Below are 55,853 nucleotides of genomic sequence, written 5' to 3' on the forward strand. Positions count from 1 at the left end.
CTGGCGTACGGGGGGCGGGTCGAGCACCGGCCGGTGCTCAACGCGGGCGGCCGGGCGGTGGAGCCGGGCGACATCGAGCACGCGGTGCGGCTGTCGCGCCGGGTGGGCGCGCTCTCCCTGGCGGTGTGCGCGGGCGCGCGGCTGGCCGCGGGGGCCTTCGGCGGAGGCCGGCGCCGGGCGTCGGGGCGCGGCGGGCCGGACAGCGGCGGGAGGACGGCATGAGCGGTGGGGGGCTGCTGGTCGCGGGGACGACCTCGGACGCCGGGAAGAGCGTGGTCACCGCCGGGATCTGCCGGTGGCTGGTCCGGCAGGGCGTCAAGGTCGCGCCGTTCAAGGGCCAGAACATGTCGCTGAACTCCTTCGTGACACGGGAGGGTGCGGAGATCGGGCGGGCGCAGGCGATGCAGGCGCAGGCGGCCCGGGTCGAGCCGACCGCGCAGATGAACCCGGTGCTGCTCAAGCCCGGCGGCGACCGGTCCAGCCAGGTCGTGCTGCTGGGCCGCCCGATCGGCGAGATGAGCGCCCGCGGCTACCACGGCAACCGCCAACGCGAGCTGTTCGAACCGGTGATGGCCTGCCTGGAGGAGCTGCGGAACACGTACGACGCGGTGATCTGCGAGGGCGCCGGCAGTCCGGCGGAGATCAATCTGCGGCGGACGGACATCGTCAACATGGGGGTCGCCCGGGCCGCCCGGCTGCCGGTGCTGGTGGTCGGGGACATCGACCGGGGCGGGGTGTTCGCCCAGTTCTTCGGGACGACGGCGCTGCTGGCGCCGGAGGACCAGGAGCTGGTGGCCGGGTACCTCGTCAACAAGTTCCGGGGCGACGTCTCCCTGCTGGAGCCGGGTCTCGACATGCTGCTCGGGCTCACCGGGCGGCGCACCTACGGGGTACTGCCGTTCGCGCACGGGCTCGGCATCGACGAGGAGGACGGTCTGCGGGTGTCCCTGCGCGGGGCCGTGCGGGAGTCGGTGGTCGCGCCGCCGGTCGGCGAGGAGCTGCTGCGGGTCGCGGTGTGCGCCGTGCCGCTGATGTCCAACTTCACGGACGTGGACGCGCTGGCCGCCGAACCGGGTGTCGTGGTGCGCTTCGTGGACCGGCCCGAGGAACTGGCGGACGCGGACCTGGTGGTGGTGCCCGGCACCCGCGGCACGGTGCGGGCGCTGGAGTGGCTGCGTGCCCGGGGCCTGGCGGACGCGCTGGTGCGGCGGGCCGCCGAGGGACGGCCGGTGCTCGGGATCTGCGGCGGCTTCCAGGTCCTCGGCGAGCACATCGAGGACGAGGTGGAGTCCCGCGCCGGATCCGTCGACGGCCTCGGACTGCTGCCCGTACGGGTGCGGTTCGCCCGGGAGAAGACCCTCGCCCGGCCGTCCGGGAAGGCACTCGGCGAGCACGTCGACGGCTACGAGATCCACCACGGTGTGGCGGAGGTGCTGGGCGGGGAGCCGTTCCTGGACGGCTGCCGCACGGGGGCCGTGTGGGGCACGCACTGGCACGGCTCGCTGGAGAGCGACGGCTTCCGGCGGGCGTTCCTGCGCCGCGTCGCCGCGCAGGCGGGGCGGCGGTTCGTGCCCGCGCCGGACACCTGCTTCGGCGCGCTGCGCGAGGACCAGCTCGACCGGCTGGGCGATCTGGTCGAGGAGCACGCGGACACCGGTGCACTGCTGCGGCTGATCGAGCAGGGGCCGCCGGACGGGCTGCCGTTCGTGCCGCCGGGTGCGCCGTGAGCGCGGCCGTGAGTACCACCGGGCCGGGCGGCGGCGCGACGCCCGCCGGCCCGCCACCGGACGTCCCGGACACACCGTCACCGGGCCGCCCGGGTGAACCGTCACCGAAGTGCCCGAGCGAACTGAAGGAGTGGTCATGAGCACCCGGTACCCGTTCACCGCGGTCGTCGGGATGGACGATCTGCGGCTGGCGCTGCTGCTCAACGCCGTCAGCCCGGCGGTGGGCGGTGTGCTGGTCCGCGGCGAGAAGGGCACGGCCAAGAGCACCGCCGTGCGCGCCCTCGCGGATCTGCTGCCCGAGGTCGCGGTGGTGGCCGGCTGCCGGTTCTCCTGCGACCCGGGCGCCCCCGACCCGGCCTGTCCGGGCGGCCCGCACACCGACGCGGCCCCGGCCTCCCGGCCCGCGCGGATGGTCGAACTGCCCGTCGGCGCCTCGGAGGACCGGCTGGTGGGCGCCCTCGACATCGAACGCGCCCTCGCGGAGGGCGTGAAGGCCTTCGAGCCGGGTCTGCTCGCGGACGCGCACCGGGGCATCCTCTACGTGGACGAGGTGAACCTCCTCCACGACCATCTGGTCGACCTGATGCTGGACGCCGCCGCGATGGGCGCCTCGTACGTCGAGCGGGAGGGCGTCTCGGTGCGGCACGCCTCGCGGTTCCTGCTGGTGGGGACGATGAACCCGGAGGAGGGCGAGCTGCGGCCGCAGCTGCTGGACCGGTTCGGCCTCACCGTGGAGGTCGCCGCCTCCCGGGACCCGGAACAGCGGGTGGAGGTCGTCCGGCGGCGGCTGGCGTACGACGACGACCCGGCGGCCTTCGCGGCGCGCTGGGCGGGCGAGGAGGCGGAGCTGCGGGACCGGGTGACGGCCGCGCGGGACCTGCTGCCCCGGGTGGCCCTCGGTGACGTGGCGCTCCGTCAGATCGCGGCCACCTGCGCCGCGTTCGAGGTGGACGGCATGCGGGCGGACATCGTGATGGCCCGGACCGCGACCGCGCTGGCCGCGTGGGCGGGGCGGGAGGAGGTCGCCGAGGAGGACGTCCGGCAGGCGGCCCTGCTGGCGCTGCCGCACCGGCGGCGCCGCAATCCCTTCGACGCGCCGGGGCTGGACGAGACCACACTCGACGAGACGCTGGACGAGTTCGGCGGCGACGATCCGGAGCCCGATCCCGACCCGGAGCCGGACGGTCCCGGCCCCGACGGCGGGGGCGGTGGCGTACCCCCGCAGGGCCACGGCCCCGGCGACTCCCCGGACGCGGCCCCCGAGGACACCGCGCCCCCCGAGGAGTCCGGGGAGCGGCCGGACGCTTCCGAGCCCCGGGGCGCTCCTGCCGCCGCCCCGCGCGGCGCGGGCGAGCAGCAGCCGGTGCGCGCCGCCGAGCCGTACCGGACGCGGATGCTGAGCGTCCCCGGGCTCGGCGAGGGCGCGGCGGGGCGCAGGTCCCGGGCGCGGAGCGAGCACGGCCGCACCACCGGCGCGCGCCGCCCGCGCGGCGGGCTGACCAAGCTCCACCTCGCGGCGACCGTGCGGGCCGCCGCACCGCACCAGCGGGCGCGCGGCCGAAACGGCGCGGGCCTGGTGGTCCGCCGGGACGACCTGCGCCAGGCGGTCCGGGAGGGCCGCGAGGGCAATCTGGTGCTCTTCGTGGTGGACGCCTCCGGTTCCATGGCGGCCCGGCAGCGGATGGGCGCGGTCAAGGGTGCGGTGCTGTCGCTGCTGCTCGACGCGTACCAGCGCCGGGACAAGGTCGGCCTGATCACCTTCCGGGGGCGGGACGCGGCGCTGGCGCTGCCGCCGACCTCCTCGGTGGACGCCGCGGCGGCCCGGCTGGAGTCCCTGCCGACCGGTGGGCGCACCCCGCTCGCCGAGGGGCTGCTGAAGGCGCACGAGACCCTGCGGGTGGAGCGGCTGCGCGACCCCTCGCGGCGTCCGCTGCTCGTCGTCGTCACCGACGGCCGGGCGACCGGGGCGGGGGACGCGTACGGTCTGGCGCTGCGCGCGGCGCGGCTCCACGCGGCCGAGGGGACCGCCGCCGTGGTCGTGGACTGCGAGTCGGGGTTCGTGCGCCTCGGTCTGGCCGGCGCCCTCGCCGCCGAACTCGGCGGCACCGCCGTCACCCTGGACGAGCTGCGGGCCGACGCCCTCGCCGGGCTCGTCAAGCACGTCCGTGAGGACCGTACCGACCACGCCCCGAGGAGGGCCGCGTAATGCCCAAGGGACAGCCGTCCGTCGTGCCCGACGACGGGCTCACCACGCGTCAGCGCCGCAACCGGCCCCTGGTCTTCGTGCACACCGGGATCGGCAAGGGGAAGTCCACGGCCGCGTTCGGGCTGGCGCTGCGGGCGTGGAACCAGGGCTGGCCGGTCGGGGTGTTCCAGTTCGTGAAGTCGGCCAAGTGGAAGGTCGGCGAGGAGAACGCGCTCAAGGTGCTGGGCGCGAGCGGGCAGGGCGGCACGGTCGCCTGGCACAAGATGGGCGAGGGCTGGTCCTGGATCCAGCGGGAGCCCGCCGAGGGCGAGCAGAGCAACGAGGACAAGGCCCGGGAGGGCTGGGAGCAGGTCAAGCGGGACCTGGCCGCCGAGACGCACAGGCTCTACGTGCTCGACGAGTTCGCCTATCCGCTGCACTGGGGCTGGATCGACACCGACGAGGTGATCGAGGTGCTGCGCGCCCGTCCGGGCACCCAGCACGTGGTGATCACCGGGCGGAACGCGCCGCAGAAGCTGGTGGACTTCGCGGACCTGGTGACCGACATGTCGAAGGTCAAGCACCCGATGGACGCCGGGCAGAAGGGTCAGCGGGGCATCGAGTGGTAGCACGTCTCGTCATCGCCGCGCCGTCCTCCGGGGCGGGCAAGACCACCGTCGCGACCGGGCTGATGGCCGCGTTCGCCGGGCGGGGTCTCGCGGTGTCCCCGCACAAGGTCGGCCCGGACTACATCGACCCCGGCTACCACGCGCTGGCCACCGGGCGGCCCGGCCGGAACCTGGACGCCTACCTCTGCGGCACCGACCTGGTCGGGCCGCTGTTCGCGCACGGCGCGCGCGGCTGCGAACTGGCCGTGGTCGAGGGTGTGATGGGCCTCTACGACGGGGCCGCCGGGCAGGGGGAACTGGCATCCACCGCGCAGGTGGCGAAGCTGCTGCGCGCCCCCGTGGTGCTGGTGGTGGACGCCTCCTCGCAGTCCCGGTCGGTGGCCGCGCTGGTGCACGGCTTCGCCTCCTGGGACCCGGGGGTGCGCATCGGCGGGGTGATCCTCAACAAGGTGGCCACCGACCGGCACGAACATCTGCTGCGGGAGGCGCTCGGCGGCTCCGGCGTGCCCGTGCTGGGTGTGCTGCGGCGGGCGCCCGCCGTGGCGACGCCGTCGCGGCATCTGGGCCTCGTGCCGGTCGCGGAACGGCGGACGGAGGCGGTCGACGCGGTGCGGGCGCAGGCCGAGCAGGTGCGGGAGGGCTGCGACCTGGACGCGCTGCTGGCGCTGGCCCGGTCGGCGCCGGAACTGCCGGACGCGCCGTGGGAGGCGGGGGCGGCGCTCGCGGCGGAGGGCTCCGCGCGGGGTGGGCCGGACGGGGAGCGGCCGGTGGTCGCCGTGGCGGGCGGGGCCGCTTTCACCTTCTCGTACGCGGAGCACGTCGAACTGCTGACGGCCGCCGGGGCGGAGGTCGTGCCCTTCGACCCACTGCACGACGAGGACCTGCCGGCCGGGACCCGGGGCCTGGTGATCGGCGGCGGGTTCCCGGAGGTGTACGCGCCGGAGCTGTCGGCGAACGAGCCGCTGCGCAAGGCGGTCGAGGCGCTCGCCGAGTCGGGGGCACCGGTGGCGGCGGAGTGCGCGGGCCTGCTGTATCTGGCGCGTTCCCTCGACGGGAAGCCGATGTGCGGGGTCCTCGACGCCGACGCACGGATGACCGGGCGGCTCACCCTGGGCTACCGGGAGGCCGTCGCGATCGCGGACAGCCCGCTGGCGGCGGCGGGAACGCGGCTGCGGGGGCACGAGTTCCATCGCACGGTGCTGGAGCCGGGCGCGGGTCCGGTGCCCGCGTGGGGGATGGTCCGCCCCGAACGCCGGGTGGAGGGCTGGGCGCGGGGCGGGGTGCACGCGAGCTATCTGCACACGCACTGGGCCTCGCGGCCGGGGGTCGCCGCCCGGTTCACGGCGGCCTGCGCGGCCGTCCGTCCGGTGCCGTGAGCCCGCCCGGGCGGGGCTCACTCGGCGAGGCCCACCACCAGCCAGACGAAGGCCACTCCCCCGGCGGTGCACAGCAGGGTGGAGCGCGCCGGGTGGTCGTGGTGCGCCTCGGGCAGGATCTCGGCGGCGGCCAGGTAGAGCAGCGCGCCGCCGAAGAACCCGAGGTAGCTGCCGAGGAGTTCGGCGGGGAGCGTGAACAGCAGGGTGGACGCGGCCCCGACGACGGGCGCCAGCGCGGCGGCCACCAGCATCAGCAGGGCGCGGCGGCGGGTGTTCCCGTACATGCTGGTGAGGGTGTACGTGTTGAAGCCGTCGGCGAAGTCGTGGGTGACGACGGCGAGGGCGACGGTCCAACCCATGCCGCCGTCCACCTGGAAGGCGGCGCCGATCGCGATGCCGTCCATCAGGCTGTGGGTCACCATCGCGGCGGCGGCCGTCATCCCGACCTGCGGCACCCGGTGCTCCCCGCCGTGGGCCGCGTGGCGGACGGCGAGGAGGCGTTCCACGAGGTGGGCGAGGAGGAAGCCGCCGACGAACAGCAGCAGCGCCTGCGGGACGCCGAACACGGGGCGGCCCGCCGACTCCAGTGCCTCCGGCAGGAGTTCGAGCCCGACGACGCCGAGCATCAGCCCGCCCGCGAGACCGAACACGAGGTGCCGGCGGTCGGTGACGCGATGCGCCATCCAGCCGCCGAACAGCGTCATCAGGAACGCGCCGAGCGCGACGAACACGGCCATGGGGCCTGCCTAGCCCATCGACCGGTCCTGGTGCGACCCGCGCCCACCGGGGTTCACCCGGTTGCGCGCTCCCCGCGCCACGGGGTGCGTTCCGGGCCGCCCGGGCCCGCACCGGGCGCGACCGGGCGGGGTGCGGGGGCATGCTCCGACACGGCCGGGCGGGGCCCCGCCTGGGCGGGGGTCGGTGGTTCGACGGCCGGGGCGGACGCGGCCCGGGCGGGCTCCCCGGTGGCCGGGCGGAGACCTGGCGCGTGCCCCGACGCCCCCGGGCAGGGTTCCGGGGCGGACGCGGCCCGGGCGGGCTTCCCGGCGGCCGGCCCGGGAGCCGACCACGGCGCCGATGTGCCGGGCCCGGCGGGTCCACCCGCGATCGGCGCGGATTCCGGCCCTGCCGGGCCGAGTTCGCAGGCAGCCCGGCGGGGCCCCGCCTCGGCGGAGCCGGCCCCGGAGGGCGCCGGGCCCACCGGGGCGGGCGGATCGGGTCGTCCGCCGGGCACGGCCGGAGCCGGTACGGCCGGGGCCGGTACGGCCGGGGCCGGTACGGCCGGGGCCGGTACGGCCGGGGCGGGCTCCCGCGGAGCCGGGCCGCGCACCGCCCGGGCGGGGGCGGGTCCGGCCGGTCCGAGCGGTGCCCGTCCGCGGGACCTCGTGGTCGGGGTCGGGGCGTCGCGGGGGGTGGCGGCCTCGGATGTGCTCGCGCTGATCCGGGCGGCGCTGGACGGGGCCGGGTTGGCGGAGGCCCGGGTCGGCGTGCTGGTGACGCTCGACAGCCGCGCGGCGGAGGCGGGGCTCGTCGAGGCCGCGCGGTGGCTCGGCGTACCGCTGGTGGGCCGGAGCGCCGCCGAGTTGGCCGGCGTACCCGTACCCGGCGGCTCGGCGCGCGTGCTCGCCGCCGTCGGCACGCCCTCGGTCGCCGAGGCGGCCGCGCTCGCGGGCGGCGGAACGCTGCTGGTGCCCAAGCAGGTGTCCCGGCCGGCGGGCGGGCGGCCCGGTGTGACGTGTGCCATCGCACGGACCGGATCCCGCCCGCCCGTGACCTCTGCCGGTATCGGACCGCAGGCGACATGATGGCCGTCGTGTGTTCTTCGACCCCCCACATACCGAGGAGACCCACCGTGTCCCGTCCTTCCCTCCCCCTGCGCGGGCGCCATGTACACGAGTTCTGACCACGACGACCGCGCCGCGCTGCCCGAGCGGCCCGCGGGCGGGCACGATCTGCGTCACCACGGGGACGCCGAGGTCCGCGACGGCGCCCCCGGCCTCGTCGACCTCGCCGTCAACGTGCGCGCCGGGACCCCGCCGCACTGGCTGCGGGAGCGCATGGCCGACGCCCTCGGCTCACTGGCCGCGTACCCGGACGGCCGGGCGGCGCGGGCCGCCGTCGCCCGGCGGCACGGGCTGCCGGTGAACCGGGTGCTGCTCACCGCAGGTGCGGCGGAGGCGTTCGTGCTGCTGGCCCGTGCCCTGCGGGTGCGCCGGCCGGTGGTGGTGCACCCGCAGTTCACCGAGCCGGAGGCCGCCCTGCGGGACGCCGGGCACGAGGTCGGGCGGGTGCTGCTGCGCGAGTCGGACGGCTTCCGGCTGGACCCGGCCGCGGTGCCGGAGGCGGCGGACCTGGTGGTGATCGGCAACCCGACGAATCCCACCTCGGTGCTCCACCCGGCGGACCGGATCGCCGAACTGGCCCGCCCCGGGCGGCTGCTGGTGGTGGACGAGGCGTTCATGGACGCCGTTCCGGGCGAGGTGGAGGCCCTGGCCGGGCGTACGGACGTGCCGGGGCTGGTGGTGCTGCGCAGCCTGACCAAGACCTGGGGCCTGGCGGGGCTGCGGATCGGCTACGTCCTCGCGGAGCCGGGCACGATCGCGGCGCTGGAGCGGGCGCAGCCGCTGTGGCCGGTGTCCACGCCGGCGCTGGCCGCCGCGGAGGCGTGCATGGGTGCGGCGGCGCTGGCGGAGGCCTCGGGCGCGGCGGAGCGGATCGCGGCGGACCGGGCCCATCTGCTGGCGGGGCTGGCCGAGTTCGACGAGGTACGCGCGGTGGAGGCGGCGGCCGGGCCGTTCGTGCTGGTCCGGGTGCGCCGCGCGCGCGAGGTACGGGAGCGGCTGCGCGGGCTGGGGTTCGCGGCCCGGCGCGGGGACACGTTCCCGGGTCTGGACGGCGAGTGGCTGCGGCTGGCCGTCCGGGACCGGGCGACGACGAATCGTTTCCTTCAGGCACTGGACCAGGCGCTGACGGCGGTCGGCTGACGGCGGTGGGCTGACGGCGGCCGGGTGACGGCGGTGGGCCGACCGACCGCCGGGCCGGAACGCGGCCGGCCGGGCCCTCCCCCCTCGGTGGGCCCGGCCGGCCGCCGGCCGTCCGTCGGTCAGCCGCCTGCTCAGCCCTGGTCGCCCGCGCGGCGCCGGGAGATCACGAGCGCCGCCGCGCCGCCGACCAGCAGCAGCCCGGCGCCGCCCGCGATGTACGGGGTGGCCGAGCTCCCGCCCGTGGCGGCGAGGTTCTCCTGCGGCTCCTGGGCCGACTGCGCCGCGATGTTCTTCTCCGGGGCCTTCGACGGCTCCTCCTCGCCGGGCTCCTCGGGGGCCGGCTCGGCGGGCTTCTCCTCCGCGGGCTTCTCCTCGGCCGGCTTCTCGGGTGCCTTCGGTGACTCGCAGGTGGCCTCGACGAGGGTGATCTCGCCGTCGACCTCGGCGACGTTGAGATCCAGCGGGTTGACGGAGACCGTGAGCCGGAGCGCGGTCGCGGCGGCCGTCGTGGAGGTGGTGCTCGTCCGGGAGACGTCCAGGGTCACCTTGCCGACCTTGGGCACGTCCACGACGGTCGGCCCGCCCGCGGAGAGGGTGACCTTCTTGCCGAGGACCTTCACATGGCCGAGCAGGTTGGACTTCGCGGTGGGCTGCTCGCCCGCCACGCAGACGGCCTCGGAGGTGACCTGCTCCACCTCGACCAGGGAGAGCAGCGGCAGGCCGGGGACGTGCACCCGGGCCTTGACCAGCTTGCTGGACGCCTCCGCCCGGCCCTCCTCGACGGTCGCCGCCGAGGAAGCCACGTCGGCCCGCAGGACCCTGACCGGCCGGCCCTTCTCCACACCGTCCAGGGTCACGGTGAGGGCGGTCTTCTCGGCGCTCGCGGGGGCCTGCACCTCGTTGAGGGTGGCCTCCAGGGGGACGTGGACCGACTTGTTGAGCAGGCCGACGTCGAGACCGGCCCGGAGGACGACCGCGGTCGCCTTCCCTTCGCCGCCGGTGGCGTGCGCGGGCGCGGCCAGCGCGAGGGGCCCCGCGATCAGGGCGGCGGCGGCCGTCGCCGCCGCGGTCCGGCGGGCGGACGTCCGTGCGGACGTGCGGAAGGTGTTGCTGTTCACGGTGGTGGAACCCCCACAGGAGACATGGCGTCGCCGGACCGCCCGCGGGGACACGCGGGCGGTCGTCCGGGCGACCAAGACACGGGAATCTTTGCGCACGGAGAGTGAACGCACAGACACCTGAGGTCAGTTCACTCCAAAGGGGGGTTTCCGCGTCTCTATTCGATTCCCGTGGCACGTGCGTTCGCGCCCGCCTCCCCCGTCACCCGGCCGGGGAGGTGCGCCCGGCGTGACCAGGGGCGCACCGGGTTCGCGGGCCGGAAGTGTCTCAACGACCCGCGCGGGCCCCGGGTCACGTTCGGTCAACCGGGCGCACACTCGCCGGGCCGGTCCCGAGGGACGCGCGCCGGCCCGGGCCCGGGGCCCGCCGGGGCTCAGCCGATGATCCGCCCGTTCAGGACCACCCGCCGGGGCTCAGCCGATGATCCGCCCGTTCAGCACCACCCGCCGCGGCCCGGCCAGGGCCCGGACGTCGGCGCGCGGGTCCTCGTCGTAGACGACCAGGTCCGCCGGGGCGCCCTCCTCCAGGACCGGGCGGCCGAGCCAGCGCCGGGCGCCCCAGGTGGTCGCGGAGAGCGCGTCCAGCGGCGGGATGCCCGCCTTCACCAGCTCGGCGACCTCCTCGGCGACCAGCCCGTGGGCGAGGGAGCCGCCCGCGTCGGTGCCGACGAAGACGGGCACACCCGCGTCCCAGGCCGCGCGCACCGTGTCGTAGCGCCGCGCGTGGAGCCGGCGCATATGGGCCGACCAGCGGGGGAACTTCGCCTCCCCGCCGTCCGCGAGGTGCGGGAAGGTGGCGATGTTGACCAGGGTGGGGACGATGGCGACGCCGCGTTCCGCGAAGAGCGGGACGGTCTCCTCGGTGAGGCCGGTGGCGTGCTCGATGCAGTCGATGCCCGCCTCCACCAGGTCCCGCAGGGAGTCCTCGGCGAAGCAGTGCGCGGTGACCCGGGCGCCGAGGCGGTGCGCCTCGGCGATGGCCGCCTCGACCTCGCCGCGCGGCCAGCAGGGGGTCAGGTCGCCCGCCTCCCGGTCGATCCAGTCGCCGACCAGCTTGACCCAGCCGTCGCTCCGCCGGGCCTCCCGGGCGACATACGCGACGAGGTCCCCGGGCTCGATCTCATGGGCGTAGTTGCGGATGTAGCGGCGGGTGCGGGCGATGTGGCGGCCCGCACGGATGATCTTCGGGAGGTCCTCGCGGTCGTCGATCCAGCGGGTGTCGGAGGGGGAACCGGCGTCGCGGATGAGCAGGGTGCCCGCGTCCCGGTCGGTGAGGGCCTGCTTCTCGCTGGTCTCCGCGTCGACCGGGCCGTGCGCGTCCAGGCCGACGTGACAGTGGGCGTCGACCAGTCCGGGCAGGGCCCAGCCGCGCACGGTGAGGGCCTCGGCACGGGGGCGCTCGTAGGTGATCCGGCCGTCCACCACCCACAGCTCGTCCCGCGCCTCGTCCGGGCCGAAGAGCACCCGTCCCGTCACATGCAGCACCGTCTGCTCGCTCATACCAGGCACTGTACGAGGCGTGCCGGACCCGGTACGAGGCCCCTCGATAGGCTCGGGCGGACCGCCCGGGACACGAGAACCACGGGAACGACGAGAACCACGAGAGAGCCGAGCACCGCCGTGACGCACCCCCTGCTGGACCTCGCCCCGCTGACCGCGGCGCACTTCGCCGACATCGAGCGCTCGGTGGCCGCCCTGATGAACACCGAGCAGGACGTGGTGATCATGCAGGGCGAGGCGCTGCTGCCGCTGGAGGGGTGCATCCGCGGCGGTGCGCCCCGCGGGTCCACGGCGCTGAACGTGGTCACCGGCCCCTACGGACAGACCTTCGGCGACTGGCTGCGTGACTGCGGCGCCACGGTGGTGGACCTGGAGGTCCCGTTCGACACCGCGGTGACGGCCGCACAGGTCGCCGGGGCCCTGGCGGAGCGCCCGGAGATCGGTTTCGTCTCCCTGGTGCACGCCGAGGCCGCGACGGGCAACACCAACCCGGTCGCGGAGATCGGCGAGGTGGTCCGGGCGCACGGCGCGCTGTTCATGCTGGACGCGGTCGCCTCGGTGGCCGCCGAGCCGCTGCTGACGGACGCGTGGGGCGTCGACCTGTGCGTGATCGGCGCGCAGAAGGCGATGGGCGGGCCCGCCGGGGTGTCGGCGGTTTCGGTGAGCGAGCGGGCCTGGGAGCGGCTCGCGGCCAACCCTGACGCGCCCCGGCGCTCGTACCTGTCGCTGCTGGACTGGAAGGAGCGCTGGATCGACGCCGGGCGCAGGGCCCTGCCGCACGCCCCGGCGCAGCTGGAGATGCTGGCCCTGCAGGCGTGCGTGGAGCGGATCGGGGCCGACGGACCGGCCGCGGTGCGGGCGCGCCACGCCTCGGCCGCGGCGGCGACGCGGGCGGGTGTGCTGGCTCTCGGCGGCGGGCTCGCCCCGTTCGTGCGCCGGGCGGCGGAGGCCGCCCCGGTGGCGACCACCCTGCGGGTGTCCGAGGGGATGGACGCCCGGGACCTGGTGACCACGGCCCTGGCGGCCGACCCCTCGCTGCCGCTGGTCGCGGGTGGCGGGGCGCTGGCCGAGGTGATGATCCGCGTCAACCACTACGGCCCGGCCGCGACCCGCGGCACGGTGCAGTCCTCGCTGGCGGCGCTGGGTGCGGCGGTGGCGGCCCGGGGCGGCCGGGTGGACCTGGAGGGGGCGCTGCGGGCGGCCGGCGAGGCGTTCACCGGATAGCGCGACGAATTACTGTGCGCATCCACGGCGACACCGCGAAGGGATGCGCACGGGAATTCACCCGATAAATGGAACCGACACACGGGTGGCGATTTCCCTTGATTAGCTTCCATCATTCTGCTGCCCGCGATCCGAGAGGCTAAACGCCCGGATCTCCAACGATTCCATTGACGTTCGGAGACGGTTCCCATGAGGTCGCAGGAGTGTGACCGAGATAACACAAAGGTCGTTTTGCCCGGATTTTCCCGTGCAATATGGGACGTTCCCGCTCCCGACGGCCTCCGGCTCGCGCCCGCGCGATAACACATCCGACGCGTCCACCCAACCCCTCCGCACGATGCGATCTGCGAATTTGCTCGGTAAATTCAATTTGCATGACCGCCGCACAAGAAGACCTTGTACGAGCCCGAGACGCATTCCCGGAAAACGCGGACTCCCCGGAGCCGCCGCAGATCGACACCCCACGAGTGGAGGACGGAGCCGCGATCTGGCGCATCGCCCGCGACTCCGAGGTCCTGGACCTCAACTCCTCGTACAGCTACCTGCTGTGGTGCCGCGACTTCGCCGCCACCTCCGTGGTGGCGCGGGGCAGGGACGGCGAACCGATCGCCTTCGTCACCGGTTACGTACGCCCCGACCGCCCGGAGGCCCTCGTCGTCTGGCAGGTCGCCGTCGACAAGGCGCACCGCGGCCGGGGGCTCGCCGGCGTCCTGCTGGACGCGCTGACGGCCAAGGTGGCCGGCGGGCGCGGGGTCCGTGAGATCGAGACCACCATCACGCCGGACAACACGGCGTCCGACCGGTTGTTCACCTCCTACGCACAGCGCCACGACGCGCCCCTGAGCCGCGAGGTCCTCTTCGACGGCGGGCTGTTCCCGGAGGGCACCCACCAGCCCGAGGTGCTCTACCGCATCGGCCCTCTCGCCGCGTAGCAGCAGGCTCCGGTCCGCCGCACCCCGCCACCCCCATCTTCTTGGAGACGTGATGACCATCACCCCGCCCGCCCTCAGCGTGTTCCAGACCCTGGAGTCCGAGGTCCGCAGCTACTGCCGCGGCTGGCCCGCCGTGTTCGACCGTGCCCAGGGGAGCTACCTGCACGACGAGGACGGCCACACCTACCTGGACTTCTTCGCCGGCGCCGGTTCGCTCAACTACGGGCACAACAACCCCGTCCTGAAACGCGCTCTGATCGACTACATCGAGCGCGACGGCATCACCCACGGCCTGGACATGGCGACCACGGCCAAGCGAGGCTTCCTGGAGACCTTCCAGAACGTGGTGCTCCGCCCGCGCGACCTGCCCTACAAGGTCATGTTCCCGGGGCCGACGGGCACCAACGCTGTCGAGGCCGCGCTGAAGCTGGCCCGCAAGGTGAAGGGGCGCGAGGCCATCGTCTCGTTCACCAACGCCTTCCACGGCATGTCGCTGGGCGCGCTCGCCGTCACCGGCAACGCGTTCAAGCGGGCCGGCGCGGGCATCCCGCTGGTGCACGGCACCCCGATGCCCTTCGACAACTACTTCGACGGCCAGGTCCCGGACTTCCTGTGGTTCGAGCGGCTGCTGGAGGACCAGGGCTCCGGTCTCAACAAGCCCGCCGCCGTGATCGTGGAGACGGTGCAGGGCGAGGGCGGCATCAACGTGGCCCGGCCCGAATGGCTGCGCGCGCTCAAGGAGCTGTGCGAGCGCCAGGACATGCTGCTGATCGTCGACGACATCCAGATGGGCTGCGGCCGCACCGGCGGGTTCTTCTCCTTCGAGGAGGCCGGCATCACGCCGGACATCGTCACGCTGTCCAAGTCCATCAGCGGCTACGGACTGCCCATGTCCCTCTGCCTGTTCAAGCCGGAGCTGGACATCTGGGAGCCGGGCGAGCACAACGGCACCTTCCGCGGGAACAACCCGGCCTTCGTGACCGCGGCCGCCGCGCTGAACGCCTACTGGGCCGACGGCCAGATGGAGAAGCAGACCCTCGCCCGCGGCGAGCAGGTCGAGCGGGCGCTGCTGTCCATCGTCGACGAGGCCGGCGACAAGGGTGTCAGCTTCCGCGGCCGGGGCCTGGTGTGGGGCATGGAGTTCGAGGACAAGGCGCGCGCCGGACGGGTCTGCGCCCGCGCCTTCGAGCTGGGCCTGCTCCTGGAGACCTCCGGGCCGGAGAGCGAGGTCGTCAAGCTGCTGCCGCCGCTGACCGTCTCGCCCGACGAACTGGACGAGGGCCTGCGCATCCTGGCGCGCTCCGTCCGCGAGACCGTCTGACCCCACCGGACTCCCCGGCACCGCCGAGGGAGCCACACCGAGAGACAGAGAGGTAGCGAGGCACTGTGATCGTCCGATCGTTCAAGGACATCGAGAACACCGACCGCCATGTGAAGGCCGCGTCCGGCACATGGGAGAGCAAGCGCATCGTGCTCGCCAAGGAGAAGGTCGGCTTCTCGCTGCACGAGACCGTGCTGTACGCGGGGACGGAGACGTCGATGTGGTACGCGAACCACATCGAGGCCGTGCTCTGCGTCGAGGGCGAGGCCGAGCTGACCAACGACGAGACGGGCGAGACCCACTGGATCGAGCCCGGCACGATGTACCTGCTCGACGGGCACGAGAAGCACACCATGCGCCCGAAGACCGATTTCCGCTGTATCTGCGTCTTCAACCCTCCCGTCACCGGACGGGAGGACCACGACGAGAACGGCGTCTACCCGCTGCTGACGGAGGAGGGCTGATCTCCATGACCACCGCACCCGAACGCACCGACCTCTATCCGACCCGTGGCGCCTCGGAGGTGAAGACCCCGCGCAAGGACCCGGTCGTCTGGTCGGCGCCCGGCGCCCCCGGCCCGATCACCACGGCCGACCTGATGGGCTTCGAGCGGGACGGCTTCCTCACCGTCGACCAGCTCGTCACCGACGAGGAGGTGGCCGTCTACCGGGCCGAACTGGACCGGCTGGTCACCGACCCGGCGGTGCGCGCCGACGAGCGCTCGATCATCGAGCCCAAGTCCCAGGACGTCCGGTCCGTGTTCGAGGTACACCGGATCAGCGAGGTCTTCGCGAACCTGGTGCGCGACGAGCGCGTGGTGGGCCGGGCCCGCCAGATCCTCGGCTCGGACGTCTACGTCCACCAGTCGCGGATCAACGTGAAGCCCGGCTTCGGGGCCTCCGGGTTCTACTGGCACTCGGACTTCGAGACCTGGCACGCCGAGGACGGTCTGCCGAACATGCGGACCGTGTCCGTCTCGATCGCGCTGACCGAGAACCTGGACACCAACGGCGGTCTGATGATCATGCCGGGATCGCACAAGACCTTCCTCGGCTGCGCGGGCGAGACGCCGAGGGACAACTACAAGAAGTCGCTCCAGATGCAGGACGCGGGCACCCCGTCCGACGAGGCGCTCACGGGCTTCGCGGACGAGCACGGCATCCGGCTGTTCACCGGCCGGGCCGGGTCCGCGACCTGGTTCGACTGCAACTGCATGCACGGCTCGGGCGACAACATCACGCCCTACCCGCGCAGCAATGTGTTCATCGTGTTCAACAGCGTGGAGAACACGGCGGAGGAGCCGTTCGCGGCTCCGGTGCGCAGGCCCGAGTTCATCGGGGCGCGCGACTTCACCCCGGTGCGGTAGCGCCGCGCGCTGCGTTCACCCGGTCCCGGCCCCGTCTCGCGGGCCGGGGCCGGGTGGGCGTCGGGTGTCAGGTGTCGGGTGTCGGGCGTCAGCCCAGGGCCGGGTAGTCCGTGTAGCCCCGGTCGCCACCGCCGAAGAAGGTCGACGGGTCGGGGGTGTTGAACGGTCCCCCGGCCCGCAGCCGTGCGGGCAGGTCCGGGTTGGCCAGGAACAGCGCGCCGTAGGAGACCAGGTCGGCGACGCCCTCCTCGACGAGCGCGAGGGCGTCCGGGCCGGTCGGGCCCTCGGTCGCCGGGTTGAGGACGACCGTCCCGGAGAACAGCTTGCGCAGGGCGAGGACCAGCTCCCGCTGCTCGGGCCCCGCCTCGATGATGTGCAGATAGGCGAGGCCCAGCGGCGCCAGCTCACGGGCGAGGGCCGTGTAGACCGCCTCCGGCTCCGGCTCGTCGATGTCGTTGTACGGGTTCCCGGGCGAGATCCGCAGGGCGGTGCGCTCGGGGCCGATCTCCTCGGCCACCGCCCGCGCGGTCTCCACCGCGAAACGGACGCGGTTCTCCTCCGCGCCGCCCCACCGGTCGCTGCGCAGATTGGTGTTGGGCGCGAGGAACTGGTGGATCAGATAGCCGTTGGCGCCGTGCAGTTCCACACCGTCGAAGCCGGCCTCGACCGCGTTGCGCGCGGCGGCGGCGAAGTCGGCGATCGTGGCCCGCACCTCCTCCCCGCTCAGCTCGGCCGGGACGACGAAGTCGAGCGGGCCGTCGTGCGTGAAGACCTGCCCCTTGGCGGCGACCGGTGAGGCGCCGACGGGGGTGAGGTCGCCGGGCAGCAGCGAGGGGTGCCCGATCCGGCCGGCGTGCATCAGCTGCGCGAAGATCGTGCCGCCCGCCGCGTGCACGGCGTCGGTCACCTCGCGCCAGGCGGCGATCTGCTCGCGGCTGTGCAGGCCCGGAGTGTCCGGATAGCCCTGGCCCACGGCGGAGGGCTGGGTGCCCTCGGTGATGATCAGCCCCGCGCCGGCACGCTGCCGGTAGTACTCGACGACCGACGGCGTGGGCGTCAGGCCGGGACCGTGGGCGCGGCTGCGGGTCATCGGGGCCATGGCGATGCGGTTGGCGAGCTGCCGGCCGGCGAGCCGGACGGGGTCGAAAGCGGTGGTCATGAACGCCCCCAGGGGATTTACGTGGTCGGCCAATGAACTGTCCGGGCCACACTGTACCTCATTCATTGGCCGACCAAGATAGAATGTGTGGGAGCATTTCAGCCGCGTGGGCCAGCCGCCCGTGCGGTCGGGAACCGAACAGCCGACACATCGCGTAAACGAGCAGAGCAGCGCGGGCCGCGCGCCCGCGGCCGAGGAGGCCACCATGTCCGCAGCCGCGCCCGGCCCCCAGGGCGACCCCGTCTGTACCGACGCGCTCCCGCTCGCCGCCCGCGGCGGCCCGGTGAGCCACGCCCTCTCCCGGGTCGCCCGGCTGCACCGCATCGCCGCGGGCAAGCTGCTGCGGCGCCTGGACCTCTACCCCGGCCAGGAGTTCCTGATGATGCGCCTGTGGGGCGCGGGGCCGGTGCGCCAGTCGGAGCTGATCCGGGAGGTCGGTCTGGACCCCTCCACGGTCACCAAGATGCTCCAGCGCCTGGAGCAGACCGGCCATGTCAGCCGCAGCCCCGACCCCGGTGACCGGCGCGCGGTGATGGTCGAGGCGACCCAGCGCAGTTGCGCGCTCCTCGCCGACGTCTCCGCCGCGTGGACCGAGCTGGAGGAGCACACCCTCGCGGGCCTGGAGCCGGACGAGCGCGCCGAACTCGCCCGGCTGCTGGGCAAGGTGGAGGAGAGCCTGCGTACCCAGACGGCGGACTGCCCGCAGGTCCGGGCCCGGGCGGCCCACTGACGCCGCGCCGGGCGCAGGCCCGGGCGGCCCACTGACGCCGCGCTGGGCGCAGGCCGGGCGGGGGACTGACGCCGGGCGGGGCGCTCCGGGTCCGGATTTCCCGGACCTCCGGGGGCGCCCCGGGCGGCGCCCGGCGTGGGCCTACGCCCGGCCCGGCGCGGGCCTACGCCAGCAGGTCCAGGGTCCGGTCCACGTCCGCCGCCGTGTTGTACAGGTGGAACGCGGCCCGCAGACCGCCCGCCCGGGCCGAGACCGCCACGCCCGCGGCGGCCAGCGCCCCGGCCCGGTCGCCGAGCCCCGGCACGGCGACGACCGCCGAGTCCGCCTCCACCGCCGGGCGTCCCAGCTCCGCGAGGCCCGCGCGGAAACGCCGGGCCAGGCCCAGCGCGTGCCCGCCCAGCACGTCCACCCCGATCTCCTCGACCAGCGCCAGCGACCGCCGGCCCCCGTGGTACGAGAGGAACGAGGGCGGGGCGTCGAAGCGGCGTGCCGAGTGCGCGAGTTCACCGATCGGCCCGTAGGTCGTCTCCCACAGGCGCTCGGCGGCGAAGGTCCCCGCGTGCACCGGGACCAGTTCCCGCTGCGCCTCCTCGGTGACCGTCAGGAAGGAGACACCGCGCGGGCAGAGCAGGAACTTGAAGGCGCCGGTCACGGTGTAGTCCCACTCCCCCGCGCGCAGCGGCAGCCAGCCCGCCGACTGGCTCGCGTCCAGCAGGGTGCGGGCCCCGTGGGCCGCTGCGGCCGCGCGGACGGCGGCCAGGTCGGCGATCCGGCCGTCCGAGGACTGCACGGACGACAGGGCGACGAGGGCGGTGTCCGGCCCCACCGCCCCGGCCAGCTTCTCCAGCGGAGCGAACCGGGTACGCAGGTCGCCCCGGACGGTGAACGGGGTGATGACGGAGGCGTACTCGCCCTCGGGGAACAGGATCTCGGCTCCCGGCGGCATGGACGCGGCGATCAGTCCGACGTGTACCGAGACCGAGCCGCCGACGGCGACCCGGGCCGGGTCGACGCCGGTGAGCCGGGCGAACGAGGCGCGGGAGTCCTCCACCGCGTCCCAGTCGCCGGACCCGCCGGCCCGGCCCTCGGCGAGTTCCTGGGCGAGGCGGCCGATCGCGCGTACCGAGCGGTGCGGCAGCAGCCCGCAGAGAGAGGTGTTCAGATACGCCGACGCGGGCGCGAACTCACCGGCGGCCGACGGGTGGAGGTCCCCGGCACTCTGTGTACGGTCCATGCGGTCACCCTCCGTCGCCCGGTGCCCACCGGTCAATGACGCCTCGCACCGGGACCCCGGCCGCAATCCCGGTGCGCTGCCGACGGGACCCCCGGTAGCGTGCCGCGCATGCCCGCTCCCCGCCCCCTCGTCCAGCCGCTGCGCGCGGGCCACGCCAGCGCCCTGCTCGCCTTCGAGCGGGAGAACCGCGCGTATTTCGCCGCCTCGGTCCCGGACCGGGGCGACGCGTACTTCGCGGAGTTCGGCTCCCGGCACACGGCCCTGCTCGCCGAACAGGCCACCGGGGCCTGCTTCTTCCATGTCCTGGTGGACGGGACGGGCACGGTCCTCGGCCGGGTCAACCTGGTGGACGCGGCGGACGGCTGCGCCGAACTGGGCTACCGCATCGCCCGGAGCGCGGCCGGCCGGGGCCTGGCGACGGCCGCCGTGCACGAGGTGTGCGCACTGGCGGCGGACGTGTACGGACTGACCGCGCTCCGCGCGGTGACCACACTGGACAACACCGCCTCCCTGACGGTCCTGGCCCGCACGGGCTTCACCCCCACCGGCCCGACGCGGGTGGCGGGCCGCCCGGGCACGTCCTTCACCCGTCGGCTGGACGCCCCGGGGACCTGACGCCGTCCGGCCCGGGGCGTTACGCGGGGACGCCGCCGGGCCGGAGCGTCAGGCCCGGATGTCGCACGCGCCGTCCGGCCCGCAGGCCGCCGCGTCGGGGGCGTCGGCGGGGCCGACGGTCCTGAGCAATGGATGCCTGCGAATAATCGAGAATCACACCGGACAGAGATCCCTTCGGATCATCATGCTTGCGCTGTTGTGTCCGACGACGACGGGAACAGCCATGGCCAGGCGACTGCGGGTCCTCGGGAGCACGTCCGGAGTAGGCGACTGCCCGACTCTGTACGAGGACCTGGACACGGGGGAAGTGCTCGTGCAGGGGGACGCGGTGAGCGACCCCACGGACGTGGCACAGCTCAAGTACGTCAAGGAAGGGGAAGCCTTCGTGGTGGTGCCTCGGGCCCTGCTGGCGAACTTCTCGCCGAGGGAGGTCACGCACGTGCCGGAGTTCGTTCCGCAACAGAAGATCAGCGAGTTCATCAACGATGGGTTCGAGCACACCGCATGGCGGCTGGAAACGCGCAGTGGCTACGCGTCCGACCAGGCAATGCCCTCCTACCAGGAGTTCCTGCGGACCGGCCACACGGCGGGAGAAGTCGGCCATCCGTGGTTCGCCAACGTCCGGCGCATGGTGGACGGCGGCAAGCGGTTCGAGCGCGTTCGCATCGTGGACAACCCTCCGACCACTGGACAGCGGTATCTACTCGCCTGCGCACGGACGAACGTCGCAGCCGGCGAGGACATCCGTCATCTGTGGCGTGCCGACGCCGAGCGCCGCGGAGTGAACCTCTCGGACTTCTGGCTGTTCGACTCCCGCACCGTGGCGCGCTTCCACTTCGATGGTGAGCGCACCATCGGCATGGAGCTGATCACTGACCCGGCGGAAGTGCTACGGGCCTGCCAGACCCGGGATGCCGCGTGGCATCACGCGGTCCCCTATCAGGAGTTCGCGGCTCGGGTACCGTCCGCCGAGTGAGTACGGACTTTCAGCAAGCCCGCGTCTCCCTCGGTGCACGCCTGCGGGAGCTGCGCACCGAGGGCGGGCTTACGGGCCGTGACCTGGCCGCCCGGCTTGAGTGGGGACAGTCCAAGATCAGCAAGCTGGAGACCGGCAGGCAGACACCGACCGTCGCTGATCTCACCGCGTGGGCCGAAGGGACCGGGAACAAGGGAGCAACCGGCGAACTGATCGGGCGACTGCGCGGGCTGGAGACGCAGTACCGGTCCTGGCGCCGCCAACTGGCGGGCGGATACCGCGCCGTACAAGAGGCGCACCGGGCACAGGCCCGGAGAACCCGCTCCCGCCGCAGCTTCGATCCGGCGCTGATACCCGGCCTTTTGCAGACCCCGGATTACGCGCGCTCCGTCCTGACGCGCTACTCCGCGATCCATACCGCCCCCAGGGACATAGAGGCCGCCGTGCAGGCGCGCATGGGGCGCCAGGACATCCTCACGGATCAGAGTCGGGCGTTTCACTTCCTCGTCTGGGAGGGAGCCCTGCGAGCCCGCCCCTGCCCGTCCGCTGTGCTCGGCGCGCAGCTCGACCGGATCGTCGGCCGGCTCGGTCCCGGGAACGTCAGGGTGGGGATCGTGCCGTTCGAAGCGGACCTGAACGTACCCGCCGGGGTCGGGTTCTCCCTGCACGACGGCCGTCTCGTGATCACCGAGACCTGGCACGCCGAGATGTGGCTCGACGATCCGGAGGACGTCGCACTGCACGTTCGAGCGTGGGAGGCGCTGGAAGAAAGCGCCCTCTACGGGGCCGAGGCACATCGTGTGCTCGCGCGGGCCAAGCAGTTCTTGAGCCCGCGAGAATAACCGCGAATACGGACCGTCCTGTTTCCCGCGCCTTCCCTAGCGTTCTGGCATGCAGAGTTCAGATGCGAAGGGCGGGTCGGTGGGCCGAAACCGTCCGAACGTCACAGGCGTAGCGCGATGGCGCTGCGCGCTCCCCGGGACAGCGGAAGGACGCAGCGTCCCGAGCCCCTCGCGCGGAATCTGCTCTCCCTTGAAAGCGAACGCAGTCAGACACGGGTACCGCCGGGGGGAGCCCGGCAAGGCCGTCTGCACCGAGTTCCGCCGCTGACCGAGAGGGGCATCCATGGAGTCATCCGACCGCGCGCGGCTCGACACGTACTTCGGCAAGATCGCCGAAACGTTCACACCGCCCGAACTTCCGTCCTCGCTGCTGATCACTCATCTGCTGATCGAGCGACCTGCGTTCGTCGCTGCGGTGGGCAAGGTGACGAAGCTGCGAGCCGTGCTGCCCAAGCCCAAGTCCATCCACGCCGGTGCGCGCCGAGAAATCGAGCAGACACTGGCGTGCGACAAGCTGTCGCGCGGCATGTTCGGTGACCCGGACACCGCGGTGTCCTACCTGGAGACCAGAGCAGCCGGCGAGAACGTCGTTCTTCTCGACGTGGGCGGGTATTTCGCTCCCTCGCTGGACGCGCTCTGCGAACAGTTCTCGGGAACCGTCCTCGGTGTGGTGGAGGACACCGAGAACGGCCACAAGCGCTACGCGGAGCGGGCCAAGCTGCCGTGCCCCGTGGTCTCGGTGGCCCGGAGTCCGCTGAAGGACCCGGAAGACTTCCTGGTCGGTCAGTCCGTCGTGTTCTCGGCGGAGGCGCTGTTACGGCAGCGCGGGGACATCCTGCACGGGCGCCCTGCCCTGGTCCTCGGGTTCGGCAAGCTCGGATCCAGCATCGCTCGTCTGCTGCACGTCAAGGGCGTGCGGGTCATCGTCTACGACATCGACCCCGTACGGCGCGCACAGGCCATGTCACAGGGATTCGAGGTTGCCCGGGACCGCGACCAGGCAGTAGCCACGGCCGGACTGGTGCTGTGCGCGACGGGAGCGCTGTCCCTGCGCGGCGAGGACTTCCCGCAACTCAAGAACGGCGCCTACGTGGCGACCGTGACCAGCTCGGAAGACGAGTTGGAGTTGAGCGGACTGCCCTCGGGCTACGTCCGCGACAGCGCCGGCGAGCACGTGAGCCGGTACAGCACGACCGGGCACTACTTCTATCTGCTGAATGGGGGCGAGGCGGTCAACTTCATCCACGGCGCAAGCGTTGGACCGTTCATCTTCCTCGTTCAGTCAGAAATCCTCGCGGGCGCGGCCTTGCTCGCTCGCGGTGGTCTCGATGCGGCCATGCACGAGGTACCCGCCAAGGACCGGGCAGCCATCGCGGCTACCTGGCTTCACTACTACAACAGGTGAACCCATGCCCATCACGGCAGACCACATCCGCGCGACCCTCGTCGAGTACGCCGACGCACACCCCGAGGACAAGCACGCTCTGACCCCTCTGACCGAGCTACTGGACCAGGGGGCGGACGTGACCAGCCGCAAGGAACTCCGCGGGCACGCCACCGCGGGCGCGGTGCTCCTCAACGATCGGTGCGAAGCGCTGCTCATTCATCACAACGTGCTCGGCACGTGGCTGACCCCCGGTGGACACCTTGAGCCCGAGGACACGAACCTGCTGGGTGCGGCCCTCCGCGAACTGGTCGAGGAAACGGGTGTGACGCTCAGCCTCGCCCCCGTCCAGCCCACGCCCGTACACATTGACGTGCACCCGATCCCCGCGAACGCCGGCAAGGGTGAGGGACCCCACTGGCACGCCGACTTCCGGTACGTCTTCCGCGCCACCGGCGATCAGGTCGTGACGCTCCAGGAGGAGGAAGTGAGCGGCTACGCGTGGCGCAGCCTGGACGCCCTTGCTGACGAGACGCTGCGGGCTCGGGTCGCGGCAGTGCTCCGGTAGTCCCGCCCCACACATCCGCAGTCCGCCCGTCCATTCGCACATCTGGTTGCGGAAGACCCCCGACCGCGTTCCGTCCCGGCAGGGGGGCGGGGCCGGCGAGCCGTGCGGGTCAGGGCTCCAGGCGGCCGATTTCCGGGTGGCCGTCCACGCGCCGGGGCAGGCCGAGGGGGTTGTCGTCGCGGAGTTCCGGCGGGAGCAGCGCCTCGGGGGTCGTCTGGTAGGTCACCGGGCGCAGCCAGCGTTCGACGGCGGTCGCGCCGACGGACGTCGAGGTGGAGGTGGTCGCCGGGTAGGGGCCGCCGTGGTGCTGGGCGTGGGCGACGGCGACGCCGGTGGGCCAGCCGTCCACGAGGATCCGTCCGGCGAGCGGGGTGAGTTCCGCGAGGAGGCGCGGGCCGTCCCCGCCGCCTCGGGCCTCCTCGGCGGAGAGCTGGACGGTGGCCGTGAGGTTGCCGGGCAGCCGGGCCAGGACCGCGCTCGCCTCGGCCGGGTCCGTGTAGCGGGCGACGACGGTCAGCGGGCCGAAGCACTCCTCCAGGAGGGCGTCGTGCGCGCCGGGCCCGGTCAGCCGCCCGGCGGGGACGGTCAGGAAGCCGGGCCGGACGGCCTGCCCGTCGGCCGCGCCCGGGGCGACGGGGGCGGCGACGCCGTCCAGGGCGGCCCGCTCCGCCGCGCCGCCGAGGAAGTTCTCCCGCATCCGGGCGTCGAGCAGGAACCCGGCCGGGGCCTCGGCCACCGCCTCGGCGAGGGCGCCCACGAGCCGGTCCCCGGCCTCGCCCGCCGGGACCAGCACCAGTCCGGGCTTGACGCAGAACTGGCCGGTGCCCAGGGTCATCGAGCCCGCGAGCCCGGCCCCGATCTCCGCCGCGCGCTCGTCCGCGGCGGCCGGGGTGACCACCACCGGGTTGAGCGAGCCGAGTTCGCCGTGGAAGGGGATGGGCACCGGGCGGGCGGCGGCCGCGTCGAAGAGGGCCCGTCCGCCGCGCACCGAGCCGGTGAACCCGGCCGCGGCGACGAGCGGGTGGCGCACCAGCTCCAGTCCCGCGTCGAAGCCGTGGACGAGCCCGAGCACGGCCGGGTCCAGCCCGTGCTCGGCCGCCGCGGCCCGCAGCACCGCCGCGACCAGCTCGGAGGTGGCGGGGTGGTCGGGGTGGGCCTTGACCACGACCGGGCAGCCGGCCGCGAGGGCACTCGCGGTGTCGCCGCCGGGCACGGAGAACGCGAAGGGGAAGTTGGAGGCCGCGTACACCGCGACCACGCCCAGCGGGATCTTGTAGCGCCGCAGGTCCGGGACGGGTGGGGTGGCGGCCGCGTCCGGGTGGTCGATCACCACGTCCAGGAATGCGCCCTCCTCGACGGTCCCGGCGAAGGCCCGCAACTGGTAGCAGGTGCGGCCCAGTTCGCCGGTGAGCCGGACGGAGCCGAGGGCGGTCTCCGCGTCCGCCGTCTCGACGAGCGCGTCCCGGGACTTCTCCAGGAGGGCGGCGGCGGTACGCAGGAAGGCCGCCCGCACGGCGCGGTCCGCGAGCTGTGCGCGGGCCGCGTGGGCGGCCCGTACGGCGGCGTCGACCTCGCCCGCCGTGGCCTCGGCCGCGACCTGCTCCCGGCGCTTCCCCGTACGCGGGTCCACGCTCCAGACCTGTGCTGCTGCCACCGCGGGTGCCTCCCGGACTCGGCTCTGAGTGTGCGAACGCGGTTCATTCTGGACGGGGTTGCCGGTCGTGACCAGGGGCCCGGGGTGGCCGGCCCGGGCCCGCACGACGGCCCCATGGTGACCGGCCCCGCGCCTGGACGACTGTGCACCGGGGTGACCCTCCCGCGCCCGGACCACCAGGCGCCCGGGGTCCGGCCCGGACCCCGGGCGCGCGCCGCGTCTCCGCCGGGCGGCGGAGAGGGATCCTCCCGGCGCAGGAGGTGCGCCGCGCCCCGGGCCAGCAGGGTGGACGCCATGGACCCCGTGACCCGTCCGGCAGACGCCCAGGCCGCCGCCACCCCGACCACCGACCCCGCCCCGGCCAGAACCCCCGCCCCGGCGCGCACCGCCCGTGCCCGGGCCTGGCTGCGGGCCGTCGCGATCGCCGCCTGCCTCCCCTATCTGACGCTCAAGACGGCGTGGCTCACCGGCAGCCGCACCGGCATCCCGGAGGGCAGCGTCCTGCTCGACCACCCCACGGCGATCGCCGTCGCCAACGCCGTCACCGTGCTGATGGACGGCTCGGTGATCGTCCTCGCCCTGCTGCTCACCCGGCCGTGGGGGACGCGGGTGCGGCCCTGGCTGCTGACCGTGCCGATGTGGACGGCCACCGGGCTGCTCGCGCCGATCATGACCGGCTACCCCCTCCAGCTCGCGGCGGGCCTGTTCGGCGGCTCCCACGGTACCGACTCCACCGCCGGCAGCGCCGAACCCTTCCTGGACGACTGGGTGTTCGCCGTCGTCTACGGCGGCTTCATCCTCCAGGGCCTCGCCCTCGGCGCGCTGTTCCTCCTCTACACCCGGGACCGCTGGGGCTCGCTGTGGCAGGGGACGGTCGGCGGGCTGCCGGCCTCCGCGGCGACCCGGGGGGTCCGGTGGTGCGCCGTTCTCGGGGCCGTCGCCGCCGTCTTCCCGGCCGCCGTCCACCTGGCGTGGGCGGGCGGGGCGACGACCGGGCTCGGGGCGTCGGGCCCCGCCGGCTTCCGGCTGCTGGAAGGGCTGCGCGCCGCGTTCGCGGTGGTCGCCGTGGTCTGCGCGCTGGTCCTCGCGTTCCGGGCGGCTCCCCGGCTGCGGCTGGGGCCGGTGCTGGCGGGCGCCTGGGTCGCCACGGCCGCGTGGACGGCCTGGGGCGGCTGGATGCTGATCAATTCCCTGCTGCCCGCCGGCGGCGAGAGCCGGACGGCGGTGGTGACGCTCACCTACGCTGTGGGGATGATCTCCGGTCTGCTGCTGACCGCGGTGACGGTCGCCGTGCTGACCCGGCGGCGCGTGTGAGCGAGGAGGCGGGCCGCGGCGCCCCCGGCGCCGACCGCCTGGCACCCGGCGCGGCCCCCGGCAGCACCGACGACCCGGCGCCCGGCGGCGTCCCCGGCACTGACCACCGGGCACCCGCCGCGGCCCCCGGCACCGGCTCCGCCCTGCGGGGCGCGGCGCGGGCGCTGCTGGGCGCACGGGCCCGGCTGCGCTGGGTGCATCTGGTGCTCGGCGGAGCCCTGTTGATGCCGTTCTGGCTGGTGGGCGCGGTCGTGATGGGCCCGGTGACGGGGCAGGACTACGCGTTCGCGGGCTCCGGCGCCCTCCAGTTCTCGGCGTACGGCGTGGCCGTGCCGCTCGCCGCGATCGCCGGGCTGCTGCCGATCGCCCGGCCGCTCTCGGTGGCCGCCGCCCGCGCCCTGTGCGGGGTGCCGGGCGCCCGGTTCGCCGAGGGACCGGCGCGCGGCCGGGCGGCGCGGGTGCGCACCGCGGGCTGGTTCGCCCTGCATCTGGGCGTCGGGGCGCTGGTCAGCGGGGCGTCGCTGGCGCTGCCGCCGTTCGCCGCCGCCCTGGTCGTGGCCCCGTTCCTGCCCTCGTTGCGCCGGCAGCTGGACGTGGGTGGCTCGGGCTGGTGGCACGTGCTCCTGCCGCTCGCGGGCCTCGGGATGCTGCTGGCCCTCGCGGCGGCCTCGGCGGCGGCGGGAGCGCTGCTGGCGAACCGCGCCCCGGTACTCCTCGGCCCGACGCCCGCCGACCGGCTGGCCGAGGCCGAACTACGCGCCGCGGAGCTGGCCGAACGCAACCGGCTGGCACGGGAGTTGCACGACTCGGTGGGTCACGCGCTGTCGGCCGTCACCCTCCAGGCCGGGGCCGCACGCCGGGTGCTGGACAGCGACCGCGCGGGCGACCGGGAGTTCGTCCGGGAGGCTCTGGGCGCGATCGAGGAGACCTGCCGTCGGACGGTCGGCGAACTGGACGCGGTCCTCGGGCTGCTGCGCCGGGACGACGAACCGCCCCCGGGGGACGGGGCCGCGGGTGGGACGGGGCCGCTGCTGGCGTCCGTCGGCGGGCTGGTGTCCCGCAGCGGGGTGGCGGTGGAGCTGCGGACGGCGGGCGACCCGGCCGCCGTCCCGGCGCGGGTCTCCCGGGAGGCGTACCGGATCGTGCAGGAGGGGCTGAGCAACGCCGTGCGCCATGCCGGGGGCCTCCCGGTGTCGCTGAGGATCGCCGTGGACGGCGGAAGGGTGGAGATCACGATGGAGAACGCGCTGCCGGAGCAGGCCCCGGTGGTCCGCCCGGGCGGGGGCCGGGGACTGCGCGGGGTCGCCGAACGTGCCGCGCTGCTGGGCGGGCGCGCGGGGGCCGGGCCGGAGGACGGTCCCGGCGGCGGCGTCTGGCGGCTGGCGGCGTCGCTCCCGTACGGCCCCGGTGGCACGGGCGCGGCGGGGGACGCCCGGTGACCGGGCCCCGACCCGGGGCCGCCTCCGCGAGCGGGCCCTGGCCCACGGACGGGACCGCGCCCGTGCGGATCGTGCTCGCCGACGACGAGCGGATGGTGCGCACGGCCCTGCGGGTGATCCTGGACGCCGAGCCGGGCCTCGCCGTGGTGGGCGAGGCCGCGACGGGCGCGGAGGCGGTCTCGGTGGTGCGCGCCCTGCGGCCGGATGTGGTGCTGATGGACGTGCGGATGCCCGAGACCGACGGCATCCGGGCCACCGAGCAGATCCTCGCCACCCTGGACGACCCGCCCCGGATCGTGGTCGTGACCACCTTCGAGAACGACTCCTATGTGTACGACGCGCTGCGCGCCGGCGCGGCGGGCTTCCTGCTGAAGCGGGCCGCCGCCGAGGAGCTGGTGCAGGCCGTGCGGCTGGTCGCGCGCAGCGACTCCCTGCTGTTCCCGGCCGCGGTGCGCGCGCTCGCCGCCGAGCACGCTCCCCGCCCGGCCGCCGCCGCGCCCGCCTGGGCAGCGCGGCTGACCGGCCGCGAGGCGGAGGTGCTGCGCCTGATGGCCCGGGGCCTGAGCAACACGGAGATCGCGGAGCGGATGGAGGTCGGTCCGGCGACCGTCAAGTCGCATGTCGCGGCCGTCCTGGCGAAGACCGGCGCGCGGGACCGCACCCAGGCGGTGATCGCGGCCTACGAGTCGGGCTTCGTCCCCGCCCGCGCACAGCAGGGGCGCGGAGGACGCGCCTGAGAAGAACCTGAGAAAAGCCGCGGGACGGAACGATCCGGCCCTCCACGCTCGTCCTCAGGGCGGGATGAACAAGACGATCAGAAGGGCCTCCGTCTTCACCCTGCTGCTGGTGTTCGCGCTCCTGGTGCGCGCGACCTGGCTCCAGGCGTACGACGCCAAGGCCCTGGCCGACAGCAAGTACAACCACCGCAACGTCGTCGAGCGGTACGCGCAGCCGCTGGGGGACATCGTCGTGGGCGGGTCCCCCGTCACCGGTTCGGTGCGGACCGAGAGCGGTGATCTCGCGTACCAGCGGGACTACACCGACGGGCCGCTGTACGCGCCGGTGACCGGCTACAGCTCGCAGGCGTTCGGATCCACCCAGTTGGAGGGGATCTACGCCGATGTCCTCGACGGCACCGACGACCGGCTGAAGAACCCGCTGAACGTGCTGACCGGAGAGCGCCAGAAGCCCGGCGACGTGCTGACCACCGTCGACCCGGCGGTACAGCAGGCGGGCTTCGAGGCGCTCGGCGACACCAAGGGCGCGGCGGTCGCGATCGACCCGGCGACCGGCGAGATCCTCGGCCTGGTGAGCACGCCGTCCTACGACCCGTCGGCGATCAGCGGGGTCTCGGACGGGGAGGCGTGGCGGAAGCTGCTGGACGACCCGAACAAGCCGCTGGTGAACCGGGCGCTGCGCCAGCCGCTGCCGCCGGGCTCCACGTTCAAGCTGGTGGTCGCGGCGGCGGCGCTGGAGGAGGGGCTGTACGGCTCGGTCGACGAGCGGACCGACAGCCCGGTCCCGTACCGCCTGCCCGGCTCCACCCGGGACCTGCCGAACGAGAACCCGTCCGCGCCCTGCGAGAACGCCTCGATCCGCACCGCGCTCCAGTACTCGTGCAACAACGTCTTCGGCAAGCTCGCCGTGGACCTGGGCCAGGACACGGTCCGGGAGACGGCCGAGAAGTTCGGCTTCAACGACACGGAGCAGGACGTCCCGGTGCGGGCGTACCCGAGCGTCTACCCGACCGGGATGGACGAGGCCCAGACGGCGCTGAGCGGGATCGGCCAGTTCGACGTGACCGCCACCCCGCTCCAGATGGCCATGGTGTCGGCCGCCCTGGCGAACGACGGGGTCATGGCGGATCCGCACCTGGTGTCCGAGGTGGTGGACTCGGACGGGGACACTCTGGAGTCCCCGGGCCGGGGTTCGCACCGGATCGTGTCCTCCTCGGTCGCCGAGGAGCTGCGCAGCGCGATGGTCACCGTGGTGGAGGAGGGCACCGGTTCCAACGCCCGGATCGACGGCGCCGAGGTCGGCGGGAAGACGGGCACCGCCCAGCACGGGGAGAACAACAGCCGTACGCCGTACGCCTGGTTCACCTCCTACGCGCACGACCCGGCGAGCGGGAAGCGGGTCGCGGTGGCCGTGGTGATCCAGGACTCGGGCGCGGCGCGCTCGGAGGTGAGCGGCAACGGCCTGGCGGCCCCGGTCGCGGAGAAGATGATGCGCGCCGCGCTGCGGTAGCGTCCCTGGGCTGCCCCGCGTCACGGGAGCCGGCGGGAGCGGATCGGCGTTCCGGCCCCCGACCCGCCCTCGCCGCACGACACTTGACGCGGTGGATCGGGGATCGCCGGCCGCCCCGGCGGGTAGCCGGGGTTCACGGGCCCGACCGCCCGCCCGACCGGCCGCGAGGAGCGAGGAGTACCCATGCCGGCACCCCGTACCGTCCTGCTCACCGGCGCCGCCGGCGGAGTGGGCACGCTGATGCGCGGGCTGCTGCCCGCGTACGGCTACACCCTCCGCCTCTTCGACGCCGTCCCGCCGGCGGGCGAACCGGACGCGGTCACGGCCGATCTCGCGGACACGGAGGCGCTGCGGGAGGCGGTCCGGGGCGTGGACGCGATCGTCCACCTCGCCGCGGTCTCCCTGGAGTCGTCGTTCGAGAAGATCCTCGCGGCCAACATCGTGGGCACCCACAACCTCTACGAGGCGGCGCGGGCGGAGGGCGTGCCCCGGATCGTGTTCGCCTCCAGCAACCACACCGTGGGCTTCGTCCCCCGCCCGGCCGGGCCGGTGCCGGTCGCCCCCGCCGACCTCATCCCCGTCGAGACCCGTCGCCGCCCGGACACCTACTACGGCCTGTCCAAGTGCTTCGGCGAGGACCTGGCCCAGCTCTACTGGGACCGGCACGGGCTGGAGACCGTCTCGGTGCGGATCGGTTCCTGCCTCATGGAGCCGACCTCGGTCCGGATGCTGTCGACCTGGCTGAGCCCCGGCGACGCGGCCCGGCTCTTCGACGCGGCCCTGACCGCCGAGGGCGTCGGCCACAGCGTGGTCTACGGCTCCTCGGCGAACACGCGGCTCTGGTGGGACCTCTCCAGCGCCCGCGCCCTCGGCTACGAACCGCAGGACGACTCCGAGCAGTACGCGGAGAAGCTCCTCGCCGAGCACGGTGAACTCGACCCGGACAACCCGGAGCACGCCCGTGTGGGCGGGCCGTTCACCACGGACCCGCCGCGCCGGCCGTAGCACCGCCGTCGCGCTTCGGGGCGGGGAAAACCGGATGCGGGCGGGCGGCCGGGCGGACCAGGATGGCGGCCATGGCCAGACCTTCCGGATTCAGCTACGAGCAGCGAGGTGACGGCACGGTCGTCATCACCCACCGCGGCCGCGCCGCCGGCACCCTGCGGGGCGACCGCGCGGCGAAGTTCCTCGCACAGGCCGAGTCGGGGGACGCGCAGCTCGTGATGGCGCGCTGGACGGGCGCCTACCGCTTCGGCAACGAGCGGACGGCACGGAACCACCCGCGCAACCGCTGACCTGCCCGCCCCCGCCGCACACGCCGCACCCACCCCCGCCGCCGCACCGAGCGCCTTCGCAGGGGCCGCCGCCCGGGCCGGACAACCGGACAAGGGGCCCGGCGAAGCCCTGCGAAGCCCGGCGAAGGGTAAGGGAACGGTAAAGCGGACTCGCTCGTTACGTCTGGCATGACAGCTATGACCCCCGGCTCGAACATCCCTCTCACCGCCGCGCGCGTGGCGGTCGACGTCGCCGCCCCGGTGCGGCTCGACGTTTCGGGCCTGCTGCTCACCGCCGACGGCAAGGTGCGCTCCGACGACGACTTCATCTTCTACAACCAGCCGCAGGGCCCCGGAGTGACCTACCGCTCCGGTGGCGGCACCGCGCCCGACGCGATCGTGGTGGACACCACCGCCCTGCCGCCCGCCATCGAGAAGATCGTCGTCACGGCGAGCCCGGACGCGGCGGGACAGACCTTCCAGGGCGTCGAACCGACCGCCACCGTCCGCGACGCCGACGACGGCACCACCCTCGCCACCTTCACCCCGCCGCGCCTCGGCACCGAGACGGCCCTGGTCGTCATCGAGGTCTACCGCCGCAACGGCGCCTGGAAGGCCCGTGCCGTCGGCCAGGGGTACGCGAACGGGCTGGCGGGCATCGCCACCGACTTCGGCGTCTCCGTCGACGAGGAGCCCGCGGCCGCCGCCCCCGCGACCCCGGCCGCGCCGCCCGCTCCCCCGGTGGCCGACCCGCGCCTCGCCGCCGCACCCCCGCCTCCGGCGGCCGCCCCGCAGGCGCCCGCCGCCCCCGCGCCCGGCGCCGGGAAGATCAACCTCGACAAGGGCCGGGTCAACCTCCGGAAGAACCAGACCGTCTCCCTGGTCAAGGGCGGCCGCCCGCTGCTCTCCCAGGTCAAGATGGGCCTCGGCTGGGAGCCCGCGTACCGGGGCAAGGACATCGACCTGGACGCCTCCGTCATCGCGTACGGCCCCCAGCGCAACCACCTGGACAGCTGCTACTTCGGGAAGCTGTCCATCCTCGGCGGCGCGATCAAGCACTCCGGCGACAACCTCACCGGTGAGGGCGCGGGCGACGACGAGACGATCGTCGTGGACCTCGGCCGGCTGCCCGCGGACGCGACGGGCCTGGTCTTCACCGTCAACTCCTTCTCCGGGCAGAAGTTCACCGAGGTGGCCAAGGCGTACTGCCGCCTGCTGGACGCCGCGACGGGCGAGGAACTGGTCCGCTTCGACCTGACCTCGGCGGAGCCGCAGACCGGCGTGATGATGGCCAAGCTGATCCGGCAGTTCTCCGGCGAGTGGGAGATGACCGCCATGGGCGACTTCGTGAAGTCCCGCACCGTGCGCGGCATGGTCAAGCCGGCCGCCCAGGCACTCTGAAACGGCCGGTCCCCGGGGCGGGCGTCGGTGACGTCCGCCCCGGGGACCGTTCGGAACCCTGCCGGTCCCGGAAACCCTGCCGGGTCCGAGACCGCTTCAGAGCTTGGTGAGCTTGGTGAAGGGATTGACGATGCGGCCGTGACGGCTCGCGAAGTCGACGAGCACCGCGGCGTTGTCTCCCTCCACCGCGAGGACGCGGCCGAGGCCGAACTGATCGTGCGAGACCCGGTCACCCACCGCGTAGAGCTCGACGGGGGGCGCTTCGGGGGCGGGACGGTTGAAGGGACTGGTGGCCAGTTGGCGCCGGGATCCGGCTGACATGGTCATTGAGGCGAGTATGCGCCTTCCGGAGCCCGGAAGTCACGGCCGTGGCTTCCGGGCTTCGCGCGACCCCGGCGTTCCAGGGGTCCCGCGCAGCACCGTGACGCCCCCGTGACCCCCTCGTGACCGCGGCGGGCGCGAGGGGCTCTCCAGGGCCTTCCGCGACACCCTTCAGGAAGCGGGCCCGTGCGAGCGCGCCTTGAAGGCCGCCTTGCGCGCCTCCTTGGCCAGCCCCTTGTCCCGGTGGAGCCGGCCCATCGCCTCCAGCACGTCCGCCGTCGCCGGGTGCCCGACCCGCCACGCCGCGTCGAAGAAGCCGCTGTGCTGGCCGACCAGGCCCTCGATCAGGTCCTGGAGTTCGTCGACCTCGCCGTCCGCGTCCAGTTGCGCGGCGATCGTGTCCACGGCCAGCCAGAAGATCATCGACTCGGGCGGCGGCGGGACGTCGGCCGCGCCGCGCTCCGCGAGCCAGACCCGGGCCAGACCGCCCAGTTCGGGGTCCTCCAGCACCTCCCGCACGGCGGGCTCGGCGAGCGGTCCGACGAGAGCGAGCGCCTGCTGGCAGTGGAGCCTGCGCAGCGGGGCTCCCCGGTCCGCGCCCCGGGCCGCGGCGAGCAGGTCCCGGGCTGCGGCGGCCGGGTCGCGCGGGGCGAGCCACAGCTCGGTCTCGGCGCGGGCGGCCGGGTCGGGGCAGCGGACGAGCCCGTCGAGGAGAACGTCGGCGCCCTTGTCCGCGAGGTCGCCGACGGCCGGGGCGTCCACCCCCGCCTCCAGCATCCGGGCACGGATGCCGTAGAGGCCGAGGGGGGTCAGCCGGACCAGGCCGTAGCGGGCGACGTCGTCCTCCGAGACCTCCTCCCGCGCCGGGGGGCCACCCGCCCCGGCCTCGTCCTCCTCGGCCGTCTCCTCGGTCATCAGGGACTCGTCGACGGGCCGGTACTCGACCAGGCCGATGGGCTCCAGCAGCCGGAACTGGTCGTCCAGGCGCATCATCGCGTCGGAGACCTCCTCCAGCACCTCGTCCGTCGGCTCTCCCATGTCCTCGGGGACGACCACGGAGGCGGCGAGCACCGGCAGGGGTACGGGCACCTCGCCCGCGCCGCCCTCGGAGACGGTGAGCAGGTACAGGTTGCCGAGCACGCCCTCCAGGAACTCGGCCTCGGCCTCGGGGTCCCAGTCGAGTGCGTCGAAGTCGATCTCGCCGTCCTCCCCCACCAGCGCCTGGAGGTCGTCGACGACGGGCGCCTCGGCGTCCGCGAGGACCACGTCGAGGGCGTCGAGCCAGAGGCCGAGGACGTCCTGGGGCGAGCCCTGGGTGACCAGCGCGAGGTTCCCGCCGGCGACGGCGCTCCCCGACCCGGCCTCCGCCGTCCCGTCCTCGCGGTCACCGTCGCCGTCACCCTCGTCGGCGGGGTCGCCGACCTCCACCAGCCCGGTGTCGACCGCCACCCGCCAAGCCTCGCTCGCGTACGCGGGGCCGTCGTCGTCCTCCCCCGCCGGAAGCCCCAGCTCCCGTGCGGCGTCGGCGAGTTGCTCGTCCACGAGCTCGCCCCCCGCGCCGACCCGGGTGTGCGGTCCCGCCCAGCGGGCCAGCCGCACCGCGCGGGACAGCAGCGGCGCGGCGAGCGCCGCCCGCGCCAGCTCCGCATCCGAATGCAGCAGGGCCGGAGGAAGGGTGGGGCGGTCATCTGGCATCTGGCGGTTCTCCTCCGCGCGTACGGACATACCGGCGGCCTCACGGACGTACCGACACGGCCTCGTGGGCCGGGCGGCATCCCAGCCTAGACGCATCCCGCCCCCTCCCGCCGCGCGCCGGTGCATCCCGCGGGCCCTTCCGGGGCCGTGGCGCGGGTGTTCACCGGCCCGTGGGACCGCGTACACCCGACCACCCTTGACAAGTGGGCGGTCCAGCCAAGAGATTGACGCGCGTAGAGCTGTCCTGTGCACGACCAGCCGGGACGGCGCCACCCCTCACCCTCATCCCGGAGTTGCTCGATGTCTTCCTCCGTCCTCCCGAGAACGTCCGCCGTCGCGGCCGTCGTCGTCGCCGCCCTGGCCGCGGGCCTGCTCGCGGCTTCCACCGGCGCGAGCGCCGCCGAGACCCCCGAGACCCCCGGGACCACCGCCACCGCCGGCGAGGTCAGGATCCACGACATCCAGGGCACGACCCGGCTCTCCCCGCTGGTGGGGCAGCAGGTCGCCGACGTCCCCGGCATCGTCACGGGCGTGCGGACCTACGGCTCGCGGGGCTTCTGGTTCCAGGACCCGCACGGCGACGGCAACCCGGCCACCAGCGAGGGCGTTTTCGTCTACACCGGCTCGGTGCCGACCGTGGCGGTCGGCGACAGCGTGCTGGTCTCGGGCACCGTCGGCGAGTACGTCCCGGGCGGTGCGGCGTCCGGCAACCAGTCGCTGACCCAGATAGCCAAGCCGACCGTGACCGTCCTCTCCCAGGGCAACAAGGTGCCCGCCCCGGTCACCGTCTCGGGCTGGACCGTGCCCGCCGCGTACACCCCGGAGGGCGACCCGGCGAACGGCGGCAGCATCAACGGCCTCGCCCTGCGCCCGCGTTCCTACGCCCTGGACTACTACGAGTCCCTGGAGGGCACCAACATCCGGATCCGGACCTCCCGCGTGGTGGGGGCGACCAACGCGCACGCGGAGCTGTGGGTCACGGTCAAGCCGTGGGAGAACGACAACCGCCGCGGCGGCACGGTCTACGGCTCGTACGCGGCGCAGAACACCGGCCGCCTCAAGGTCCAGTCGCTGACCCCGCTCGCCGAGAAGCCCTTCCCGTCCGCGAACGTCGGCGACGTCCTCGTGGGCGCCTCCGAGGGCCCGCTCGACTTCAACCAGTACGGCGGCTACACCCTGGCCGCCCGGACCCTCGGCACGGTCTGGGACCGCGGCCTGGAGCGCGAGCGCACCCGCCCGCAGCGTTCCGGCGAACTGGCCGTGGCCACGTACAACGTGGAGAACCTGGACCCGTCCGACCCGCAGGAGAAGTTCGACGCGCTGGCGAAGGGCGTGGTGGAGAACCTCGCCTCGCCCGACATCCTCGCCCTGAAGGAGATCCAGGACGACAACGGCGCGAAGAACGACGGCACGGTCTCGGCCGGGCAGACGATCACGAAGTTCACGGACGCGATCAAGGCGGCGGGCGGCCCGGCGTACGAGTGGCGCTTGGTGGACCCGGAGAACAACAAGGACGGCGGCCAGCCCGGCGGCAACATCCGCCAGGTGTTCCTGTTCAACCCGGAGCGGGTCTCCTTCACCGACCGGGGCGCCGGCGACGCGACGACCGCCACGGGCGTGGTCCGCGAGCGCGGCCGCGCGGCCCTCACCCACTCGCCGGGCCGGATCGACCCGGCGAACGCGGCCTGGGAGAGCAGCCGCAAGCCACTGGCCGGCGAGTTCAGCTTCCGCGGCAAGCCGGTCGTCGTCATCGCCAACCACTTCGGCTCCAAGGGCGGTGACGAGTCCCTGGTCTCCCACCACCAGCCGCCGAACCGTTCCTCCGAGGCGCAGCGGCTGCTGCAGGCGCAGTCCGTCAACACCTTCGTGAAGGAGGTCCTGAAGACGGACCGCCGGGCGCGGGTCCTGGTCGTCGGCGACATCAACGACTTCGAGTTCTCCGGCACGACCAAGGCCCTCACCGCGGGCGGCGCCCTGCGCGCGGCGATCACCTCCCTGCCGCGCGGCGAGCGCTACTCCTACGTCTACGACGGCAACAGCCAGGTCCTGGACCAGATCCTGACCAGCCCGGCGATCGACGACTTCACCTACGACAGCGTGCACATCAACGCGGAGTTCGCCCAGCAGAACAGCGACCACGACCCGCAGGTGCTGCGCTTCCGGCCGTAGCCCCCTTCTCCCCGAAGCCCCGGCTCTCTCCGAAGCCCCGGCGCCGTCCCACGGCCCGGGGCTTCGCCCTTCCCTCCCGTCCCCTCCGACTCATCAGTGCTGCTTCACGGTCATCCTCAGTTTTCCTCGCTGGTCCCGGGCGCGGCCGCCCGCGAAACTTGCCCCATGCCCACGTTCTCCTCCCCGTCGCCCTCCTCCTCGCCGTCCGGCCCCCCGCGTCCGTTCGGACGGGCCCTGTGCGCGATGGTCACCCCGTTCACCCCCGACGGCGCCCTGGACCTCGACGGCGCCCAGCGGCTCGCCGCGCACCTGGTGGACGAGGGCTGCGACGGCCTCGTTCTCTCCGGTACCACGGGCGAGTCGCCGACCACCTCGGACGCCGAGAAGGCGGCCCTGGTCCGGGCCGTGTCCGAGGCGGTCGGCGAGAGGGCCGCCCTGGTCGCGGGCGTCGGCACGGCGGACACCCGGCACACCGTCGAACTGGCCCGCGCGGCAGAGAAGTCGGGCGCGGACGGGCTGCTCGTGGTGAGCCCCTACTACAGCCGCCCGCCGCAGGCCGCCGTCGAGGCCCACTTCCGGCGCGTGGCGGACGCGGTCGGGATCCCGCTGATGCTCTACGACATCCCGGTCCGCACCGGCGTCCGGATCGAGCCGGCCACTCTGCTGCGGCTCGCGGAGCACCCGCGGATCGTCGCGGTGAAGGACTGCTCCTTCGACCTGCTGGGCAGCGCGCGGGTCGCCGCGGGTTCCCCGCTGGCGTACTACTCGGGCGCAGAGGAACTGAACCTGCCCCTGTACGCGATCGGCGGTGCGGGCTTCGTCTCCACCGTCGCCAACGTCGTGCCCCGTCTGCTCCGGGGCGTCCTCGACGCCTTCGACGCGGGCGACACGGCGGGCGCGCGGGAGCGGAACGCCGTGCTCCTGCCGCTGGTCGAGCCGATGATGTACGCCGGCCTGCCGGGCACGGTGACCGCGAAGACCCTTCTGGGCGCCCTCGGCCACCCCTCGGGCCCGGTCCGCGAGCCCCTCCTCCCGGCGGATGCCGGCACGACCGCCCGCCTCCTCGCCGCGTACCGCGCCCTGCTGCCCTGACGACCGCTGTGGACCGCCCCTACTCCTGGGTGCTGTTGCTGCCACCCAGGATCGAGGCGTGCTCCAGCACGTCCTCCAGGGGGTCGTCGATCTGCCCGGTCTTCAGCAGCGTGACCGCGAACCCGTTGTGCGACCGGTCGTGCGTCTCGTCCGCCCACGCGACCCCACCGCCCGCCCCGCCCGCGAGCAGCACCCCCAGCACGACGCCCGCCACCACCCGGCCGAGCGCCCTCTTCGTGTTCCCCATCCCGGACCCCTCCTCTTTCCCGTTCGTAGGACCCTGTGCCCACCGGACTATCCGCCCGGACCTTCCCGAGGTCACGATCCGTCACCCGATCCGGCCACAGGCGCGCGCCGTTCCGGTACGCGCCCCCCGCGCGGTCGCCGGGGGCGCGCATCCGCTGGTGAACGTCCGCCGGCCCGGGCGCGTGCGGCAAGGGCCTGATCAGCCGCTGGGAGGACGGGGGTCGAGATGCCGCGCGACGATCGCACGCATCCCGTCGATGTCCGCTCCGTCGCGCAGACCGCGCTTCGGCAGCAGCGCCATTCCGCCCACCGTGTCGTCGATGACCAGGACGAAGAGGTTCGCCGTCTCCATGTAGTGGCGGAACGACGCCCACGGGATCGCGGTCTCCACCAGTGCAGTGGCGGCCTGTATGCCGTCGCCGTCCGCCCGCATGGTGCACTCGCCCTGGGAACGCGCGTACCTGGTCATCTGACGTACCCGGTGCACCTGGTTCACCCACCCGCCCACGAGGCTTCCGAGAACCGGGAACAAGGCTACGGCCACCAGGACGGTGACGCCCTTGGGTGCCGCAAAGGTCAGAAGAAGCACGAGAACGGCCGCCGTGGCCACCCCGGCGATCAAGGGAAGACGCCACCAGTACGCGGAGGAGCCGGAGCGTGCGTGCAACGCCTCGGCAAGGTCGGCCCGGGTCGGCAGGTAGGCCAGTTCGACACCGGCCGGCACCTGTGCCGCCGCCTCCCGTTCCTCGTCGTCCATGGGGCGGGATCCTATCGACCTCCGGCGGACCGCCTCGACCGGACCCGGACTCCGTAGAAGTGGTCCGAGGGCGCGCTGCCCGCCGAGTCCGCACCGGCTCACCCGTGTACGGACCGGTTGACGATCGCTGATCACTCGGACCGCGCCACCCGGGGCCTGCCACCCTGTTGGGGCGATCTCAGACCTGCCGGCCGCCGGGTGAATCCAGGAGGGCGCTCGCACACGAGCGCCCTCCCCGGCCCGTCTCCGGGCGGTGGAAGGGCGCTCCACCTCAACCACCCCCGACCCGCCGCCGGCGGCTCAGCGGCAGGTAGGGGCGTCGGTCGATGCGGCGGCGGCCGCCAAGCGCGGCCGCGCCGTCGTCAGTTGTGGCTGTGCAGGATCTCGTTCAGCCCGCCCCACACCGCGTTGTTCGGCCGGGCCTCCACCGTGCCCGTGACCGAGTTGCGGCGGAAGAGGATGTTGCTCGCGCCGTTCAGCTCGCGGGCCTTGACGACCTGGCCGTCCGGGAGGGTGACGCGGGTGCCGGCCGTGACGTACAGGCCGGCCTCGACGACGCACTCGTCGCCGAGGGCGATGCCCACGCCCGCCTCCGCGCCTACCAGGCAGCGCTCGCCGATCTCGATGCGGACGTTGCCGCCGCCGGAGAGGGTGCCCATGGTGGAGGCGCCGCCGCCGATGTCCGAGCCGTCGCCGACGACGACGCCCGCGGAGATGCGGCCCTCGACCATGGAGGTGCCCAGGGTGCCCGCGTTGAAGTTGACGAAGCCCTCGTGCATGACCGTGGTGCCCTCGGCCAGGTGCGCGCCCAGGCGGACGCGGTCCGCGTCGGCGATGCGGACGCCCTTGGGGGCCACGTAGTCCGTCATGCGGGGGAACTTGTCGACCGAGGTGACCTGGAGGTGCAGGCCCTCGGCGCGCGCGTTGAGGCGGACGGTCTCCAGCTGGTCCACGGCGACCGGGCCGAGGCTGGTCCAGGCGACGTTGGCGAGCAGGCCGAAGAGCCCGTCCAGGTTCTGCCCGTGCGGCTTGACCAGCCGGTGCGAGAGCAGGTGGAGGCGCAGATAGGCGTCGTGCGCGTCGAGGGGCTTGTCGTCCAGGGAGGCGATCACCGTGCGGACGGCGACGACCTCGACGCCCCGGCGGGCGTCCGGGCCGACGGCCTTGGCCGCGCCCGCGCCGAGGAGTTCGGCGGCCCGCTCGGCGGTGAGCCGTTCGGTGCCGGCCGGGCCGGGCTCGGCGGTGAGCGCGGGGGCGGGGTACCAGGTGTCGAGGACGACGCCCTCGGACGTGATCGTGGCGAGACCGGCGGCCACGGCGCCGGTGGTGCGCTGAGCGGTGGTGCTGTCGGGCGAGTCAGTCATGACAGGAAACCTAACGGGCCGGACCGGGCACGGGCGAACCGGTCTCACCTCGCGGTCGTGTCCTCGGGGCCCCTCGCCGGGGAGTGTCCGGCCCGGGGGCTACCTTGTTCGCCGGAGTCCGACCGGGCAGCGCACGGCCCCGTCCTCCGCACGCATCAGGGAAACGCACCAACAGGGGGACCCGACATGACCTACCCGCACCCGCCCCACCCCGGCCCCCCGTACGGCTGGGGAGGCGGCTGGATGCCGCCGCCCGCGCCGGCGAAGCCCGGCGTGATACCGCTGGCGCCGCTCGGCCTCGGTGACATCCTGGGCGGCGCCTTCACCACGATCGGACGCCACTGGAAGCAGCTCCTCGGCTTCGCGGCCCTGGTCTACGGCGCGGCGGCGGTGCTGTTCCTGCTGCTGGTGGTCGCGGCCTTCCTCGTGTTCGCGGACACCTTCGAGGCTCTCGAGGAGCGGACGCGCGCCGGGAGCCGGCCTCCGGCCGATGTCCTCCTCGGCGACATCCTGACCCTCGTCACCGCCTTCGGCGCGGTGTACGTCGTGGGCGCGCTGGCGCTGCTGCTGGCGAACGCCCTGGTGTACGGGAGCTGCCCCGCGGTTCTCCAGGACGCGGTCCTGGGTGTGCCGTCCACGCTGCGTTCGGTGTGGCACCGGGTGCGGCCCAGGGTGTGGGCGGTGCTGGGGTCGCAGCTTCTCGTCGCGCTCGTCGTCGCGGTGCCGGTGGTGCTGATGACGGCGGTGTTCGCCTCCGTCGTCCTGTGGTTCGTCGCCGCGGCCGACAACGACACCTTCGGCTGGGGCTGGCTGTTCCTCGTCGGCCTGCTGGGCGGGCTGGCGACCGGGCCCCTCGCGATCTGGCTGTGGGTGCGCTTCTCCTTCGCGCCCGCCGTCGCCGTGATCGAGGGCCGGGGCGCGGTCGACTCGCTCAGGCGGTCCGCGCAGTTGGTGCGGGGGGCCTGGTGGCGGGTCTTCGGCATCTCGCTGCTGGCCTGGCTGATCGCCATGGTGGCGGCGTACGTCATCCAGCTCCCGTTCCAGATGCTGAGCCTGGTCCCGGGTCCGCTGAGTGCGACCGGGGACTCCTTCGACCGCGGCGCGTTCGCGGTCTTCATGGTCGCGATGATGGTGATCATGATGCTCGCGGCCCTGGTCTCGCAGATCCTGACCGCCGCGTTCCCGCAGCTGGTGCTCGGACTGCTCTACATGGACGCGCGGTTCCGGAAGGAGAACCTGGCGCCGGCGCTCGCCGAGGCAGCGGCGGCGGCAGGGCAGTCCCCGCCGGGAACTCCGGGAACGCCGGGGACTCCAGGGGCCCCGCCGTACGCTCCCGCGCCCTGACGGCGACCACCGCCACGGCGGCCGGGCACCCGGCCGGAACCGAACCCGCCGCCGGAGCCGACACACGAGCATGGGCCAGCGCTTGACACTCCGTGCCGCTGCGGCGACCTTGGTAACCGGGAGGTTACCCGGAAGTAAGGTCGGAGGCGCCGATGGTGCCGCACCGTGGGGGTGAGCGCGTGGACGGTGGCAGCGTGGACGGCGCGGGCAGTACACCGCTCTCCTTCGGCGGTGTCCCGCTCCACAAGCGGCTGGCGGCGGCCCTGCCCGACCTCTCCTCCGCCGTCCTCGACCGGCTCGTCGGCCATGTGCCCGTATACGGCACCCTCCCCTCCGAGCAGCTGCGCAGCGAGGTCCGCCGGGTCATCGAGCAGGGCATCCGCGCCTTCGTCGCGATCCTGCGCACGGGCGAACTCCCCGACGAGGCGCAGCTCCAGGTGCTGCGCCAGTCCGCCGCCAAGCGCGCCGAGGAGGGCATCCAGGCGGCGGCGGTGATCCGGGCGTACCACGTCGGCGCGCAGGAGTGTCTGGAGCGCATGCTGCCGCACGCGACGCCCGCGGACATGGCGGCGGTGCAGCAGGTCGGGTTGCTGGTGCTGCGTTTCGTGGAGCAGATGACCGCGACGGTCGTGGAGGGCTACTTCGCGGAGCGCACGGCGGTGGCGGGCGAGGAGCAGTCGGTGCGGCAGGCCGTGCTGAGCGCCCTGCTGGAGGGCGGGGACGTACGGACCCGGGCACGCCAGTGGGGCTTCGACCTGCCGTCCGGCTATCTGGTGCTCGCCCTCGCCGTCGGCAGCCATCCGGACGAGACGGCCGACGGGGTGAGCCCGGTGATCGCCGCCAAGCGGAAGCTGCGCCGGCTGCGGGTCGAGCTGGAACGGCACGGGGACGGGACCGTGCTCTCCTCGCTGGACAGCGGCGGCGGCATCGCCCTGGTCCCGCACCGCGGCGCGCGGCCCGGCGAGCCGGCTCACGCGGACTGGGAGCGGCTTTCGGCGGCGGTCTCGCACATGAGCCGGGTCGCCGGGGTGGAGATCGTGGCGGGGGCCGCCGCGGCCGCCCCGGAGGATGTGCCGGGGGCCGCGCGGCTGGCCCAGGACATCCGCCGGGTGGCGATCGCCTCCGGCCGGGGCCCGGGTGTCCACCGGCTCTCCGACGTCCTCCTGGAGTACCAGCTCATGCAGCCGGGCCCGGCCCGCGACGCCCTCGCCGACCTGATGGGCCCGCTCGCGGACCGGCCCGAACTCCTCGCCACCCTGCGGACGTTCCTCCAGTGCGGGCTGAGCCGCCAGCTCACGGCGGAGCGCCTGCGCGTCCACCCGAACACGGTCGACTACCGCCTCCGCCGCGCGGCCGACGCCACCGGCCTGGACGCCACCTCCGGTACCGACGTCGTCCGCGTCCGCGCGGCCCTCAGCGCCTACGACGCACGCGCCGCCTCCGTGGCGCCCGGCCTGCTCCCGCACCAGGACAGGGCTCGGCACCAAGGCCGCGATCGGGACCAGAACCGGGCCGCGGTCCAGGGCCGGGCCGCGGCCCGGCCCACGAGGGCCCCGGCACAGGACCGCCGCACGGCCTGACCGCGTCGGCGCGGCCCCGGGGCAGGCGCCCCGCGCCCGACAGCACTCAGTCCAGCAGCGTCCGCTTCGGCCTCAGCACGCAGAACTCGTTCCCCTCCGGGTCCGCCAGGACCACCCAGGTCGCCTCCTCGCCCTGGCCCACGTCCACCCGGCGGGCTCCCAGGGCGAGGATGCGGGCGACCTCGGCGTCGCGGTCGTCGGGGGTCAGGTCGAGGTGGATGCGGTTCTTGATCTCCTTGGTCTCCGGGACGGGGAGGAAGACCATGCCCGGCAGGGCGTCCGGGGCCGCGCCGATGACGACTTCCTCCGGGCCCTCGAAGAGGACGCGCCAGTCCAGGACGTCGCACCAGAAGCGGGCGAGCCGGGCGGGGTCGTGACAGTCGACGGAGATCTGGTACAGCGAAACGGCCATGGCCGCCAGTCTGCACTGGAGGCCATGGCCGTCACCGGGCGACCCGCGTCCTCACGCGCGTCGCCGAAGATCGCTCAGACGCCGAAGATCGTTCAGACGTTGAAGACCGCTCAGACGTTGAAGCCCAGCGCGCGCAGCTGCTCGCGCCCGTCGTCCGTGATCTTGTCCGGGCCCCACGGCGGCATCCAGACCCAGTTGATCTTCAGCTCGTTGACGATGCCGTCGGTCGCGGCCTTCGCCTGGTCCTCGATCACGTCGGTCAGCGGACAGGCCGCCGACGTCAGTGTCATGTCCAGAGTCGCGACGTTGGACTCGTCGATGTGGATGCCGTAGATCAGCCCGAGGTTGACGACGTCGATGCCCAGCTCGGGGTCGACGACGTCGTACAGCGCCTCGCGGACCTCCTCCTCGGAGGCGGGCTTGGTCGTCACGGTCTCGTTCTCGCTCATGCCGTCTTCCTCTCGGCGTCGGCGGCGTCGGCGGCACCGGAAGAACCGGCGGCACCGGCCGCGCCGGCGGAGTCGCCCAGCGCCTGGGCGGTCGCGTCCTTCCACGCCATCCAGCTCAGCAGCGCGCACTTCACCCGCGCGGGGTACTTGGAGACGCCGGCGAACGCGACCGCGTCCTCCAGCACCTCCTCCATCGCGTCGTCGGGCTCGATCTGGCCCTTGGACTGCATCAGCTCCAGGAAGGTGCCCTGGATCCTCTGCGCCTCGGCCAGCTCCTTGCCGACCAGCAGCTCGTTCAGGACGGACGCGCTGGCCTGGCTGATGGAACAGCCCTGGCCCTCGTACGACACGTCCGCGATGCGCGAGCCCTCGTACTTCACGCGGAGCGTGATCTCGTCGCCGCACGTCGGGTTGACGTGGTGCACCTCGGCGTCACCGTCCCGCAAGCCCCGACCGTGCGGGTGCTTGTAGTGGTCCAGGATGACGTCCTGGTACATCGAATCCAGCTTCACGCGTCGTCAGCCCCTCATCCGAAGAAGTTACGGACGTGCTCCAGGCCGTCGACGAGGGCGTCGACCTCCGCCGGCGTGGAGTACAGATAGAACGACGCCCGCGTGGTCGCAGGAATTCCGTACCGCAGGCAGACCGGCCGCGCGCAGTGGTGGCCGACGCGCACCGCGATGCCCTGCTCGTCGAGGACCTGGCCCACGTCGTGCGGGTGGATGTCGCCGAGCGTGAAGGAGATCGCCGCGCCGCGGTCCTCGGCCGTGGTGGGGCCGATGATGCGCAGGTCGGGGACCTCCAGCAGGCGCCGCACCGCGTACTCGGTGATGGCGTGCTCGTGCCGGGCGATGTTCTCCATGCCGATCGAGGACAGGTAGTCCACGGCCGCGCCGAGGCCGACGGCCTGCGCGATCGGGGGCGTGCCCGCCTCGAACTTGTGCGGCGCGGGGGCGTAGGTGGAGGAGTGCATCGAGACGGTCTCGATCATCTCGCCGCCGCCGAGGAACGGAGGCAGGTCCTCCAGGAGTTCCTGCCGGCCCCACAGCACGCCGATGCCGGTCGGGCCGCACATCTTGTGGCCGGTGAAGGCCACGAAGTCGGCCTGGAGGGCCTGCACGTCCAGCACCATGTGCGGGGCGGCCTGCGAGGCGTCGATCAGCACCAGCGCGCCGACGTCCTGGGCGCGGCGGACGATCGCCTCGACCGGGTTGACGGTGCCCATGATGTTGGAGACCAGCGTGAAGGAGACGATCTTCGTCTTCTCCGTGATGGTCTCCTCGATGCCGGACAGGTCGAGGCGGCCGTCGTCGGTGAGGCCGAACCACTTCAGCTTCGCGCCGGTGCGCTGCGCGAGCAGCTGCCACGGCACGATGTTGGAGTGGTGCTCCATCTCCGTGATGACGATCTCGGTCTCGCGGTCCACCCGGTAGGGCTCCTCGGCCCAGCCGAGCATGTTGGCCACGAGGTTCAGCGACTCGGAGGCGTTCTTGGTGAAGATCACCTCGTCGCGGCTGGGCGCGTTGACGAAAGCGGCGACCTTGTCGCGGGCGCCCTCGTACAGCGCGGTGGCCTCCTCGGCGAGGACGTGCACGCCGCGGTGGACGTTGGCGTTGTGCCGCTCGTAGTAGGCGCTGAGCGCGTCGAGGACCTGGCGCGGCTTCTGCGAGGTCGCCGCGTTGTCCAGGTAGACGAGCTTCTTGCCGTCGTGGAGCATCCGGTCCAGGACCGGGAAGTCCTTGCGGATCGCCTCGGTGTCCAGGAGGCCGGTGAGCCCCTGATGGGCGTCAGTCACGCGGTGACTCCTCCCTTGGTGTACGCCTCGTAGCCCTCGGCCTCCAGCTTGTCGGCGAGCTCGGGGCCGCCCGACTCGACGATCTTGCCGCCGGCGAAGACGTGGACGTGGTCCGGCTTGATGTAGCGCAGGATGCGCGTGTAGTGGGTGATCAGCAGGGTGCCGACCTCGCCGCTCTCGCGGACGCGGTTGACGCCCTCGGAGACGATGCGCAGGGCGTCGACGTCCAGACCGGAGTCGGTCTCGTCGAGGACCGCGATCTTCGGCTTGAGCAGTTCGAGCTGGAGGATCTCGTGGCGCTTCTTCTCACCGCCGGAGAAGCCCTCGTTGACGTTCCGCTCGGCGAAGGAGGGGTCCATGTTGAGGCGCTGCATGGCCTCCTTGACCTCCTTCACCCAGGTGCGCAGCTTGGGGGCCTCGCCGCGGATCGCGGTGGCGGAGGTGCGCAGGAAGTTGGAGACCGAGACGCCGGGGACCTCGACCGGGTACTGCATGGCGAGGAAGAGACCGGCGCGGGCGCGCTCGTCGACGGACATCTCCAGGACGTCCTCGCCGTCGAGGGTGACGGTGCCGCCCGTGATCGTGTACTTGGGGTGGCCCGCGAGGGAGTACGCGAGGGTCGACTTGCCGGAGCCGTTGGGGCCCATGATGGCGTGGGTCTCGCCCTGCTTCACGGTCAGGTCGACGCCCTTGAGGATCTCCCGGGAAGCGTTGTCGGCTTCGACGGAGACGTGCAGGTCGCGGATTTCAAGCGTTGCCATGGGTGACTCAGGACTCCTGGGTGACGGAGACGAGCACATCGTCCCCTTCGATCTTTACGGGGTATACGGGGACGGGGCGCGTCGCGGGAAGGCCGGACGGCTTGCCGGTGCGCAGGTCGAAGGCCGAGCCGTGCAGCCAGCACTCGATGGCGCAGTCGTCGACCTCGCCCTCGGAGAGGGACACGTTCGCGTGCGAGCAGATGTCGTTGATGGCGAACACCTCCCCCTCGGTGCGGACCACGGACACCGGCGTGCCGTCGAGTTCCACCCGCTTGGGGGTGTCCTCCTCCAGCTCGCTCAGCGCACAGGCTTTGACGAAGGCCATCAGACCGACGCCTCCAGCTCGGCCTCGATCTTGGCGATGAGGCGCTCCTCCACGTCGGGCAGACCGATCTGCTGGACCAGCTCGGCGAAGAAGCCGCGGACGACGAGGCGGCGGGCCTCGGCCTCCGGGATGCCGCGGGCCATCAGGTAGAAGAGCTGCTCGTCGTCGAAGCGGCCGGTGGCGGAGGCGTGGCCGGCGCCGGCGATCTCGCCGGTCTCGATCTCCAGGTTGGGCACCGAGTCGACCCGCGCGCCGTCCGTGAGGACGAGGTTGCGGTTCATCTCGTAGGTGTCGGTGCCCTCGGCGGCGACCCGGATCAGGACGTCGCCGATCCACACGGCGTGGGCGTCGTCGCCCTGGAGGGCGCCCTTGTAGACCACGTTGGACTTGCAGTGCGGGGTGTTGTGGTCGACGAGGAGGCGGTGCTCCTGGTGCTGGGCCCGGTCGGTGAAGTACAGCCCGAACAGCTCGGCCTCGCCGCCGGTGCCCGCGTAGGCGACCCGCGGGTGGAGGCGGACGACGTCGCCGCCGAAGGTGACGACGACCGACTTGAAGGAGGCGTCCCGGCCGACGAGGGCGTTGTGCTGGCCGACGTGCACGGCCTTGTCGTCCCAGTCCTGGACGGAGACGACGGTGAGCTTGGCGCCGTCGCCGAGGACGTAGTCCACGTTGGCGGCGAGGACGGCGTCACCGGTGTGGTCGATGACGACGACCGCCTCGGCGAAGGCGCCGAGTTCGATCACCTGGTGCCCGAAGGCGGTGCCGCCCTCGCCGTGGACCGTGATGCGGACCGGCTCGGTGAGCACGGTCTCCTTGGGCACGGTGACCACGGACGCCTGCTCGAAGGCGGAGAACGCCTGGGCGGCCACCCGGTCGACGGGGGTGCCGGCCGTGCGCAGCCGCGGGTCCTCGCGGCCGACGGTCTCGACGCTGACGCCCTCGGGCGCCTCGATCGCGATCTTGACGCCCGAACCGGTGGCGACGGCGGTGCCGTCGTGCAGCCCGCGCAGCCGCTCCAGCGGAGTGAAGCGCCACTCCTCCTCGCGGCCGTGCGGGACCGGGAAGTCCGCCACGTCGAAGGACGGGGGCGCACTCATACGGGTGGCGACGGTCGACTCTGCGGCGACCGCGATCGAACCGGCGGTGGTGGAGCCCACCGGGACATTCTGAGCCTCAGCCATGGCTGTCGTCTTGCTCTCTTCCTGCGTGAACTGCGTGAGAAGTGCGGGTGGCGGGGGACGGCCGGCGTCAGCCGACCGAACCCTCCATCTGCAGCTCGATCAGCCGGTTGAGCTCCAGGGCGTACTCCATGGGGAGCTCCTTGGCGATCGGCTCGACGAAGCCGCGCACGATCATCGCCATCGCCTCGTCCTCGGAGAGGCCGCGGCTCATCAGGTAGAAGAGCTGGTCCTCGGAGACCTTGGAGACGGTGGCCTCGTGGCCCATGGAGACGTCGTCCTCGCGGACGTCGACGTAGGGGTAGGTGTCGGACCGGGAGATGGTGTCCACGAGCAGCGCGTCGCACAGCACGTTGGACTTGGCGCCGGGGGCGCCCTCGCCGATCTCGATCAGACCGCGGTAGGAGGTCCGGCCGCCGCCGCGCGCCACCGACTTGGAGACGATGTTCGACGAGGTGTTGGGGGCCATGTGGACCATCTTGGCGCCGGCGTCCTGGTGCTGGCCCTCGCCCGCGAAGGCGATGGACAGGGTCTCGCCCTTGGCGTGCTCGCCCATGAGGTAGACGGCCGGGTACTTCATCGTCACCTTGGAGCCGATGTTGCCGTCGACCCACTCCATGGTGGCGCCCTCGTAGGCGACCGCGCGCTTGGTGACCAGGTTGTAGACGTTGTTCGACCAGTTCTGGATGGTCGTGTAGCGGCAGCGGCCGCCCTTCTTGACGATGATCTCGACCACGGCGCTGTGCAGCGAGTCCGAGGAGTAGATCGGGGCGGTGCAGCCCTCGACGTAGTGGACGTAGGCGTCCTCGTCGACGATGATCAGCGTCCGCTCGAACTGGCCCATGTTCTCCGTGTTGATGCGGAAGTAGGCCTGGAGCGGGATGTCCACGTGGACGCCCTTGGGCACGTAGATGAACGAGCCGCCGGACCACACGGCGGTGTTCAGGGAGGCGAACTTGTTGTCGCCGACCGGGATGACCGTGCCGAAGTACTCCTGGAAGAGCTCCGGGTGCTCCTTCAGCGCGGTGTCGGTGTCGAGGAAGATGACGCCCTGCGCCTCCAGGTCCTCGCGGATCTGGTGGTAGACGACCTCGGACTCGTACTGGGCGGCGACACCGGCGACGAGGCGCTGCTTCTCCGCCTCGGGGATGCCGAGCTTGTCGTAGGTGTTCTTGATGTCCTCGGGCAGGTCCTCCCAGGAGGCGGCCTGCGCCTCGGTGGAGCGCACGAAGTACTTGATGTTGTCGAAGTCGATGCCGGAGAGGTCGGAGCCCCAGCTCGGCATGGGCTTCTTGTCGAACAGGCGCAGACCCTTGAGCCGCAGCTTCAGCATCCACTCCGGTTCGTTCTTCTTCGCGGAGATGTCGCGGACGACGTCCTCGGAGAGGCCGCGCTTGGCCGCGGCGCCGGCCGCGTCGGAGTCGGCCCAGCCGAATTCGTACTTACCCAGGCCCTCGAGTTCGGGGTGGGCAGTCTCCGTGGGGAGAGTCATGCGGGGTTCCTCCCGGCCTTGCTGGCGGATGCTGGTGGTGTGGTGGTCTGTGCGGCGCCGCCGCCCGGGGGCGAGCTGCGCGGGATGAAGGTGGTGCACACCCCGTCGCCGTGCGCGATGGTGGCGAGGCGCTGGACGTGTGTCCCGAGGAGTCTCGAGAAGAACTCGGTCTCCGCCTCGCAGAGCTGTGGGTACTTCTCCGCCGCGTGGGCGACCGGGCAGTGATGCTGGCAGAGCTGCTCACCGACGGGCGCGGTCCGGGCCGTAGCAGCGTACCCGTCGGCGCTCAGGGCCTTGGCGAGGGCGTCGGCCCGGTCCTCGGGCGCGGCGGCCTCGACGGCGGCGCGGTAGCGCTCGCCCTGCCCCTCCATCCGGTCCCGGGCGAAGGCCGCGACGGCCGCCTCACCGCCGGCGTTCTCCTCGATCCAGCGGAGTGCGTCCACGGCCAGTGCGTCGTACGACTGGTCGAAGGCGTCCCGGCCGCAGTCGGTGAGGGCGAACACCTTGGCGGGGCGGCCCCGGGTGCGGGCGCCGTAGACCCGCTGCTCACGGGCCTCCACGACGTTCTCGGAGACGAGGGAGTCCAGGTGGCGCCGGACGGCGGCCTGGGTGAGACCGAGACGGCCGGCGAGGTCGGCGACGGTGGACGGGCCGTGGTCCAGGATGGAGCGCGCGACGCGGTTGCGGGTCGGGTGATCCGACCGCATCCCCGCCGCGAGTTCCGCCTGAAGGGGCTCGCCGACGTTTTTCACAACGCCATTGTTGCGTAATTCCTCGGGGACTGACAAGCCGCGAAGCGATCACCGCACGGTGCCGTGCATCACTTAGGCATACCTAAACTGACCTGCGGAAACGATAACCCCGGGGCCGCCCCGGCCAGGCGCGACAAGGGCCCCGGGAGCCCCTCCGGGACTGCTCCCCCACCGCCCCGCGGACCGGCGTGCCGCACCGCGCGCCTAGACTTCCCGGCATGTCAAACGAGCCTGCTGTCCAGGTCCGGGGCCTGGTCAAGCGGTACGGACCGAAGACGGCCGTGGCCGGTCTCGACCTCGACGTCGCGTCCGGCGGGGTGACCGCCGTCCTCGGCCCCAACGGGGCCGGGAAGACGACCACGATCGAGACCTGCGAGGGCTACCGCCGCCCGGACGCGGGCTCCGTGCGCGTCCTGGGCCTCGACCCGGTCGCCGACGCGGCGCGGCTGCGGCCCCGGGTCGGCGTGATGCTCCAGTCGGGCGGCGTCTACTCCGGCGCGCGGGCCGACGAGATGCTGCGGCACATGGCGAAGCTGCACGCCCACCCGCTGGACGTGGACGCCCTGATCGAGCGCCTGGGCCTCGGCGGCTGCGGCCGCACCACCTACCGCCGGCTCTCCGGCGGCCAGCAACAGCGCCTCGCCCTGGCGATGGCCGTGGTCGGCCGCCCGGAGCTGGTCTTCCTGGACGAGCCCACCGCCGGCCTGGACCCGCAGGCCCGCCGCTCCACCTGGGACCTGGTGCGCGAACTGCGCGCCGACGGGGTCACCACCGTCCTGACCACGCACTTCATGGACGAGGCCGAGGCCCTGGCGGACGACGTGGCCATCGTGGACACGGGCCGGGTCATCGCCCGGGGGACCGTCGAGGAGCTGTGCCGCGGCGGCGCCGAGAACACCCTGCGCTTCACCGGCCGCCCGGGCCTGGACGTGGGCGCCCTGCTCAAGGCCCTCCCGGACGGCACCGCGGCGGCGGAACTCACCCCCGGGGCGTACCGCGTCAGCGGCCAGGTGGACCCGCAGCTCCTCGCCACCGTGACCTCCTGGTGCGCGCAGCACGGGGTGATGCCCGAGGGCATCTCCGTGGAGCGGCACACCCTGGAGGACGTCTTCCTCGAGCTGACCGGGCGGGAGCTGCGGTGACGGCACACCACGGGACCGGCTCCGGCCGGCGGCCCGGGGGGTGCCCCCCGGAAGGACACAGCCTCGAACCGACCGGCAGGGAGCTGCGGTGATGAGCACGGGTACGTACACGCCGAAGCCGGGCGCGGCACCGCTCGGGCGGATGATCGCCGCGCAGGCCGCGTTCGAGACGCGGATGCTGCTCCGCAACGGCGAGCAGCTGCTGCTCACCGTCGTCATCCCCTCGCTGCTGCTGGTGCTGTTCTCCACCGTCGACGTCGTCGACACCGGGGACGGCGCCGCCGTCGACTTCCTCGCCCCCGGGGTCCTCGCGCTCGCCGTGATGTCGACCGCGTTCACCGGGCAGGCGATCGCCACCGGCTTCGAGCGCCGCTACGGCGTCCTCAAGCGGCTCGGCGCCTCGCCGCTCCCCCGCTGGGCGCTGATGTGCGCCAAGACGCTGGCGGTCCTGGTCACCGAGGTCCTCCAGATCGCGCTGCTGACGGCGATCGCCCTCGCGCTGGGCTGGTCGCCGCAGGGCGACCCGCTCGCCGTGCTGCTGCTCCTGGTGCTGGGCACCGCCGCGTTCTCCGGGCTCGGGCTGCTGATGGCCGGGACGCTGAAGGCGGAGGCCACCCTCGCCGCCGCCAACCTGGTCTTCCTGCTGCTCCTCGTCGGCGGCGGGGTGATCGTGCCGCTGGACCGGTTCCCCGAGCCGGCCGCCGCCGCGCTGGGGCTGCTTCCCATCTCGGCCCTCTCCGAGGGGCTGCGCGACATCCTGCAGCAGGGCTCCGGCGTGCCCTGGGGCGACATGGGCATCCTCGCCGTGTGGGCCGTACTCGGACTGGGTGCCGCAGCCCGGCTCTTCCGCTGGGAGTGAGGCGCGCGCCAGGATGCTTCCATCGGGGCCGCTCGACCGGAGGTCTGGATGGAACGACGCGCAGCACTGCGACTGGACGCCCAGTGGGCGAAGGTACGGGCCGGGCGGCCCGGTTCCGCCCCCGAGAGACGCGAACGCATGCTGACCGACCTGATCACCGCGCTCGCCCCCCACGCCGTGGACGACCCCGCCCTGACCGCCACCCTGGGGCTGCGGTACGGCGACCTCGCCCGGCACCACTTCGACATCGGCAGACGTGAGGAGGCCCTGGCCGCCGCCTCCGCCGCCGTCCGGCACTGCGCCGGCCCCGCCGCCCACGCCCCGGAGCACGCCCGCCAGTACGCGCGGGCCCTGATCAGCCAGGCCGTCTACCTCGCGGAACCCCTCAGCGACGAGCTGGGCCTGCCGCGCTACGCCTTCCACCCGCACGGCGAGCAGCCGGCCGCCGAGGACCGGCTCGCGGGGCTCGCCGCCGTGGAGTCCACCCACCGGGCGATCGCGGTCTGGGAGGGCCTGGACCAGGGCGACCCGCGCAACCAGGAGGGCCTGGCCCAGGCACACGCCTTCCTCGGGGACCGGCTGGAGGAGCTGGGCCGGCCGGTGGACGCGGCGGAGTGGGCGGTCCGCGCGGAGCGGGCCTTCCACGCGGTGTGGGCCGAGCCGGACCCGGCCCGGCGGGCGCACGCGGCCGTCCTGGAGCACCTCGGGGACCAGTTGCAGCGGCGGCTGCGGCGCTGCCCCTTCGACGGCGGACTGACCCAGCTGCGCAAACGGGAGCTGCTGCCGGACCGGCTGCTCCCGCTGGCGGTGGTCGCCGGCCGGATCGAGGGGGTGGGCCCGGACGCGATCGCCGAGGGCCTGGGCCTGGAACGCACGGAGGTGCGGCGCATCCTGCGGGCGCACTGCTGGCGCGCGGTGTGGCGGTTCGACGTGTGCGGCGCGGACGGCTCCTGGCGGCCGCTGGCGTACCCGTGGCGCGGGATGGACGCTGTGACGGACCGCACGGCGCACGCGGTGGCCACCGAGCTGACGGAGGCGTTCCGCGACTCCGCCGCCCTGCCCCCGGCCCCGGCGCGCTGGCGTTTCGCCCTGTGGTGGGACGAGGAGGACCACCTGGACGGGTCGCGCTTCCGGATGACCTCACCGCCCGGTCCGGTGCCGTCGTGACACGGGCCACGGGCCCCCTCGTGAAAGCGTGCACAAGCCCCCGCCTACGATAGGGGCCGTGCAGACCCCCCTCTCTCTCATCGCCCGGCGCTGGACGCCGTCGACCCGGATCGTGCGACGTGCGGCGCTCGCCGCCGTCGTGATGAGCGTCGTCATCATCGTCACCGGCGGCGCCGTCCGGCTGACCGGTTCCGGCCTCGGCTGCGACACCTGGCCCAAGTGCACGGACGACAGTCTGTTCGCCACACCCGAGCAGGGGCTCCACGGGGCGATCGAGTTCGGCAACCGGCTGCTGACGTATGTGCTGTCGGCGGCCGTCGGCTGGGCGATCATCGCGGCCCGGTCCGTGAAGCCGCGCCGCCGGGGGCTGTCCCGGCTGGCGTGGTCGCAGTTCTGGATCGTCCTGGGCAACGCCGTCCTGGGCGGTATCACCGTCTGGGCGGGCCTCAACCCGTGGACGGTGGCCGGGCACTTCCTGCTGGCGACCGCGCTGCTGACGGTGACCACCGTGACCTGGGTGCGCGCCGGTGAGGGCGACGGGCCGCCGCGCCCGCGGGTGCCCCGGCCGGTGCGGAAGCTGTCCTGGGCGATCGTAGGCGTGAGCGCCGTGCTGATCGTGCTGGGCACCTCGGTGACCGGCTCGGGCAAGCACGCGGGCGACAGCAGCGACGTACCGCGCATGCCGTGGGACTGGGCGCTGGCCGCGCACGTCCACGCGATCGCGGCATGGGTGGTGTGCGCGCTGGCCGTGGCGATGTGGCTGGTGCTGCGGGTGGTGGACGCCCCCGACGACATCCGGGCCCGTGGCCGGGACCTGCTGCTGGTGGTGCTGGCGCAGGGCGTGATCGGCTATGTGCAGTACTTCCTGGACGTTCCGGAGCTGCTGGTCGGCCTGCACATGCTCGGTTCGGCGCTGATGTGGATCGCGGTCGTGCGCCTGGCGCTGAGTCTGCGCGAGCGCGAGGCCCTGCCCGCGGTGGCCGTCCCGGCCCAGGCGGACCCGGCGCTCACCCGCGCCTGAGAACCCGCGCCCGAGACCTGCCCGAGAAACCCGCCCCGGGCCCGGCCGGACTCCTGGCCCGGCCCCGGGCTCCCCGGCCGCACAACACCACTGCCCGCCTGCTCCCGGACCCGCCGAAGCGGGACGGAGCAGGCGGGCAGTGGTGTGTCCGGCCGTAGGGGGCGTCAGCCGTTGGACGGGCCGCCGACCTGGATGCCCGCCATGCGGGTCCACTCGTAGGGGCCGGTGCGGACCCTGGCCGCGAAGTCCCCGTCGAACTCGTCGTGCAGGGTGATCCCGGACTTCTCGGCGGCGCTGACGGCCACGGCCTGGCTGGGCGCGACCAGGTCGCCCCAGTCGCCGTCCCCGCCGACCAGCACGATGCGGGTGCCCGCCTGACCGATGTAGGCGAGCTGGCCCTCGGCGCCGCCGTGCGCCTTGGAGAACGCCTGGATCTGCTTGGCGAGCTTCGCCGCCTTGCGCTCGGCCCGGGCGTCCCGCTTGGCGTCCTGCGCGTTGTCGTCAACCTCGGTGTCTGCCATGGCCAGGATGCTACCGGCGGGTATACGGCATGGCGACGCCGGGGCGAGTGGCGTACCCCACCCGGCGGGACACACGCGGAAGGCCCCGGCGGAACCGGGGCCCGGCGGTCGAGCGGGGTGGTTGCGCGGCTCAGCGCAGGAACGGGTCCACGGCCACCGCGACGAAGAGCAGCGACACATAGGTGATGGACCAGTGGAACAGGCGCATCTCC

Annotated in this window: 55 protein-coding genes (2 of these 55 cut by a window edge); 33 read left to right on the top strand and 22 right to left on the bottom strand. The window is 73.5% G+C overall.

What is annotated here, in order from left to right; all coding sequences use genetic code 11:
• The 5 genes from C593_RS0117345 to C593_RS0117365 form a co-directional block, all read left to right on the top strand.
• Positions 1-222, top strand: partial view of a cobalamin biosynthesis protein gene (locus C593_RS0117345; RefSeq protein ID WP_018848571.1) — the final stretch only. It extends 831 nt beyond the left edge of the window; only the last 222 of its 1,053 coding nucleotides appear in the window; its start codon lies beyond the left edge, outside the window; the stop codon is at positions 220-222.
• Positions 219-1,727, top strand: a complete 1,509-nt coding sequence (locus C593_RS0117350) for a cobyric acid synthase (RefSeq protein ID WP_026277790.1) — start codon at positions 219-221, stop codon at positions 1,725-1,727. The genes C593_RS0117345 and C593_RS0117350 overlap by 4 nt, the downstream gene beginning before the upstream one ends.
• A 136-nt stretch (positions 1,728-1,863) precedes the next feature.
• Positions 1,864-3,933, top strand: coding sequence for a putative cobaltochelatase (locus C593_RS0117355; RefSeq protein ID WP_018848573.1), 2,070 nt, complete (start codon positions 1,864-1,866; stop codon positions 3,931-3,933).
• Positions 3,933-4,541: a cob(I)yrinic acid a,c-diamide adenosyltransferase gene (cobO, locus tag C593_RS0117360; RefSeq protein WP_018848574.1), complete on the top strand. Its 609-nt coding sequence runs from the start codon at positions 3,933-3,935 to the stop codon at positions 4,539-4,541. Before C593_RS0117355 ends, cobO begins: the two co-directional genes overlap by 1 nt.
• A complete protein-coding gene (locus tag C593_RS0117365; protein WP_018848575.1) occupies positions 4,535-5,917 on the top strand; it encodes a cobyrinic acid a,c-diamide synthase CobB in 1,383 nt (460 codons plus the stop codon). The genes cobO and C593_RS0117365 overlap by 7 nt, the downstream gene beginning before the upstream one ends.
• 17 nt (positions 5,918-5,934) lie before the next feature.
• Here the strand turns inward: C593_RS0117365 and C593_RS0117370 are convergent, their stop codons facing one another.
• Entirely contained in the window at positions 5,935-6,654 is a 720-nt protein-coding gene (locus tag C593_RS0117370) for a ZIP family metal transporter (protein WP_018848576.1), read from the bottom strand.
• Positions 6,655-7,302: 648 nt separating this feature from the next.
• Between C593_RS0117370 and C593_RS33845 the strand changes: the two genes are divergently transcribed.
• Together C593_RS33845 and cobC are read left to right on the top strand one after the other, a co-directional pair.
• Complete coding sequence (locus C593_RS33845; RefSeq protein WP_018848577.1) at positions 7,303-7,722, top strand: cobalamin biosynthesis protein; 420 nt, start codon at positions 7,303-7,305, stop codon at positions 7,720-7,722.
• An 81-nt stretch (positions 7,723-7,803) separates the two neighbouring features.
• Positions 7,804-8,901: an Rv2231c family histidinol phosphate aminotransferase CobC gene (gene cobC / locus C593_RS0117380; protein ID WP_018848578.1), complete on the top strand. Its 1,098-nt coding sequence runs from the start codon at positions 7,804-7,806 to the stop codon at positions 8,899-8,901.
• 131 nt (positions 8,902-9,032) lie between these two features.
• On the opposite strand, the gene C593_RS0117385 is transcribed toward cobC, so the two are convergent.
• Together C593_RS0117385 and C593_RS0117390 are read right to left on the bottom strand one after the other, a co-directional pair.
• Complete coding sequence (locus C593_RS0117385) at positions 9,033-10,019, bottom strand: SCO1860 family LAETG-anchored protein (protein WP_018848579.1); 987 nt, start codon at positions 10,017-10,019, stop codon at positions 9,033-9,035.
• Positions 10,020-10,433: 414 nt separating this feature from the next.
• On the bottom strand, positions 10,434-11,519 hold the full coding sequence (locus tag C593_RS0117390; protein ID WP_018848580.1) for an amidohydrolase family protein: 1,086 nt from the start codon (positions 11,517-11,519) through the stop codon (positions 10,434-10,436).
• 120 nt (positions 11,520-11,639) lie between these two features.
• Here C593_RS0117390 and C593_RS0117395 point away from each other — a divergent pair, with 120 nt between their 5' ends.
• From C593_RS0117395 to thpD, 5 genes are all read left to right on the top strand, one after another.
• Positions 11,640-12,743 (top strand): aminotransferase class V-fold PLP-dependent enzyme, encoded by a 1,104-nt coding sequence (locus C593_RS0117395; RefSeq protein ID WP_018848581.1) that lies wholly within the window; start codon positions 11,640-11,642, stop codon positions 12,741-12,743.
• Positions 12,744-13,117: 374 nt separating this feature from the next.
• Positions 13,118-13,675, top strand: coding sequence for a diaminobutyrate acetyltransferase (gene ectA, locus C593_RS0117400; protein ID WP_078521633.1), 558 nt, complete (start codon positions 13,118-13,120; stop codon positions 13,673-13,675).
• Between the two features lie 52 nt (positions 13,676-13,727).
• Positions 13,728-14,996, top strand: a complete 1,269-nt coding sequence (gene ectB, locus C593_RS0117405) for a diaminobutyrate--2-oxoglutarate transaminase (RefSeq protein ID WP_018848583.1) — start codon at positions 13,728-13,730, stop codon at positions 14,994-14,996.
• 65 nt (positions 14,997-15,061) lie between these two features.
• Positions 15,062-15,460, top strand: a complete 399-nt coding sequence (locus tag C593_RS0117410) for an ectoine synthase (RefSeq protein ID WP_018848584.1) — start codon at positions 15,062-15,064, stop codon at positions 15,458-15,460.
• A 5-nt stretch (positions 15,461-15,465) separates the two neighbouring features.
• On the top strand, positions 15,466-16,362 hold the full coding sequence (gene thpD / locus C593_RS0117415) for an ectoine hydroxylase (protein ID WP_018848585.1): 897 nt from the start codon (positions 15,466-15,468) through the stop codon (positions 16,360-16,362).
• A gap of 88 nt (positions 16,363-16,450) precedes the next feature.
• Here thpD and C593_RS0117420 read toward each other — a convergent pair whose 3' ends face one another.
• Positions 16,451-17,521 carry an alkene reductase gene (locus C593_RS0117420; protein ID WP_018848586.1) on the bottom strand — a complete coding sequence of 357 codons (1,071 nt, stop codon included), beginning with the start codon at positions 17,519-17,521 and terminating at the stop codon, positions 16,451-16,453.
• A gap of 205 nt (positions 17,522-17,726) precedes the next feature.
• Between C593_RS0117420 and C593_RS0117425 the strand changes: the two genes are divergently transcribed.
• A complete protein-coding gene (locus tag C593_RS0117425) occupies positions 17,727-18,251 on the top strand; it encodes a MarR family winged helix-turn-helix transcriptional regulator (protein ID WP_018848587.1) in 525 nt (174 codons plus the stop codon).
• A 163-nt stretch (positions 18,252-18,414) separates the two neighbouring features.
• Here the strand turns inward: C593_RS0117425 and C593_RS0117430 are convergent, their stop codons facing one another.
• Positions 18,415-19,485 carry an aminotransferase class V-fold PLP-dependent enzyme gene (locus C593_RS0117430; protein WP_018848588.1) on the bottom strand — a complete coding sequence of 357 codons (1,071 nt, stop codon included), beginning with the start codon at positions 19,483-19,485 and terminating at the stop codon, positions 18,415-18,417.
• 108 nt (positions 19,486-19,593) lie between these two features.
• On the opposite strand from C593_RS0117430, the gene C593_RS0117435 reads away from it, so the two are divergent.
• The 5 genes from C593_RS0117435 to C593_RS0117455 all read left to right on the top strand — a co-directional run bounded on the left by C593_RS0117435 (position 19,594) and on the right by C593_RS0117455 (position 23,870).
• Complete coding sequence (locus C593_RS0117435) at positions 19,594-20,100, top strand: GNAT family N-acetyltransferase (RefSeq protein WP_018848589.1); 507 nt, start codon at positions 19,594-19,596, stop codon at positions 20,098-20,100.
• A gap of 223 nt (positions 20,101-20,323) precedes the next feature.
• Positions 20,324-21,076 (top strand): DUF6879 family protein, encoded by a 753-nt coding sequence (locus C593_RS0117440; RefSeq protein ID WP_018848590.1) that lies wholly within the window; start codon positions 20,324-20,326, stop codon positions 21,074-21,076.
• On the top strand, positions 21,073-21,918 hold the full coding sequence (locus C593_RS0117445; protein ID WP_018848591.1) for a Scr1 family TA system antitoxin-like transcriptional regulator: 846 nt from the start codon (positions 21,073-21,075) through the stop codon (positions 21,916-21,918). Before C593_RS0117440 ends, C593_RS0117445 begins: the two co-directional genes overlap by 4 nt.
• Before the next feature lie 283 nt (positions 21,919-22,201).
• Complete coding sequence (locus C593_RS0117450; RefSeq protein WP_018848592.1) at positions 22,202-23,323, top strand: adenosylhomocysteinase; 1,122 nt, start codon at positions 22,202-22,204, stop codon at positions 23,321-23,323.
• Between the two features lie 4 nt (positions 23,324-23,327).
• On the top strand, positions 23,328-23,870 hold the full coding sequence (locus C593_RS0117455; protein ID WP_018848593.1) for an NUDIX hydrolase: 543 nt from the start codon (positions 23,328-23,330) through the stop codon (positions 23,868-23,870).
• Positions 23,871-23,979: 109 nt separating this feature from the next.
• Here the strand turns inward: C593_RS0117455 and C593_RS0117460 are convergent, their stop codons facing one another.
• Positions 23,980-25,524, bottom strand: a complete 1,545-nt coding sequence (locus C593_RS0117460; protein WP_026277792.1) for an aldehyde dehydrogenase (NADP(+)) — start codon at positions 25,522-25,524, stop codon at positions 23,980-23,982.
• A 285-nt stretch (positions 25,525-25,809) separates the two neighbouring features.
• Here C593_RS0117460 and C593_RS0117465 point away from each other — a divergent pair, with 285 nt between their 5' ends.
• The 7 genes from C593_RS0117465 to C593_RS0117495 all read left to right on the top strand — a co-directional run bounded on the left by C593_RS0117465 (position 25,810) and on the right by C593_RS0117495 (position 33,199).
• Positions 25,810-26,838: a hypothetical protein gene (locus C593_RS0117465; protein WP_020610338.1), complete on the top strand. Its 1,029-nt coding sequence runs from the start codon at positions 25,810-25,812 to the stop codon at positions 26,836-26,838.
• Positions 26,835-28,277 (top strand): histidine kinase, encoded by a 1,443-nt coding sequence (locus C593_RS0117470; protein ID WP_018848596.1) that lies wholly within the window; start codon positions 26,835-26,837, stop codon positions 28,275-28,277. The genes C593_RS0117465 and C593_RS0117470 overlap by 4 nt, the downstream gene beginning before the upstream one ends.
• Before the next feature lie 62 nt (positions 28,278-28,339).
• The gene (locus C593_RS29940) at positions 28,340-29,014 is read left to right on the top strand and encodes a response regulator transcription factor (RefSeq protein ID WP_018848597.1); all 675 of its coding nucleotides are present in this window, start codon (positions 28,340-28,342) and stop codon (positions 29,012-29,014) included.
• Positions 29,015-29,078: 64 nt separating this feature from the next.
• Positions 29,079-30,524, top strand: a complete 1,446-nt coding sequence (locus tag C593_RS0117480; RefSeq protein ID WP_018848598.1) for a peptidoglycan D,D-transpeptidase FtsI family protein — start codon at positions 29,079-29,081, stop codon at positions 30,522-30,524.
• A 183-nt stretch (positions 30,525-30,707) separates the two neighbouring features.
• Positions 30,708-31,529 carry an NAD-dependent epimerase/dehydratase family protein gene (locus tag C593_RS0117485; RefSeq protein ID WP_018848599.1) on the top strand — a complete coding sequence of 274 codons (822 nt, stop codon included), beginning with the start codon at positions 30,708-30,710 and terminating at the stop codon, positions 31,527-31,529.
• 71 nt (positions 31,530-31,600) lie between these two features.
• Complete coding sequence (locus tag C593_RS0117490) at positions 31,601-31,819, top strand: hypothetical protein (RefSeq protein ID WP_018848600.1); 219 nt, start codon at positions 31,601-31,603, stop codon at positions 31,817-31,819.
• Positions 31,820-31,987: 168 nt separating this feature from the next.
• Positions 31,988-33,199 (top strand): TerD family protein, encoded by a 1,212-nt coding sequence (locus tag C593_RS0117495; protein ID WP_199790054.1) that lies wholly within the window; start codon positions 31,988-31,990, stop codon positions 33,197-33,199.
• A 96-nt stretch (positions 33,200-33,295) separates the two neighbouring features.
• Here the strand turns inward: C593_RS0117495 and C593_RS0117500 are convergent, their stop codons facing one another.
• Positions 33,296-33,526: a hypothetical protein gene (locus tag C593_RS0117500; RefSeq protein ID WP_018848602.1), complete on the bottom strand. Its 231-nt coding sequence runs from the start codon at positions 33,524-33,526 to the stop codon at positions 33,296-33,298.
• Positions 33,527-33,691: 165 nt separating this feature from the next.
• On the bottom strand, positions 33,692-35,215 hold the full coding sequence (locus C593_RS0117505) for a hypothetical protein (RefSeq protein WP_026277793.1): 1,524 nt from the start codon (positions 35,213-35,215) through the stop codon (positions 33,692-33,694).
• 300 nt (positions 35,216-35,515) lie between these two features.
• Here C593_RS0117505 and C593_RS0117510 point away from each other — a divergent pair, with 300 nt between their 5' ends.
• Positions 35,516-37,384 (top strand): hypothetical protein, encoded by a 1,869-nt coding sequence (locus C593_RS0117510; protein WP_018848604.1) that lies wholly within the window; start codon positions 35,516-35,518, stop codon positions 37,382-37,384.
• Between the two features lie 165 nt (positions 37,385-37,549).
• The gene (gene dapA / locus C593_RS0117515; RefSeq protein WP_018848605.1) at positions 37,550-38,476 is read left to right on the top strand and encodes a 4-hydroxy-tetrahydrodipicolinate synthase; all 927 of its coding nucleotides are present in this window, start codon (positions 37,550-37,552) and stop codon (positions 38,474-38,476) included.
• Positions 38,477-38,495: 19 nt separating this feature from the next.
• Here dapA and C593_RS0117520 read toward each other — a convergent pair whose 3' ends face one another.
• The 3 genes from C593_RS0117520 to dapD form a co-directional block, all read right to left on the bottom strand.
• Positions 38,496-38,723 (bottom strand): hypothetical protein, encoded by a 228-nt coding sequence (locus C593_RS0117520; RefSeq protein ID WP_018848606.1) that lies wholly within the window; start codon positions 38,721-38,723, stop codon positions 38,496-38,498.
• A gap of 198 nt (positions 38,724-38,921) precedes the next feature.
• The gene (locus tag C593_RS0117525; RefSeq protein ID WP_018848607.1) at positions 38,922-39,479 is read right to left on the bottom strand and encodes a YcxB family protein; all 558 of its coding nucleotides are present in this window, start codon (positions 39,477-39,479) and stop codon (positions 38,922-38,924) included.
• 362 nt (positions 39,480-39,841) lie between these two features.
• Entirely contained in the window at positions 39,842-40,843 is a 1,002-nt protein-coding gene (gene dapD / locus C593_RS0117530) for a 2,3,4,5-tetrahydropyridine-2,6-dicarboxylate N-succinyltransferase (protein ID WP_018848608.1), read from the bottom strand.
• Between the two features lie 186 nt (positions 40,844-41,029).
• Between dapD and C593_RS32570 the strand changes: the two genes are divergently transcribed.
• Both C593_RS32570 and C593_RS0117540 read left to right on the top strand, forming a co-directional pair.
• Positions 41,030-42,187: a DUF7847 domain-containing protein gene (locus C593_RS32570; protein WP_018848609.1), complete on the top strand. Its 1,158-nt coding sequence runs from the start codon at positions 41,030-41,032 to the stop codon at positions 42,185-42,187.
• A gap of 179 nt (positions 42,188-42,366) precedes the next feature.
• Positions 42,367-43,767 carry a PucR family transcriptional regulator gene (locus C593_RS0117540; RefSeq protein WP_486591147.1) on the top strand — a complete coding sequence of 467 codons (1,401 nt, stop codon included), beginning with the start codon at positions 42,367-42,369 and terminating at the stop codon, positions 43,765-43,767.
• A 46-nt stretch (positions 43,768-43,813) separates the two neighbouring features.
• On the opposite strand, the gene C593_RS0117545 is transcribed toward C593_RS0117540, so the two are convergent.
• The 9 genes from C593_RS0117545 to C593_RS0117585 all read right to left on the bottom strand — a co-directional run bounded on the left by C593_RS0117545 (position 43,814) and on the right by C593_RS0117585 (position 50,931).
• A complete protein-coding gene (locus C593_RS0117545; RefSeq protein WP_018848611.1) occupies positions 43,814-44,179 on the bottom strand; it encodes a VOC family protein in 366 nt (121 codons plus the stop codon).
• A 110-nt stretch (positions 44,180-44,289) separates the two neighbouring features.
• Positions 44,290-44,628, bottom strand: coding sequence for a metal-sulfur cluster assembly factor (locus C593_RS0117550; RefSeq protein ID WP_018848612.1), 339 nt, complete (start codon positions 44,626-44,628; stop codon positions 44,290-44,292).
• The gene (gene sufU / locus C593_RS0117555; protein ID WP_026277794.1) at positions 44,625-45,140 is read right to left on the bottom strand and encodes a Fe-S cluster assembly sulfur transfer protein SufU; all 516 of its coding nucleotides are present in this window, start codon (positions 45,138-45,140) and stop codon (positions 44,625-44,627) included. Before sufU ends, C593_RS0117550 begins: the two co-directional genes overlap by 4 nt.
• A 14-nt stretch (positions 45,141-45,154) precedes the next feature.
• Positions 45,155-46,423, bottom strand: a complete 1,269-nt coding sequence (locus tag C593_RS0117560; protein WP_018848614.1) for a cysteine desulfurase — start codon at positions 46,421-46,423, stop codon at positions 45,155-45,157.
• A complete protein-coding gene (sufC, locus tag C593_RS0117565; RefSeq protein WP_018848615.1) occupies positions 46,420-47,184 on the bottom strand; it encodes a Fe-S cluster assembly ATPase SufC in 765 nt (254 codons plus the stop codon). The genes C593_RS0117560 and sufC overlap by 4 nt, the downstream gene beginning before the upstream one ends.
• A 7-nt stretch (positions 47,185-47,191) precedes the next feature.
• Positions 47,192-47,509 (bottom strand): non-heme iron oxygenase ferredoxin subunit, encoded by a 318-nt coding sequence (locus C593_RS0117570; RefSeq protein ID WP_018848616.1) that lies wholly within the window; start codon positions 47,507-47,509, stop codon positions 47,192-47,194.
• Entirely contained in the window at positions 47,509-48,690 is a 1,182-nt protein-coding gene (sufD, locus tag C593_RS0117575) for a Fe-S cluster assembly protein SufD (RefSeq protein WP_018848617.1), read from the bottom strand. Before sufD ends, C593_RS0117570 begins: the two co-directional genes overlap by 1 nt.
• Before the next feature lie 67 nt (positions 48,691-48,757).
• Positions 48,758-50,179, bottom strand: a complete 1,422-nt coding sequence (gene sufB, locus C593_RS0117580) for a Fe-S cluster assembly protein SufB (RefSeq protein WP_018848618.1) — start codon at positions 50,177-50,179, stop codon at positions 48,758-48,760.
• On the bottom strand, positions 50,176-50,931 hold the full coding sequence (locus C593_RS0117585) for a helix-turn-helix transcriptional regulator (protein ID WP_018848619.1): 756 nt from the start codon (positions 50,929-50,931) through the stop codon (positions 50,176-50,178). Before C593_RS0117585 ends, sufB begins: the two co-directional genes overlap by 4 nt.
• Positions 50,932-51,149: 218 nt before the next feature.
• Here C593_RS0117585 and C593_RS0117590 point away from each other — a divergent pair, with 218 nt between their 5' ends.
• The 4 genes from C593_RS0117590 (at position 51,150) to C593_RS29945 (ending at position 55,120) form a co-directional block, all read left to right on the top strand.
• Positions 51,150-52,073, top strand: coding sequence for an ABC transporter ATP-binding protein (locus C593_RS0117590; protein ID WP_026277795.1), 924 nt, complete (start codon positions 51,150-51,152; stop codon positions 52,071-52,073).
• Positions 52,074-52,164: 91 nt separating this feature from the next.
• On the top strand, positions 52,165-52,932 hold the full coding sequence (locus C593_RS0117595) for an ABC transporter permease (RefSeq protein WP_018848621.1): 768 nt from the start codon (positions 52,165-52,167) through the stop codon (positions 52,930-52,932).
• A 48-nt stretch (positions 52,933-52,980) separates the two neighbouring features.
• Entirely contained in the window at positions 52,981-54,099 is a 1,119-nt protein-coding gene (locus C593_RS0117600) for a hypothetical protein (RefSeq protein ID WP_018848622.1), read from the top strand.
• A gap of 28 nt (positions 54,100-54,127) precedes the next feature.
• Positions 54,128-55,120: a COX15/CtaA family protein gene (locus tag C593_RS29945; RefSeq protein WP_078521635.1), complete on the top strand. Its 993-nt coding sequence runs from the start codon at positions 54,128-54,130 to the stop codon at positions 55,118-55,120.
• Between the two features lie 164 nt (positions 55,121-55,284).
• Here C593_RS29945 and C593_RS0117610 read toward each other — a convergent pair whose 3' ends face one another.
• Both C593_RS0117610 and C593_RS0117615 read right to left on the bottom strand, forming a co-directional pair.
• Positions 55,285-55,641, bottom strand: a complete 357-nt coding sequence (locus C593_RS0117610) for a hypothetical protein (RefSeq protein WP_018848624.1) — start codon at positions 55,639-55,641, stop codon at positions 55,285-55,287.
• 130 nt (positions 55,642-55,771) lie between these two features.
• Positions 55,772-55,853 carry the 3' portion of a heme o synthase gene (locus C593_RS0117615; RefSeq protein ID WP_018848625.1) on the bottom strand. Its footprint extends 872 nt past the window's final position, so the window shows 82 of its 954 coding nt (coding positions 873-954); its start codon lies off the right edge, out of view — the gene reads right to left on this strand; the stop codon is at positions 55,772-55,774.

It is taken from the genome of Streptomyces sp. CNT372, from assembly GCF_000377145.1.

Bases quoted from the DNA above. Each gene is read 5' to 3' on its own strand.
- C593_RS0117350 (WP_026277790.1), top strand. From the start codon at position 219: ATGAGCGGTGGGGGGCTGCTGGTCGCGGGGACGACCTCGGACGCCGGG.
- C593_RS0117355 (WP_018848573.1), top strand. From the start codon at position 1,864: ATGAGCACCCGGTACCCGTTCACCGCGGTCGTCGGGATGGACGATCTG.
- cobO (WP_018848574.1), top strand. From the start codon at position 3,933: ATGCCCAAGGGACAGCCGTCCGTCGTGCCCGACGACGGGCTCACCACG.
- C593_RS0117370 (WP_018848576.1), bottom strand. From the start codon at position 6,654: ATGGCCGTGTTCGTCGCGCTCGGCGCGTTCCTGATGACGCTGTTCGGC.
- cobC (WP_018848578.1), top strand. From the start codon at position 7,804: ATGTACACGAGTTCTGACCACGACGACCGCGCCGCGCTGCCCGAGCGG.
- C593_RS0117390 (WP_018848580.1), bottom strand. From the start codon at position 11,519: ATGAGCGAGCAGACGGTGCTGCATGTGACGGGACGGGTGCTCTTCGGC.
- ectA (WP_078521633.1), top strand. From the start codon at position 13,118: ATGACCGCCGCACAAGAAGACCTTGTACGAGCCCGAGACGCATTCCCG.
- ectB (WP_018848583.1), top strand. From the start codon at position 13,728: ATGACCATCACCCCGCCCGCCCTCAGCGTGTTCCAGACCCTGGAGTCC.
- thpD (WP_018848585.1), top strand. From the start codon at position 15,466: ATGACCACCGCACCCGAACGCACCGACCTCTATCCGACCCGTGGCGCC.
- C593_RS0117420 (WP_018848586.1), bottom strand. From the start codon at position 17,521: ATGACCACCGCTTTCGACCCCGTCCGGCTCGCCGGCCGGCAGCTCGCC.
- C593_RS0117425 (WP_018848587.1), top strand. From the start codon at position 17,727: ATGTCCGCAGCCGCGCCCGGCCCCCAGGGCGACCCCGTCTGTACCGAC.
- C593_RS0117430 (WP_018848588.1), bottom strand. From the start codon at position 19,485: ATGGACCGTACACAGAGTGCCGGGGACCTCCACCCGTCGGCCGCCGGT.
- C593_RS0117435 (WP_018848589.1), top strand. From the start codon at position 19,594: ATGCCCGCTCCCCGCCCCCTCGTCCAGCCGCTGCGCGCGGGCCACGCC.
- C593_RS0117440 (WP_018848590.1), top strand. From the start codon at position 20,324: ATGGCCAGGCGACTGCGGGTCCTCGGGAGCACGTCCGGAGTAGGCGAC.
- C593_RS0117450 (WP_018848592.1), top strand. From the start codon at position 22,202: ATGGAGTCATCCGACCGCGCGCGGCTCGACACGTACTTCGGCAAGATC.
- C593_RS0117455 (WP_018848593.1), top strand. From the start codon at position 23,328: ATGCCCATCACGGCAGACCACATCCGCGCGACCCTCGTCGAGTACGCC.
- C593_RS0117480 (WP_018848598.1), top strand. From the start codon at position 29,079: ATGAACAAGACGATCAGAAGGGCCTCCGTCTTCACCCTGCTGCTGGTG.
- C593_RS0117485 (WP_018848599.1), top strand. From the start codon at position 30,708: ATGCCGGCACCCCGTACCGTCCTGCTCACCGGCGCCGCCGGCGGAGTG.
- C593_RS0117490 (WP_018848600.1), top strand. From the start codon at position 31,601: ATGGCCAGACCTTCCGGATTCAGCTACGAGCAGCGAGGTGACGGCACG.
- C593_RS0117495 (WP_199790054.1), top strand. From the start codon at position 31,988: ATGACAGCTATGACCCCCGGCTCGAACATCCCTCTCACCGCCGCGCGC.
- C593_RS0117500 (WP_018848602.1), bottom strand. From the start codon at position 33,526: ATGACCATGTCAGCCGGATCCCGGCGCCAACTGGCCACCAGTCCCTTC.
- C593_RS0117505 (WP_026277793.1), bottom strand. From the start codon at position 35,215: ATGCCAGATGACCGCCCCACCCTTCCTCCGGCCCTGCTGCATTCGGAT.
- C593_RS0117510 (WP_018848604.1), top strand. From the start codon at position 35,516: ATGTCTTCCTCCGTCCTCCCGAGAACGTCCGCCGTCGCGGCCGTCGTC.
- dapA (WP_018848605.1), top strand. From the start codon at position 37,550: ATGCCCACGTTCTCCTCCCCGTCGCCCTCCTCCTCGCCGTCCGGCCCC.
- C593_RS0117520 (WP_018848606.1), bottom strand. From the start codon at position 38,723: ATGGGGAACACGAAGAGGGCGCTCGGCCGGGTGGTGGCGGGCGTCGTG.
- C593_RS0117525 (WP_018848607.1), bottom strand. From the start codon at position 39,479: ATGGACGACGAGGAACGGGAGGCGGCGGCACAGGTGCCGGCCGGTGTC.
- dapD (WP_018848608.1), bottom strand. From the start codon at position 40,843: ATGACTGACTCGCCCGACAGCACCACCGCTCAGCGCACCACCGGCGCC.
- C593_RS32570 (WP_018848609.1), top strand. From the start codon at position 41,030: ATGACCTACCCGCACCCGCCCCACCCCGGCCCCCCGTACGGCTGGGGA.
- C593_RS0117545 (WP_018848611.1), bottom strand. From the start codon at position 44,179: ATGGCCGTTTCGCTGTACCAGATCTCCGTCGACTGTCACGACCCCGCC.
- C593_RS0117550 (WP_018848612.1), bottom strand. From the start codon at position 44,628: ATGAGCGAGAACGAGACCGTGACGACCAAGCCCGCCTCCGAGGAGGAG.
- sufC (WP_018848615.1), bottom strand. From the start codon at position 47,184: ATGGCAACGCTTGAAATCCGCGACCTGCACGTCTCCGTCGAAGCCGAC.
- C593_RS0117570 (WP_018848616.1), bottom strand. From the start codon at position 47,509: ATGGCCTTCGTCAAAGCCTGTGCGCTGAGCGAGCTGGAGGAGGACACC.
- sufD (WP_018848617.1), bottom strand. From the start codon at position 48,690: ATGGCTGAGGCTCAGAATGTCCCGGTGGGCTCCACCACCGCCGGTTCG.
- sufB (WP_018848618.1), bottom strand. From the start codon at position 50,179: ATGACTCTCCCCACGGAGACTGCCCACCCCGAACTCGAGGGCCTGGGT.
- C593_RS0117590 (WP_026277795.1), top strand. From the start codon at position 51,150: ATGTCAAACGAGCCTGCTGTCCAGGTCCGGGGCCTGGTCAAGCGGTAC.
- C593_RS0117595 (WP_018848621.1), top strand. From the start codon at position 52,165: ATGAGCACGGGTACGTACACGCCGAAGCCGGGCGCGGCACCGCTCGGG.
- C593_RS0117600 (WP_018848622.1), top strand. From the start codon at position 52,981: ATGGAACGACGCGCAGCACTGCGACTGGACGCCCAGTGGGCGAAGGTA.
- C593_RS0117610 (WP_018848624.1), bottom strand. From the start codon at position 55,641: ATGGCAGACACCGAGGTTGACGACAACGCGCAGGACGCCAAGCGGGAC.